Consider the following 53,683-nt stretch of genomic DNA (forward strand, 5'->3'; position numbering starts at 1 on the left):
TTTGCGATCTCGAAATCGGTGAATTTCGAGGCGGCGCACTATATGGGCGGCAAGCCTGAGGGCCACCCATACCGGAACGTGCATGGCCATTCCTTCGTGCTGGAAGCGACGGTCGCCGGAACGGTGAAGCTGGGCGAGCAATGGGTCGAGGATTTCTCGCACCTGACGGCCTGCCTGCAGGCTACGGCCGCCAAGCTCGACCATAAGCTGTTGAACGATATTGATGGGCTTGAAGTGCCCACGCTGGAGCGGATCTGCCTCTGGGCCGCAGCCGACCTCAAAGCCGGTCTGCCGGGCCTGACGAAAGTCGCCATTTCCCGGCCAAGTCTCAACGAACGGTGCGAACTGGTTCTCTAGCTGCCGGACGGCGTGCCAGCGGTCAGCTCTTTCACGAATTTGCGGGCAAACCGGTCAGACGCGCGCTTGGCATCCTGCCAGGTCGAGATTCCGGCGTAACGGATATCATTTTCATACCAGTCATAGGTCAGCTCGCCCGTGGCGTTACCGCTGGCATCAAAGGCCGTGGCCGACAGCTTCATGCCGCCAATGCTTTTCGAGCCGCCATAATCGAGGCCGGGCGTGTCGCCCAGCTGCTTGAAGGTCGGCTTGTTGGGTTTGGCATCCAGGATGGTCACGTCGATGCGGGCAATGTCGAGCCCGGCTTTTTCGAGTTCGCGTGTCAGGTCTTCCTGCACTTCCTCGATCAGGTAATCGGCTTCGCGCATGCCATAATCATCATTCAGCTCTTCGGTGAATTCCGGGCTGAAGGTGACATTGATCTGGCCTGCCAATGCGACCGGCGCGGCCAGAAGGGCAAGGGCGGCGAGGGGAACAAGTCGTTTCATTGGAATATCTCCACAACTGCTATGATCCCAGTATAACACGCCGCCCGTGCCCGCAGAAGTCACAGGCCTGTGAAGGTCACTCAAACCGTGTCGACGAACACGATCTCTGCGTCGGCGATGCCTTTCAGCGTCAGGCTCTCAGCGCGAGTGATCGCGGCGCCGTCGCGGCCGTTCAACACCGTGCCGTTCAGCTCGACCGAGCCGGCGGCGAGCACGAGATAGCCGTGGCGGCCCTGCTTGACCTCATAGGTCAGGGTCTCGCCTTCCTTCAGAGTCGCGCCCAGGACATTGGCGTCCTGATTGATGACGAGGCTGTCTTCCTCGCCGCTGCCAGAGGCCAGAACCGTCCATTTGCCGGACCGTTCGTCTTTCGGGAACTTCCGGGCGCCCCAGCCGGGCTTGCCGCCAGCAGCACGGGGCAGGATCCAAATCTGGAACAGCGTGGTCTCTTCATCCTCGGCATTCCATTCCGAATGCTGCACGCCATCCCCGGCGCTCATCACCTGGACGTCGCCCGCCTCGGTGCGGCCGGTATTGCCCAGAGAATCCTTGTGCGTGATCGCGCCGGTGCGGACATAGGTGATGATTTCCATCGACTGATGTCCGTGCGGGGGGAAGCCGGTATGCGGCTGGATCGTGTCGTCATTCCAGACGCGCAGGGCGCCTTCACCCATGCGTTTCGGGTCGTGATATCCGGAAAAGGAAAAATGGTAATTGGCGTTCAGCCAGTCATTGTGGAACCGGCCAAGCTCTTTGAAGGGTCTGTGTTCAATCATGGCGATATCCTTTCGCGCTCGTGTGTTGCAGCGAATATGACGCTTTCCCGCCGGGCCTGTAGGCGACGGCGAGCCATCACACCTATGCATGCTGCGCATAAGTGGAAACGGGCGGAAATCCCGCTAGGTTCCGGCCCTGATGACCCTGCCGATTGTCCACCACGCCGATTACGATGCGAAATCCGTCGCCGATGACCATCGCTTCCCGATGCGCAAATATGCGCTAGTGGCTGATCTGTTGCGCGAGGCGGGGCACGCCTTCATCCAGCCTGAAGCGGCGACCGAGGACTGGCTGCAGCTCGCGCATGACGAAGCCTATGTCACCGCCATCATGACGCAGACGCTGGAGGCGAAAGCGGCGCGTAAGGTCGGCTTCGAGATCACGCCCGCCATTGCCCGGCGGTCTGCGGCCTCGGTCGGCGGCACCTGCCTTGCCGCGCGGCTTGCGCTGGAGCAGGGGGCTGCGGTGAACCTGGCCGGCGGCAGTCATCATGCCGGGCCCGACGGCGGCGCAGGTTTCTGCGTGTTCAACGATATTGGCGTTGCCGGAAAGCTCTTGCTGGACACAAAGGAAGTGCGCCGTATGGCGGTCATCGATTGCGATGTGCATCACGGCGACGGCACGGCGCTGATCTTCCGCTATGATCCGCGCGTCTTCACCGCTTCGCTGCATTGCGAGCAGAACTGGCCGCGCGAGAAGCCGCCGTCTGATCTCGATATGGGGCTCGCCAGGGGCACGGGCGATGCCGCCTATCTCGCTGCGCTGGAAGACCTGGTCGAGGCCGCGCTTGGTACGTCGCCGGATATCGTCTTCTACAATGCCGGGGTCGATCCGCATGCAGAAGACCGTCTGGGCCTTCTGTCTCTCAGCGATGAGGGGCTGCGCGCGCGGGATGCATTCGTAGCGCGGGCCTGTCGCTCAGCCGGCATCCCGCTCTGCGGCGTCCTCGGCGGCGGCTATGCCCGCGACGCCCGCGCTGTCGCCCGTCGCCATACGTTTCTTGTCGAGGCGTTCGGCGCGGCTTTCCAGCGCGTCCCGGACTGATTGGACAACCAGCAGGACGGGTGCCAGCAGGATAATCAGCACGGCCAGTCCGACCATACAGATGAAAAACCATCTCAGCCAACCGGGCATATCTCCGAGCCGGAGGTTTCATCGGATTTCAGGAAGGCGAAGGACAAGGGAAACCCGACAAACAGCAGCGCCCCAATCGCCAACCCGACAGTCAAATTCGGACGGGATGAGTCACCTGTCGGCGTGTATTCCACATTGCTGTACTCGGCCCAGGTCTTGATGGTCGTTTTGGGATTCGCGCCCAGCTTGCCGCGACGTCCACGGCGGTGGAGCAGGCGTTTGAGTTGCTTTGTCCGGTCAGGCGAAGGAGTTCGGCCGGTGGTCACGCCTCCGTCTCCTGTCTCATTTCAGAGGGCGAAGGATCGCTGTTGGCGGCTTTGGTCTGACGTTTCGCGATGATGCGGTCGGCCCGCGCGATGAGCCGTTTCCGGACGGCCGGGCTGTCCCCATCCAACTGTTTCCAGAACCACATGAGCGGCGTGAGCAATACCAAACCAAAGACACTGGCGAGCAGCAGTAGCGCCAGTGCAATGGCCGCGTAGAACATTGCGCGGAGGACTGTCAGCGTGACCCCGCCTATCGTGTTTTGAGCGGAGTCACCGATTTCAGGACGAATCAGTAAGAACGCGACCGGAACGGCATAGGCGAACACGATGGCCAGAATGATTACCACCCAGCGCGTCGCCTTCGAGTGATCGGGCCCCGGCGTGTGGGAGTAGCTGGCGTGCCAAGCATGCAGGGTGGTGTCGGTGTGGGGATTTGCACCGGCCTTGCCGCGACGTCCACGGCGGCGGAGCAGGCGCCTGAGACTTTCGGTGTGATCACGGTTCGGCGTGTTGCCGGATGTCATGTCGTGTCATCCCTCCCTCTCTTCAATCTGGGGGCGATTTGCGTCCTCCGCAAGGTGTTGCACACGCCGCTCTTGCCCCGACTCACTTGCGTCGCCACAAGAGGCAGATGCCTGACCAGCCAACTCTTGACGATGCCCGCGCGCTGCTGAAGCGCGTCTATGGCTATGACGCCTTCCGGGGGCTGCAGGAGGATGTCATCGCCGACACGCTGGCCGGCAGGGATGGCCTTGCCGTTCTGCCGACCGGCGGCGGCAAGTCGCTCTGCTACCAGATCCCGGCGCTGCTGCGCGATGGTATCGGCATTGTGGTCTCGCCGCTGATCGCGCTGATGGCCGACCAGGTCGATGCGCTGAAACAGGTGGGCGTGCGCGCCGAGCGGCTGGATTCCTCGATGGATTTCAATGCCCGCGCCGAAGCGCTGGAGGCGGCTTCGCGCGGCGAGATGGATCTGCTCTATGTCTCGCCCGAAGGCATGGGCACGGGGCTGGCCCAGCGGCTTGCCCAGATGAAGGTTTCGCTGATCGCCGTGGACGAGGCCCACTGTGTCAGCCAATGGGGCCATGATTTCCGGCCGGACTATCGCGCGCTTGGGCGGCTGAAGGACATGTTTCCCGGCGTGCCGCGCCTTGCTGTGACTGCCACTGCCGACACCCGCACGCGCGACGATATTCTCGCCCAGCTCGACCTGACCAAACCGGCTGTCCATGTGGCGAGCTTCGACCGGCCCAATCTCGCCCTCGCCGCAGAGCCCAAAGAAGGCAACCGCGCCCAGCGGGTCGTCTCCCTGGTCAAGGCGCGTCCGGGCCTGTCCGGCATCGTCTATGCCGCCACCCGCAACGCCACCGAAGACCTCGCCGAAGCCATTGAGCGCGCAGGCATCACCGCGCTGGCCTATCATGCGGGGCTCGATGCCGATGTGCGGGCCGAGCGCCAGCGGCGTTTCCTGCTGGAAGACGGTCTCGTCATGTGCGCGACGGTCGCCTTCGGCATGGGCGTCGACAAGCCGGACGTGCGCTTTGTCATCCATGCCGATCCGCCAAAGACGATGGAAGCCTATTGGCAGGAAGTCGGCCGCGCAGGCCGCGACGGAGAGCCCGCTGAAGGTGTCGCGCTCTACGGCCCCGCCGACATGCGCCGCTTGCTCAGCTGGACCTATGAGGGCGACGCGCCCGAAGCGGTCAAGCGCGTACAGATCACCAAAACCCGCCAGCTGTTTGCCTTCTTTGATGGCGATGAATGCCGCCGCGCTGCCGTGCGCCGCTATTTCGGGGAAGAGGGGGTCGAGGCCTGCGGTGCGTGTGATTCCTGCCGGGGCGAGACCGGCGAGCCCTATGATGCGACCCGCTGGGCGCAGATGGCGGTGTCCGCCGTGCTGCGCTGCGGCCAGAAGATCGGGCGCGGCCGCTTGATCAATCATTTGCTCGGACAGGCCAAGGACAGTTTCGACGAGGAGCTTTCCACCCAGTCGACCTATGGCATCGGCAAGGACATGCCGAAACAGGGCTGGGGGCGCGTGTTCGATGCCTTGCTCTATGATGGCATGCTGGCCGAAGGCGGTGAGATGAACCGGCCTGCGGTCGTCGTGCCGGATGCCGAGGCCGCCCGCGCCCTGTTCCGGGGCGACCGCACGCTGATGCTGCGCGCTGACCCCGCCGCTACCCGCAAGCGCGCCAAGGGCAAGAGCCGCGTCGCCGCGCAGGCCCTGGCCGACATGTCGGAGCGCGACCAGATCCTGTTCGACATGCTGCGCAGCTGGCGCACCGAAACCGCCAAGACGCGCGGCGTGCCGCCCTATGTCATCTTCCATGACCGCACCCTCGCCGAGATCGCCCGCGAGCGCCCCGTCGACGCCGACGAGCTGCGCCTGATCAGCGGCGTCGGCGAAAAAAAGGCCCAGCGCTACGCCGAAGACGTCTCCCGCATCGTCGGCGAGGCGGCCTGATCACGCCTGTCGCTGTCACAGGCTTTTCCCGCAGACAGGCAGGTCCAGCCTTGACCCGGCGCGCGTGGCACCTCACCTATAGGCTCAACCAGATTTCCCGCCTTTCGGAGTCCTCATGAACCTTTTGCACCGCCTCGATGACGAGACAGAAGAAAAGCCCCAGTCCGAGCCGAATGCCTTCCTTGAGGAAGCGCTGTTCAAGGCCCGCACCATCCTGCTGACCGGCGGCATCGATTTCCATGCCGCGCGCCGCGTCAGCCAGCGCCTGCTGGCCCTGTCGGCCGAGAGCAAGGAGCCGATCCTGCTGGTTCTGTCTTCGCCCGGCGGCCACGTCGAAAGCGGCGACATGATCCACGACATGATCAAATTCGTCGAAGCGCCCGTGAAAATCCTCGGCACAGGCTGGGTTGCCTCGGCCGGCGCGCTGATCTATGCGGCGGCGAAGAAGGAAAACCGCTTCTGCCTGCCGAACACCCGCTTCCTGCTTCATGAACCGCGGGGCGGCGTTGGCGGCCAGGCCACGGATGTTGAAATCCAGGCCCGCGAGATCATCAAGATGCGCGAACGCCTCAACAACATCTTTGCTGAGGCCACGGGCAAGTCCCTCGCGAAGATCAAGGAAGACACCGATCGTGACTTCTGGATGAGCGCGGCCGAAGCTGTCGAGTACGGTCTCGTCGGCCAGATCGTGCACCATCGCAGCGACGTCAAATAAGCGCACTTCGCGCGGAAGTGTTACCAAATTGAACGCCCGGTCCTCTCAGGGGATCGGGCGTTCATTTTTGGTTAGGAATGTGTTTGCCGCGCGTAAAGGTTTATGAAGCAAGGTGGCTTCTTAACCTGTGTAAGGACACCGCCGCCTCCATGCCGGTACGCGTAGAAGACATTGCGGTCGCCGTGCGGCCTGTTCCAACAGCTGTGACCGTCTCGGCGGTGTTTACACGATTGCTGGCCGATCCTGACCAGTTCGCCGTGCCCATTGTCAGCGATGGCGCCGCGCTCGGCATGGTCACGCGCCGCGCCGTCATCGAAGCGCTGGCCACGCCCAGCGGCCGCCAGTCCAACGGCGCCGCCCGCATCACAGACCTGATGCGCGACCAGCCCGTCATGTGCGAGGCCGGCACCCCGGTGGGCCTGGTCGCCAAGCTCGCGGCGGACGGCTCGACCGCAGCCCTGACCGATGGGGTGATCGTCCTGTCGGAGGGCAAATATCTCGGCCTGATCAGCCCGTCGGCGCTGCTCTCTGCGGTGGCGCTGGAAAATGCGGCCCGCGCCCGCGCGATGCAGGTCGCCCAGAAACGCTTGCAGAAGACAAAAAACGACGCCGGGGCCTTCGATCAGGAAAAGGCGCGCTTCCTGGCCTTTGTCGGTCATGAAATCCGCACGCCCCTGACCGGGATTCTCGGCGTGGCCGACCTGCTTCAGGACAGCGTGAATGGCGGCGAGCCCAAACGCCTCGCGCGCACAATTTCCGAAAGCGGGCACCATCTCGACCGGCTGCTGACCGATCTGCTGGACCTGTCGCGCCTTGAGGCCGGCAAGCTGGCCGTCAACAATGCCCCCTTCGACCTGCATGAATTCGCCAATGATGCCCGTGACCTCTGGCAGTCCCGCATTGCCGGCAAGCGTCTGGATTTGCGCATCAAGGTGGCGGGCGGCGCGGTCGCGCGGCTGGAGGCCGATGCCATGCGCATCCGCCAGATCCTGTTCAACCTGATGAGCAATGCGCTGAAATTCACCGAGCGCGGCTATATCGGCGTGGAGCTGTCGACCCTTGAGGCCGCCGGCAATCTGAAACTTCGCATGACGGTGGAAGACACGGGCTGTGGCATTACCGATCTCGACAAGGCGCGGCTGTTCCAGGCCTTCGAACAGGCCCGGCCCTCAACCGCCGGCACGCATGGCGGCTTCGGCCTTGGCCTCTCCATCGCCAAGGGGCTCGCCCGCCGGCTGGGGGGAGAGATCACCCTCGCTGACAATCCCGAAGGCGGCTCCATCTTTACCGTCACCATGCCCGTCGAACGGGCGGGTCCGCGCCTTGCCATTACTGGCGCGCCACCCAAGCCGCGCATGCGCGCCTTCGAGCTGGGCCGCATCCTGCTTGCCGAAGACCATGCCGTCAGCGCGCTGGTCGTGACGCGCGCCCTGTCAGCCGCCGGTTGGCAGGTCGATACGGTGCAGACCGCCGAGGACGCGATCGACCGCGCCGCGACACATCCCTATCAGGCCATCCTGACCGACATTCACCTGCCGGGCGCAAGTGGCGATGAGGTGCTGGCCGCCATTCGCGCGGCGCGCGGGCCGAACGCGCTGGCGCCGATCATTGCCGTCACCGCCGATGTCAGCCCCGAGCGGCGGCTGGCCTGCGAGCAGGCGGGCTTCACCACGATCATCGAAAAGCCGATCCGGCCACGGGCCCTGGTCGCTAGCCTGGTCGATATCCTCCTGGCCGACCGCGAAGCGGCGGCCGAGGCAGGCCATCGCCAGACGGCCTGATGCGGGCATGACCGCACCCAGACCAGCGCCGGGCCTGATGACCGCCATCTGGCGCGGCCTGCGCTTTCGCTGTCCGAAATGCGGGCAGGGGCGGATCTTTCGGGCCTATCTGAAGCAGGCCGATACGTGTGACCAGTGCGGCGAGCCATTGGGCGCGATCCGCGCCGATGATGGCCCGGCCTGGCTGACCGTCCTGTCCCTCGGCCCCTTCCTGGTGGCGATCACCTTCTTCGTCTCATTTGGCCATTTTCCCCTCTGGGCGGCCCTGCCCGTCGCGGCGATCGCGGTCACTGGAGCGGTCCTCCTGCTGCTCCCGCGCATCAAGGGCGCCTTCATCGCGGCGCTCTGGGTCTCGGGTCTGGGCAGTGGGGCAGGGGAGGCCGATTGAGGGCCCGAAAATCTCCTGCATCCCATGCAGGTCAGATGGTTGCAGAGGGGCGAAACCGCGTGTAATAGGCGCGCTTCGCACCATGCGAAACGGTTCGGTAGCTCAGCTGGTTAGAGCGCGCGACTCATAATCGCGAGGTCGGGAGTTCAAGTCTCCCCCGAACCACCATTTTCAGGTTGAAAATTTGGGGTTTGGCTGGTCTCAAGGGGCTGGACGGCCTATTATGGCTTCGTATGAGGCGAACAGTTTTCCTGGCATCTGTTCTGGCTGGTCTGGTCACACCCCTCTCGGCTGTCGCGGATGAGGTGGCGGCGGAGGCGGCGTTTGTGCGGGGCGAGTATGATGTCGCCCTGACGGAGCTGTCGGGCACCCAGACCGCCGATGCCTTTGCCTTGAGCGCGCGCGCCCTGCTGGCAGAAGCCATGTCCGGCCCGGCAGACCCGCCCGAAGCCATCCTGCACGATGCGCTGTCTGAGGCGAATGCCGCGCTGGCGCTGGACCCGGCCCATGCCGAGGGGCGCCTGCAGCGGGCGATTGCCCTGTCCCTGATCCTGCGGCCGATGAGCGTGCGCGAGGCCCGCAAGACGGGCTGGGCCGAGGAGGCGCGGGATCTGGCCGAGGGTGTGCTGGAGGATGAGCCCGGCAATGTCTATGCACATGGCTTCCTGTCGGTCTGGAATCTGGAAGTCGTCCACCGGGGCGGGCGGCTCGGCGCCATGATCATGGGGGCAGGGGTTTCCGATGGCCGGGCGCATTATGAGGCGGCCGTGGCTGCCGCGCCGGATGACGCCTCCGTGCATTGGCAGTGGGCGCGGGCGCTGGCGGCGCTGAATGCCCGCAAATATCAAGACGAGGTGCTGTCTGCACTCGATGCGGCGCTGGCCGCGCCTGTGGACACAGAGCTGGAGCGCGTCATGCAGGCACGGGCCGCCATGCTGAAAGCCGAGATGCTGAGAGATGACCGCCGCGCCGAGGAGATCGCGGCGGGGATGCTCTGAGGCGCTATTCCGCCGGGACGGCTTCGGCGAGGGCTTCCTGTTCGGTCAGGAAGCGTTCCGCCTCCAGCGCCGCCATACAGCCCATGCCGGCGGCGGTAACAGCCTGGCGATAGGTTTCGTCGGTGACGTCGCCCGCGGCGAACACGCCGGGGATTTCGGTCGCGGTCGAATCCGGCGCGGTGATCAGGTAGCCATTGTCCTTCATGGCCAGCTTGCCCTTGAACAGTTCGGTCGCGGGCGCGTGGCCGATGGCGATGAAGACGCCGTGGACGGGGATGTCTTTTGTCTCGCCGGTCTCGACATTCCTGATGCGCGCGCCGGTGACGCCGGCCGGGTCGCCTTCGCCGAGCACTTCGTCGAGCACGCTGTGCCAGATCACTTCGACCTTGGGATTCTTGAACAGGCGGTCCTGCAGGATCTTCTCGGCGCGGAAGCCGTCGCGGCGATGCACGACGGTGACCTTGGAGGCGAAATTGGTCAGGAACAGGGCCTCTTCAACGGCCGTGTTGCCGCCGCCGATCACCATGACTTCCTTGCCGCGATAGAAGAAGCCGTCACAGGTGGCGCAGGCGGAGACGCCGAAGCCCTTGTATTTCTCTTCGCTGGGGAGGCCGAGCCATTTGGCCTGGGCGCCGGTGGAGATGACAACGGAATCGGCGGTGTAAATTGTGCCGCTCTCGCCGACTGCCTTGAAGGGGCGGGACGAGAAGTCGACTTCGGCGATATGGTCATTGATCACGTTCGCGCCCATCGCTTCGGCGTGTTCCTGCATCTTCACCATGAGGTCCGGGCCCTGGATCTCGGTGAAGCCGGGATAGTTCTCGACCTCGGTCGTGATGGTCAGCTGGCCGCCGGGCTGCATGCCGGTCACCACGGTCACTTCGCGCATCGCGCGCGCGCCATAGACGGCGGCAGTCCAGCCGGCCGGGCCGGAGCCGATGATCAGGATTTCGGTGTGTTTCGTGTCAGCCATTGCGAAGGCTCCGCCATCTGTTCTTGTCGTGTCGGCCCGGCATATGGGGACGATGCAGCGAGCCTTAAAGCGCTGCGGGGATCAGATCAATGTGAACACTGCCCGGCGGGGTCCAAACCGGCGCCATTGCCCGCGCGGACGACCTCAACGGTGGCATGGGAGACGTTGAAGCGGCTGGCGAGGCGCTCCTTGACCGCGCGGCGCAGCTGGTCCGGATCGGCGCCCGGCGCGGCGGTTACTTCCAGCGTGATCAGGGGCTTTTGCTCGGTCAGGGCCCAGGCATGGAAATGCGCGACGCTGGCGACGCCCTCGATTTCGGCGACGAGGTCTGCCTGGATATCCTCGGGGTCGAGCCCGACCGGCGTGCCTTCGAGCAGGATGTGACCGGATTTGCGGGCGATGCGCACGCCGGCAAACAGGACCAGCAGGGCGACCAGCACCGACAGGATCGGGTCGGCGGCCATCCAGCCCGTGGTCATGATGATGATGGCGGCGCCAATGGCCGCGATGGAGCCGAGCAGGTCGCCCGCGACATGCCAGAGCGCGCCTTGCAGGTTCAGGTCTTCCTTGCTGCCGCCATGCAGGATCGCGAAGGCGAGAATGTTGACCAGCAGGCCGCCGACGGCGACGACTATCAGCACATTGCCCATCACCTCGACCGGGTCGAGCAGGCGGTGGATGGCCTCCCAGACGATCCAGAGCGAAAGCAGGACCAGAAGGATGCCATTGGTGAAGGCGGCGAGGATCTTCATCCGCGCAAAGCCATAGGTGCGCTGGGGGTCGGCCGGGCGCTCGGCCAGCTTGTAGCCGACCCAGGCGAGGGCCAGCGAGCCCGCATCGGTCAGCATGTGCGCGGCGTCCGCCAGCAGGGCCAGCGAACCGGAGATCAGGCCGCCGGCCACTTCGGCCAGCATGAAGGCCGCCGTCAGCAGGCCGGCAATCGCGACGCGGCGGCGGGAATCGGCGCTCGTCATGTCGGCATCATGGTCATGGCTGTGTCCATGATCGTGACCGTGTCCATGATCGTGGTCATGCTCGTGCGTCTGGCCGGGGGAATGTGTGTGATCGCTCATGACGTCCTGATGGCGGGTGTGGGCGGCGAGGTCAATTCCGCTGTGATAGCGTAGCGATTGTTATGATATTGTATTGGGCAGAGAAACGAGAACAGGGGGAAGACCGGCATGACGATACCACGCTTGCGCCAGCTGGTGATTGCGGCGGCGACACTGGAGACGGCGGACCAACTCGGCGAACTGCTCGGCCTTGGTGAGCCGTTCATTGATCCGGGGGTCCGGGAGTTTGGCCTCGAGAACCGCGTCTATGCGATCGGGGACCAGTTCCTGGAAGTGGTCGTGCCGATCGCGGAGGCCGCGCCCGCCCAGCGCTTCATCGACCGGGGCGGGGAGGGCGGCTATATGGCGATCTTCCAGACCGATGATCTCGAAGCGCTGCGCGCGCGGGTCGACGGGATGGGCATTCGCCGCGTCTGGAACATAGACCTGCCGGACATTTCCGCGAGTCATCTTCATCCGGCCGATATTGGCGGGGCGATTGTCTCCGTCGATGAGGCGCGCCCGGCGGGCAGCTGGCGCTGGGGCGGGCCGCACTGGCGCGAGCAGGCCGTGCCGGGACGGCTGGCCAGCGCCGCGATGGAGTCGCCGGACCCGGACGGCCTGGCCCAGCGCTGGGCCCTGGCGCTGGGGCTGACTGTGGACGAGCGCGTGCTCTATCTCGATGATGGCGCGATCGTGTTCCGGGAAGGCAAGACAGAGCGGCTGGCCGCGTTCGGGCTCTATTTGCCGGATGCGGAGGAGATTCTCGAACGCGCCGAGGCGATGGGCCTCGATGTGGACGAGCGGGAGATCAGCTTTGCGGGCGTCGGGCTGAGTTTGCTGGAGTAGGGGCGTTTCCCTGATCCTGTCATCCCGGAATTTGCGTCAGCAAATATCCGGGACCCAGCCCGCGCCCGTGCTTCGACTTCGCTCAGCATGAGCGCTCCTTTTTTTGCGCCACGTATCGCACTCATCCTGAGCGAAGTCGAAGGATGATGAGCCCCCCGCAAAACCTGCGGCTGGGTCCCGGATAAGCGCGGGGCGCTTTCCGGGATGACAAGAAATAAGAGGCGCAGCACCAGACCCCGACGCAGGGCGCGCCCGGCCGGTGAGTTGGCTTCACGAGATGATCCGCCTCAGGACGTATCCGGAGTTTCCCGTACGGCCGCCTCATGCAGCTCCGTCAGCGTCACCTGTTCGGCCTGCGTGACCGGCAAGCGGCCAAAGGCGGGCGGCAGGGCGCGGGCGATGACCGGGCGGGGGCCGGTGAGAAGGCGGCGCATCGCCTCGACATAGCGGGGCAGGTTTTCCAGCGCATCCTCCAGCGCCAGCAGGCGGCGAACCTGCCGCGTGGCGGGCAGGATATCGTGCGGGCCAGCCGGATAGTCGGAGAGATCGACCGGCGTCTCGACATCGAGGCGGCGGATGCGCGGCCCGGTGCGGAAGCGTTTCGGCGGCGGCGTGCGGGGCGTCTGGCCGGGCGCGGCTTCGCAGAGGCGGAAATGCGGCTGCGGGAAGAGGGGGCGGTTGGGTGGTTTCTGGCTGGGGGCGACGCGGGCGGCCGGCTCGCCGCGCGGACGGACGGGCAGCGCGCCAAGGTCTGCGGCCATCAGCACGATCAGGCGGCGCAGCAGCGGCTCGGCCTGGGCGAGGAAGCGTGTCAGCTGGCGGAGTTGCCAGCGCGCGAGGAAAGGCAGGCAGGGCAGGCGGCCCAGCCCCAGCGCGCGGCGCATGTCCCCGGCCAGCCAATCCAGCCGTTCAAGGCTGAACCGGGCCGCATGAAACAGTAGGTCCGCAGGCGAATGGCTCATGCAGAACAGGATGGGGGCGCCGGCTCTCAGACGGATTGGGGGTGACTCTATCCCCATTCCGTTTCTCCGGCGCACGCCGGAGTCTCTTGCGGCTTGAAGCGCGGAGCCGCCGCACGAGACCCCGGATCAAGCCCGGGGAGGCGGAGTGAGGGGATATTGACACTTGAAGCCGGATTGCCAAACTCATCCGGGGGATTGGCATGGCTTTCTACACCTACATCATGACCAACAAGCCGCGTGGCACCCTCTATTGCGGGCAGACGGATGATCTGAACCGCCGGGCGTGGGAGCATCGCTGCCATGTGGTCCCCGGTTTCACAGACAAGTACAATTGCGAGATTCTCGCCTGGTATGAGGTGCTCGATACCCGTGAGGAGGCCGTCGCACGGGAACATCAGATCAAGAACTGGAAACGTGTCTGGAAGATCGAGTTGGTGGAGGAGATCAATCCTCAGTGGCGGGATCTCGCCGAAACGTTGCTCTGAACTTCCCCCATTCCGTATCTCCGGCGAACGCCGGAGTCTCTTGCAGCTGAGGGCGCGGAGCCGCCGCATGAGACCCCGGGTCGAGCCCGGGGAGGCGGGCGGAGGGGACTCAGTCGCCCTTCTTTTCGGGGATATTGTCGTGGCTCGTCGAGGCGAGGTCTTCGAGTTCTTTCTCGCTCATCGAATCGTACATCTCTTTCGAGGCGCCTTGCAGGTCGCTGACCTTGGTGTCGCCGCGCTTGGCGGACAGGGCCGCGCCGGCGGCCTTTTGCTGGGCTTCGGATTGGGCAGGCATTGGGGGCTCCTTCTCGCTTGGGGTTTGCGGAAGGAACGGATTATCGGGTCAACAGGTTCCCAAAATTCCGCCTCTCCGGCGAACGCCGGAGTCTCTTGTCACGTAAATTAGGTAGGTGGTCGCTCGGTTAAAATAACATACAGTTTGAGGAGTTGCTCTCCAGCGACATTCAGAAGTTGTCCTAGCCCCTTTTTAAGTTCGTCCTTGGCAAACTCCTTGGCTACATTCGAGGTGAACTCGCCTGTTGCCCTCAGCAATCCATTCTCCATCATTGGAGCATCAAGAAGCTTCAGACTTGTTTCCAGCATGGCTTTCAAACGCGCCATCCGCAGTTGAGAGATGCTGTCGAGGTCCGCTAGAGAGTTGTTCTGTTGAAGGAGCAAGATGATATGTTCTAAGTTACGGTTCAGCTCTTCAATCAGGGTGACCACGGGTTCTGATTGGTCCACTACGACCCATTTTTCGACAGGAACTCTTTGTACGAATTCGTTGTTTTCAATAGGAGGAGATAGGTCGCTCACTGTGTTGTCCGAAACAGCATGTGAGTTCTCAATATCTGTTAAGAGCAAGCGGAAGCCGTCAAGGAGCCGAAGTGCATCTCTCGGCTTCAGATAGCCCGTACGGTGAATAATCTTGTTTAGAATCGTTGGCGAGGCATCAATTCGTTCCGACAATTCTGTCCCGTATGCCGTCCTTTGGTACTGATTGAGCAACTCTGTCAGCTGGACTAGAGGCTCTATTTCGCCAACTGGAATTGCTTCTTCTGAATGATCACGAGGGTACTCAGGTGAGTCATGATTTACATCAGAGGCTGACAATCCATCGACATACTGATCGACAATTTCACTGGCTTGGCCATACAGACTCCAAGCACCTTCGATCTCCCACTCATCGGGAAGATCACTGGTCGACATCAGACATCCACCTCGGCTTCCAGGGCGAATTCCTCGATGAACTCGCGCCTTGGCTCGACGACGTCGCCCATCAGTTTGGTGAACATTTCGTCGGCTTCTTCCATATGGTCGACCTTGACCTGGAGGAGGGTGCGGGCGTTGGAGTCGAGCGTGGTTTCCCAGAGCTGGTCGGCGTTCATTTCGCCGAGGCCCTTGTAGCGCTGGATCTTGATGCCGTCGCGGCCGGCGCTGAGCACGGCCTTGAACAGGTCGCATGGTCCGTGGACGGTGATTTCCCCGCCCTTGTCGCGGCGCAGGATGAGGGGCTCTTCATACAGCTCCTTCAGCGTAGCCGCGCGCTCGGCGAGGCGGATCGCATCCTGGCTGGCGAGCAGGGCCGCCGGCAGGACAGCGGTTTCGTCAACCCCGCGCACGGTGCGCTGCAGGACGAGGCTGCCTTCGGCAAACCGGCCAACCCAGGTCTCTTCGCCTTCTTCGGCGAAGCGGTTGAGGCGTTCGGCGGTTTTCTCGGCTTCGGCGTCGCCGGCGCCAGCCGCCATCGCACCGGCCATTGCAGCTTGTTCGAGCAAATCCGCCGGCGCGCGCAGGGCGAGCCGGGCGAGGTTTGCCTTGAAGTTCGAGGCGGCGCGGACGCGCTCGCGCAGGTCTTCGCCCGCAATCTGGGTGCCGTCGGGCAGGATCAGGGCTTCGCCGCTGGTGCCTTCGTCGATCAGGTAGGCGTCAAGCTCGGCATCATCCTTGAGGTAGCGTTCCGAGCGGCCGCGCGTCACCTTGTAGAGCGGCGGCTGGGCGATGTAGAGATAGCCCTTCTCGATCAGCTCCGGCATCTGACGATAGAAGAAGGTCAGCAGCAGGGTCCGGATGTGCGCGCCGTCGACGTCAGCATCGGTCATGATGATGATCTTGTGATAGCGCAATTTGTTGATGTCGAACTCGTCGCGGCCGATGCCGGCGCCGAGCGCCATGATCAGTGTGCCGACCTGATCGGAGGACAGCATCTTGTCAAAGCGGGCGCGTTCGACGTTCAGGATCTTGCCGCGCAGGGGCAGGATGGCCTGGTTATCACGGGACCGGCCCTGCTTGGCCGAGCCACCAGCGGAATCACCCTCGACGATGAAGAGTTCGGATTTCGCCGGGTCTTTTTCCTGGCAGTCAGCCAGCTTGCCGGGCAGGGAGGTGATGTCGAGCGCCGACTTGCGGCGGGTCAGCTCGCGCGCCTTGCGGGCCGCTTCGCGCGCGGCAGCCGCCTCGACGATCTTGAGCATGATCTCATGAGCTTCCTTCGGATGCTCCTCGAACCATTCAGACAGTTTCTCACCCATCAGGCTCTCGACGACCGGGCGGACCTCGGAGGAGACCAGCTTGTCTTTCGTCTGTGAGCTGAATTTTGGGTCCGGCACTTTCACGCTGAGCACGCAGGTCAGGCCTTCGCGCGCATCATCGCCGGAAATCTCGACCTTGGATTTCTTCGCGATGCCGGTCTCGTTGGCGTATTTGTTGATCAGCCGGGTCAGCGCGCCGCGGAAGCCGGCAAGGTGGGTGCCGCCATCGCGCTGGGGGATGTTGTTGGTGAAGCAGAGCACGTTCTCGTGGTAGCTGTCATTCCACTCCATCGCGACCTCGACCGTGATGCCGTCCTTCTCGCCAATGGCGTAGACGGGTTCGGGGATCAGCTTGGTCTTGGTCTTGTCGAGATGCTCGACGAACGCTTTCACGCCGCCCTCATACATCAAATCGATCTCGTAGGGCTCGGCGTCGCGCTCGTCGCGGAAGATGATGTGGACGCCGCTGTTCAGGAAGGCCAACTCGCGCAGGCGGTGCTCCAGCGTCTTGCGGTCGTAATCGGTCATCGTGAACGTGCTGGCAGAGACCATGAAGCGCACCGCCGTGCCGGTATAGGGCTTGCCCTTGTCGGTCATCGGGGAGGGGCCGCGCGTGACCAGCGGCGCCTCGACGCGGCCGCCCTCGACAAAGCGGACCCAGTGTTCATTGCCTTCGCGGTGAATGGTCAGTTCCAGCCAGTCCGACAGGGCGTTCACAACCGACACGCCGACGCCGTGCAGGCCGCCGGAGACCTTGTAGGAGTTCTGGTCGAATTTGCCGCCCGCATGGAGCTGGGTCATGATCACTTCGGCCGCAGAGGCGCCCTCTGTGGGGTGCATACCCACCGGGATGCCGCGGCCATTGTCGGTGATTTCGGCCGAGCCGTCCGGGAAGAGGGTGACCGTGACCCGGTCTGCATGGCCGGCAAGCGCTTCATCGATGGCATTGTCCACGACCTCGTAGATCATGTGGTGCAGGCCCGAGCCGTCATCGGTGTCACCGATATACATGCCGGGGCGTTTGCGGACCGCTTCAAGGCCCTTCAGGACCTTGATTGAACCGGCGCCATATTCGGGGGATTCAGCTTGCGTGCTTTCGGCCATTCAGGCCTCCTCATCGATTCGTAGATTCGCCTTTGTTTATAGGGGGTTTGGAGGGTAAAGGCCACAGAGAGAGGGGGGTTTTTGCAGCCCGGAAAAGCAAGCAAAATCAATGCTTTGTGGCGGGGTTTCGCGGGTGGGGCATCCGCCTGCGGAAGATCGGGCCCGAAAACCCGCAAAAAGACCCGGAATCAGGGGCGATTCCGGGCCATTTCCGCTGGATTTTCAGTTGACCGGGCTGATCTGGATCAGTCCTTGAAGACCGGCGGGCGCTTTTGCATGAAAGCGGCGGCGGCTTCGGCGAAATCGGGAGATTTCAGCTGCTCGGCAAACATCTTGCCCTCGGCCTCCATACGGTCCTTCACGGCCTCGCGGTTCATCCGGATCAGCGCCTTGGAGCGGCGGATGGCGGTCGGGGCGGCAATCGCGATGCGCTCGGCCGTGGCGAGCGCGGCCGACATCAGGCCCGTGTCCGGCTCGACGCGCGAGACGAGGCCGCAATCGAGCGCCTCCTGGGCCGACAGGATGCGTCCGGCGAGCAGGATATCATTCGCCATGGAATTGCCCACAGACAGTGGCAGCAGCAGCGAGGAGCCCGCTTCCGGCACGAGGCCGAGGGCGGTGAAGGGCGTGCGGAAATTGGCGCTTTCGGCCGCATAGGCGATGTCACAATGCAGCAACATGGTCAGGCCGACGCCGACAGCGGGGCCGTTCACGGCGGCGATCAGCGGCTTCTCAGCGTCGCGAATGCCGTTCAGGAAGCGCGTGACGGGCGGCTCGCCGGAGGACCGCTCCATGTCGGAGGCGAAATCGCCGAGGTCGTTGCCGGCCGTGAACATGTCGCCTGCGCCGGTGAGGATGATGGCGCGGATGCCTGCATCATCATTGGCGGCGTTGATGGCGTCGGCCAGCGCGCCATACATGGCCTGGGTGAGGGCGTTCTTGCGCTCAGGCCGGTTGATGGTCAGCGTCAGGACGCGGTTTTCAAGGGTCTGGGTGATGTGGTCGGTCATGGAGCGCTCCGCTTTAAATGTCCCGCAGGGGTGTGCGGGGTCCGGCGCGGAGCGTCAATCTCTGACTGTGCGAGAGGGTGCACATCCATCATTCCGTCTCTCCGGCACATGCCGGAGCCGCTTGCGGCTGGGGCGCAGAGCCCCGCGCTTCGTGCTTCGACTTCGCTCAGTATGAGCGCGTCGGAAGTGCCACACGCTCCTCATCCTGAGCGAAGTCGAAGGATGTGGATTTGGAGAAAGGGGCTGGGTCCCGGATAAACGCTGCGCGTTTTCCGGGATGACAGCGATAAGGGTGTGTTTCTTGTCCTCCCGGAAAGCCTGAAAGGCTTATCCGGGACCCAGGGCTTGAGATCAGTCGCGGGGCTTCTTGGGGCCCTTCTTGAAAGGCTTCTTGCCGCCCTGCGGCTTGGGACGCTTGTAGGTCTTGTCGCCGCCGGTGGGCTTGCCCTTGCCGTGAGCCTGCGGCTTGTCCTTGCGGGGCTTGCCGGCGGGGCGGTCGTCCTGGATGTAGTCGGTCAGCGGGTCGAAGGCCTTTTCCGGCGCAGCGGCGGCGGGTTTGGGCTTCTTGGTCAGGTGCGGCTTGCGCGGCGGCTTGCCGGGCGTGCGCTCGCGGGACGGGGCATAGTCCTGGCGCGGCGGCTGGGCCGGCGGCGGGCCATCCAGGGCGAAGGCGCGCAGGCCCTTTTCCAGCATGCCGTCATTGCCGATCACTTCGAACAGGCGCTTGGCGGCGTCCGATTTCAACTCGACATGCGTATCAGCCGGGTTGATGCGGATGGCGCCGATATCGTCGCGGCCAAGGCCGCCGGCCTTGCACAGCATCGGCAGCAGCCAGCGCGGCTCGGCGTTTTTCTTGCGGCCGACATTGATGCCGATCCATGTCGCATCATCAAAGCCCTTCCGGTCCTGGCGCTCGCGCTTTTCGCGGGGCGGGCGGTCGTCGCGGTCCCGACGATCCCCGCGTTCGTTGCGGTCACGGGACGGGGCGCGGTCGTCGACATCGCGCAGGTCTTCCGGCGCCGTGCGTCCGGCGCGGTGGCGGCGCACGAAAGCGGCGGCGACCTGTTCGGCGCCATAAGTATCGATCAGGGTACGGGCGAGTTCAGCCTCATTGGCCGAAGCATCTTCGGTGAAGATCGGGTCGGCCATCAGGCGCGCATCATCGAGCGCGTTGATTTCGTCCGCAGACGGCGGTTTACCCCAGCTGGCTTCGATCTTGGCATCGCGCAGCAGGCGTTCGACGCGGCGGCGGGCGCGCGGGGCGACCAGCAGGGCGCTGACGCCCTTGCGACCGGCGCGGCCTGTGCGGCCTGAGCGGTGGAGCAGGGTGGCCGGATCACGTGGCAGGTCGGCGTGGATCACGAGACCGAGGTTCTGGAGGTCAAGGCCGCGGGCCGCCACGTCGGTCGCGATACAGACGCGGGCACGTCCATCACGCAGGGCCTGAAGCGCGTTGCCACGTTCCTTCTGGCTCAGTTCCCCCGACAGGGCGACGACCGGGAAGCCGCGATTGCCCATGCGGCTGATCAGCTTGTTGACGGCGGCGCGGGTCGTGCAGAACACGATGGCGGTTTCGCTGTCGGAATGGCGGACTATGTTGACGATGGCATTCTCTTCATCGCCGGGGGCGACCAGCAGAGCGCGGTATTCAATGTCGACATGCTGTTGCTGTTCGGCGGCCGTGGTGATGCGCATGGCATCCTTCTGGTAACGCGCGGCGAGGGCGGCGATGCCCTTAGGCACGGTGGCCGAGAACATCAGGGTACGGCGGCTATCCGGTGTGCCTTCGAGAATGTGTTCGAGTTCCTCGCGGAAGCCCATGTCGAGCATCTCGTCGGCCTCGTCGAGCACGACGACGCGGACATTCGAGGCGTCCAGCGACCCGCGGCGGATATGGTCTGACAGGCGGCCCGGCGTGCCGACAACGATGTGTGCGCCGCGCGCCAGGGTGCGGCGCTCCTCGCGCATGTCCATGCCGCCGACACAGGTGGCCATGCGGGCGCCGGACTTGGCGTAGAGCCATTCCAGTTCGCGGGCGACCTGTTGGGCAAGTTCGCGGGTCGGGGCGACGATGACGGCCAGCGGCGTGTCGGATTTCTCGAAGCGGTCTGCTCCGGCGAGCAGGTCACCGGCCATGGCGAGCCCGAAGGCGACGGTCTTGCCGGAGCCGGTCTGGGCGGAGACGAGGAGGTCCTTGCCGTCCAGTTCTGCTTCAATGACAGAGGATTGGACGGGGGTGAGCGTCTCGTACCCACGCTGTGCGAGGGCCTCGGCGAGCGCCGATGGGATGAAAGGGGTATCGGTCATTTGGTAGGGCTTTCTGGGGCGCTGGCGCAGCTTTCGTGCGCGCCGCGGGAAGATTTCGCCCCCTATGACACGTTTTTGCGCCCGGCGCCATAAAGGGTGCGCATGTCGAGGCGCCCAAGTCGTTAACTCTGTATGTCGTCCCGGAAAGCCTGACAGACTTATCCGGCCGTCCTGACCGCCGTGGCGGGGGCAATCCTTGTCGGGAAGGTTCTAGGCTTTCACGTCCAGTCGTTCCAGACCGCGGAAGAAGGGGAGGGCGCGCCAGACGAGGTCTTGGGCCGGCAGGGAGAGGGCCGGATAGCGGGCGAAGAGTTTCTCGAAGACGCGGCGCGCTTCCATGCGGGCCAGCGGCGCGCCGATGCAGATGTGCGGGCCGCCGCCAAAGGCGACATGGCTGGCGCGTTTCTGTGTGATGTCAAAGCGTTCCGACTGTTCAAACATGGTCTCGTCGCGATTGGCCGAGGCGAGCGAACAGAACACCACCTGACGCGCCTTCATCGGACAGCCGGCGACAGTCCGGTCGGCCTCGACAATGCGCGAAGTGGCCGAGACCGGCGCCTCATAGCGCAGCACTTCCTCAACGGCCTGTGGGCCGAGGGCGGGATTGGCCTTGAGGGCGGCCAGCTGGTCCGGATGGGTCAGGAACAGCCAGACACCATTTCCGATCAGATCGGTCGTGGTGAGGTTGCCGCCGACCAGCAGCGCGCCGAGATTGATGCGGATTTCATCATCTGTCAGCGGAGCGTCCCCGCTCGCCTGAAGCTGGACCATGTCCGTGATCAGATCGTCCTGCGGCGCGGTGCGGCGGGCGTCCATCAATTCGGTGAAGTAAGCGTCGAGCGCGTGGCTGCCTTTTTCCATGCGCGCTGTCTCTTCCGGCGTGCGGACGGGATTCAGGCTGAGGATCACGTCTTCGGACCATTGGCGGAAATCCGGCAGGCGGTCTTCATCCACGCCGAGGATGCGCGCGATGACGAGGACCGGGATCGGCACGGCAATCTCTGCCATCAGATCGAAGACGCCTGACGCCGGGGCGGCGTCGATCGTGTCGTCAATGATCGCCTCGATCTGGGGCTTCATCTTCTGGATGCGGGCATAGAACGCCTTGGCGAGCGGTGGGCGCACGCGGGCATGGTCCGGATTGTCGAGAAACAGGATGGAGGTGCGGCGGGGCTGGTCATCCTCCTTGATCAGCTGGCGCGAGATGGAGCCCTCTTCGGCGTTCAGCGGGTGGCGCACGAAGCTGCGGTCATTGACCGTTTTGCGGATGTCGGCATAGCGCGTCAGGAACCAGGTTTTGACCATCTCGTCGCGCATGACCGGGCAATTATGGCGCAGGGCCTCCAGCGGCGGATGGGGATTGTCGCGCGCGCCGGGTGAAAAAGCGGTTACTTCCAGCACGGATTGCGGCACCTGCGGCGTGCCCGGATCGTCGGCCATGTTTTCCTCCCTGTCCGGTCTTTGCGCCGGATCATTTCAATGGAGACTAGCATGGAATCCGGGGGAAATCGCGGGTGATCCTGCGGGAGGCTAGAATTGCATGGGACGCGGGATGCAGCTGGCGGTGGCCTGGGCGAGGAGGGTGCCGTCTTCGCGGGTCAGCTCGCCTCGGGTGAAGAGGGCTGCGCGGCCCCGGCGGACACATTCGCCGCGCCCGAGGAGGCGCTCGCCAATCGGCACCGGGCGGAGATAGCTGGTCGTCATCTGAAGGGTCGGGGACATGGCCGGGCCATCCTGCGCGATCGAGCCGGCCAAGCTCATCACTTCATCCAGCATGGCCGAGACGAAACCGCCCTGTGCGTCGCCGCCGGGATTGGTGGCCTGTTCGGGCAGGGTGAAAGCCGCCTCGACCCAGCCGGCGTCGGGATCGAAAGCGATGAGTTCAAAGCCGAGAAAGGCGGTGGCCCTGGGCGGCGTCTTGTTGGTCAGGAGATCCTGCCAGAAAGCGCGCTTGTCGAAAATCATCAGCCGAGGCGCTTGAACAGCATCGGGATGGCAGTGGCGGTAGCCTTGGCGACGAGCTTGCCGTCGGCGTCAAGGCATTCGGCCTCCATGAAGGCGGCTGACTTGCCAAGTTTCAGGATGCGCGCCTCGACACTCGCCTTGCCCGGCATCAGGCGGCGCAGATAGCTGGTCTTCATTTCCAGCGTCGGGGCCGTCATCGTGATGTTGGAGGCGATGATGACACATGTGCTCATCGCTTCGTCGAGCATGGCGGAGATGAAACCGCCCTGAATGGCGCCGGTCGGATTGGCGAAGCTCGGCGAGACGTCGAAATCCATGCGGATGCGTTGGGCGTCCTGATTGACGTCGGCCAGACGCATGCCGAGCGTGTCCGAACAGGGCGGGCGCTTTTTCGAGTTCTGGAAGCGTGCCAGCATCTCGGCGTCCGAGACGCGGGGTTTTTCGTCGTCAGCCATCCGGTCTGGCAGCGCCTACTTACGGCGGAAGGCGTCAAGATTGACGACCGTGCCGATATCCGCCTCTGGCGCGTCAGGGGCAAGCGCTTCGGAATTGTCAGCTTCGCCAGCCGGCGAGATGACCGAAGCGTCCTTGTCCGGCGACTCAAAGGTCAGGCCGAAATTCACGGACGGGTCCACGAAGCGCGAGATCGCGGCATAAGGGATATACAGATGCTGGGGCACGCCGGAGAATTTCAGGATGATTTCGAAATGGCCGTCTTCAACTTCCAGATCCCAGTACTGGTGCTGGATAACGATGGTCATTTCTTCCGGGAAACGCTCGGTCAGGTAATCGGCAATTTTCACCCCCGGCGCCTTGGTGCGGAAGGTGAGGTAGAAATGATGGTCACCCGGCAGGCCGTTGGTATTGCAGCCCTTGCGCAGGGCTTCGCGGACGACACCGCGCATGGCTGCCTGGGTGAGCGCTTCGTAGCCGATATAGTCAGTCATGGGCGCGCGGTTTCCCCGGTTTGTTGTGGTTGTTCCTACAGCGCCTACAGTAAGGGCGCAGACCGGGGCTCGCAACGGCGTTCGCACAAGGGGCGAGGAAAAAAATCACGCTCGCTTGATAGCGATTGTGACTAACGCCTTGTGGCCACGGCGATCTTTCCGGACGCAAGCCCCTGAGATTTCCTGTTAGTAATTTGCCGGCGGGTCACTGGCCGGGAAGGACTCGTCGAGTTCTTCATCGACTTCGTCCCACTCTTCCGGTGGGTGTTCCATGCTTTCCGCGCCGGCCGGACGAATCTCCTTGTGATTGGTCGGTTCGTCCTGGTTCTCGGTTTCCGGGTCGGGTTTGCGATCTTTGGGGTCAGTTTGCTCGGTCATGTGAATCTCCTTGTCCCTGCTCAACGCATTTCGCGGCGTTCGGTTGCGTTAAAAGGCAATCTCTCTAGGCTGCCAGAACACAGACCAGAGAACTGGCGGACAGGGAGGACAGACCGGATGATCACGATGCCGGAAACAGGACGCGACTGGAGCGATGTGCGCGCGGAAATGGTCGCGCGGGGCGGCGGGGACGCGCAGTGGCGCGACGGGCGCACCGCAGTCTATGTCTTCAATGCCGGGCCGGAGATTTCGGCCATCCAGCATGACGCCTATGGACTCTATATGGCGGAGAATGGCCTCGGCCCGCTCGCCTTTCCCAGCCTTGCGCAGATGGAGAAAGAGGTCATCGGCATGGGACTGTCCCTGTTGCATGGCCCGGAAGGCTCCACCGGGGCGATGACGTCCGGCGGCACCGATTCCATCACGATGGCGATGAAGACGGCGCGCGATTATGCCCGCAGCCTTGGCAAGCCGCGCGAGGGCCAGAATGTGGTGCTGCCGCAATCGGCGCATCTCGCATTCGACAAGGCGGCGCATTTGATGGATGTGGAAATCCGCCGCGTGCCCCTGAAGACAGATGGCAGTTGGGAGGCCGATCCGGCGGCGATGGGGGAGGCGGTGGATGATGCCACGATCATGATGGTCGGCTCGGCGCCGAATTTCCCGCATGGCATTATTGACCCCATTGCGGCGCTGGGCGAGGTCGCGGCGAAGAAGAATGTCTGGCTGCATGTCGATGCCTGTGTCGGCGGATATTTCGCGCCGTTCGCGCGGATGAATGGCGTGCCGGTGCCGGATTTCGATTTCGATGTGCCGGCGGTCCAGTCGATGAGCGCGGACCTTCATAAATATGGTTATTGCGCCAAGGGCGCCTCGACCGTGCTGTTCCGTTCAGAAGACCTCTACGCCCATATGCCATTCGACATGGCGGGCTGGAGCGGCGCGCCGATGAAGACGCCGACCCTGGCAGGCACACGGCCGGGCGGAGCGATCTCCGCGGCCTGGGGTGTGATGAACACGCTGGGTGTCGAAGGCTATCGCAAGCTGCAGGGGCAGGTGTGCGAGACGCGCGAGCGGATGGAAGAAGGCGTGAAGCGGCTCGGCTTCGAGATTGTCGGCAATCCGATGCTGGGCCTGATGGCCTTTCACCATCCGGATGCCCATGCCTTCGCGGTCTATGGCGAAATCTTCCGGCGCGGCTGGTTCACCTCCGTGACCAAGGAACCGCCGAGCCTGCACCTGATGCTGAGCCCCAAACATGCCGAGGTGGCCGACGCCTATCTGGCCGACCTCGAGGCCAGCGTGAAAGCGGTGCAGGCCGGCAAGGCCGGCGAAAAGGTCGAAGCGCGCTATAGCTGACTGGATATTGAGCCGGGGAGGGCGAACCATGAGGACCAAGGGCAAGACAGCGGTGGTGACCGGCGGGGCAAGCGGGATTGGCGCAGCGCTGGCCGAAGCGATTGTTGCCGATGGTGGCCGGGTCGTGGTTGCGGACATCAATTCCGACGCCGCCAAGGCGCATGCCGCAAAGCTCGGCGACGCGGCGCGGGCGATCCCCTGCAATGTCGCGGATGTGGCGGGCGTCGAGGCGATGGCGACCGAGGCATGGGACTGGCTCGGCGGAGTGGACCTTGCGTTCGCCAATGCCGGGATCAGCGTGGCGCGCCCCCTGCTCAAGGCAAGCGAGGCGGAGTTCGATGTGACACTGGACGTGAACCTAAAAGGTGTCTGGGCCACGGCGAAGGCGTTTGCGACGCGGATGATGGATGCGGGACGGGAGGGGCATCTCTGCCTGACGGCATCGGAACATGCGCTGGGCCTGCAACATCCGGGTAATGGATTCTACACGGCGTCCAAGCATGGCGTGCTGGCGCTGGGCGATGTGTTCCGCGCCGAATTGCCGGACGGGATTGGCGTCAGCGTGCTGTGCCCTGGGCTGACCGCGACGCATATGCCGGATACGAGCCCGGCGGCCACCGGCATGTCAGCCGATGAACGCCGCAGCGACATGGCCCGTGCCGTGATGGCCGAGGGCAAGCCGCCATCCGAGGTCGCGCGGCACACGCTGGACGAAATTGCGCACGGGACGTTCCTGATCGTGCCGGAAGCCTCGGCCTGGCTGGCGGCGGAAAAGCGGGCGGATGAAGTGAAAGACGAATTTGCCCGGCAGGCGCCAATGGGGCCGGACGCGATGAAATATCATGTCGGCACAGTGGTCGAGCGGCTGATGAAAAAGACGGGCCCCGGCCTATTGTGATCGACCGGGGGCGGCTTTTTCCTTGACCCTGGGGGTGGCCTGTATTTGAGTCCCGGTAGCGCTAACAGAAAGCTGTGGCCTTCAGGGAGATTGTCATGACCGGACTCATTCATTCACGCAGGCGTTTCATGGTTCTGAGCAGTGCGACGCTGGCGGCCGCGCCCTGGCTGGCCAGCTGTGCGAGCGCCGAAGGCGGCGCGGCGATCCCGGCCAAGGCCATCGGCATGCCCTGGCCGAATTGGGGCGAATTGCCTGACAGCCCGCCGCCGACGCCGCAGGAAGGCAGTGTCGGCTTCGCCGTGATGGGGCTGGGCGGCTATGCCATCGGCAAGGTGCTGCCGGCGCTGGCAAATGGCCAGCGCTGTCATGTTGCGGCGGTCGTGTCCGGCAATCCGGAGAAGGCGAAGAAAGTGGCGGCGGCCTATGGCCTGCCGGAAGACGCGATCTATTCGTATGAGGATTTTGACCGGATCGCAGACGACGACCGGGTCGAGGCGGTCTATAATGTGCTGCCTACCGGCCTGCACATGGCGTGGACGGAGAAGAGTTTCGCCGCCGGCAAGCATGTCCTGTGCGAGAAGCCGATGGCGCTGTCATCCGAGGAGTGCGCGCGGATGATTGCGGCCTCCGAAGCCGCCGGCAAGAAGCTGATGATCGGCTATCGCTGTCATTTCGAACCGTTCAATCTGCGCGCCATGGAATTGATGCGGGACGGCGCCGTCGGCCAGATCAGGACGATCGAGACCGCACAGCAATACAGGATGGGGCCAACCGACGTATCGGAGAACTGGCGGGTCGTGCGCGCGCTGGCCGGGGGCGGACCGCTGGAGGATTACGGCCTCTATGGGCTGCAGTCTGCACTCTACCTGTCTGGCGAGATGCCGGTCGCGGTCAAGGCGGTGACCGAGCAGCCGGCAAATGATCCGCGCTTTGCGGAAATCTTCTCATCGGTGACAACAGATCTGCGCTTCCCGTCTGGCGCGACAGCCCATCTGTATACGTCTTACAATGATGCGCCGTCCCGCAACCTGGCCCGTGTGGAAGGGGAGGATGGCACGCTGCTGATGGACCCGGCGACGGGATATGACGGGCAGATGATGACCCTGACCCGCGACGGCGTGTCGGAAGACCTCGTGCCGGGCGATCCCAATGTGCAGTTTGCCCACACGTGCGATCACATGGCGGCGGCGATCCGGGATGGCTCTGAGATCCTGACGCCGGGCGAGATGGGCCTGAGGGATATCACGCTGATTGAGGCGATCTATCGCTCGGCCGCCGAGGGGCGCGAGATCACGCTGTAGCATTTACAGGAAATTCGCGTTTCCCTCGCGGGATCGTGGCTGGACGTGGGGCGCGCACGCCCTACACTCACCCTGTCGCCCATATCGGGCATGAGGGGCCAAACCATGATCACGCTGCACCATCTTGAGAAGTCGCAATCCATCCGCATCCTCTGGCTGCTGGAGGAACTGGGCGTGCCCTATGAGGTCAAGCTGTATGACCGTGACCCGAAAACGCGGCTCGCGCCAGCCGAATACAAGGCTGTCTCGCCGCTGGGCACGGCGCCCTGCATCAGTGATGGCGAGATCACGCTGGCCGAGACGAATGCGATCGTCGATTATATCCTCGACAAGCATGATGATGGCCGGCTACGGCCTGCGCCGGGCACACCGCACCGGGCCGATTACCTGTTCTGGTTCCATGCCTCCCAAGGCAGTTTTCAGCCATTGCTGACCAATAAATTCGTCATGCTGGCAATGACGGCGCGCGCGCCGTTTTTCCTGAAGCCGGCGGCAAAGATGCTGGTCGGCGGACTGGACAAGGCATTCTTCGGCCCGCGCCTGAATGCCTTCATGGCCGAGGCCGAAAAGGCGCTCGGCAAGAGCACCTGGTTTGCAGGCGAGACCCTGACGGCGGCGGACATGGTGATGGGCTATTCCATGGAACTGGCCGCGCACCGGGCCGGGATGGATGCCGGAAATTATCCGAATGCGCACAGATTCCTGCAGCAGATGCGCGCCTATCCCTCCTATCAGCGTGCGCTGGAAAAGGATGGCAAGGGCACGATCCTGCTCTGATTTGAGCTTGCAGAGCCCAAGGTCTCGGGCGTAGCGTGCCCGCGACGGAGGCAAGGATGCGCGAGCTTTCCACGACATGCTGCATCGCCGGGGGCGGACCGGCGGGAATGATGCTGGGCTATTTGCTGGCGCGGCAGGGCGTGGACGTGACCGTGCTGGAAAAGCATGAGGATTTCTTCCGCGATTTCCGAGGCGACACGGTACATCCCTCCACGCTGCAGGCGTTCCACGAGATGGGCCTGCTCGACGGATACCTCCAGCGCCCCTTCCAGAAGACCGAGACGCTGACTGTGCAGATCGAAGGCGAGTCCGTGATGCTCGCGGATTTTCGCCACTTGCCGGTGGCGGCGCCCTATATCGCGATGATGCCGCAATGGGAATTCCTCGACCATCTGGCCGATGCGGGCCGGGAGATGGAGACTTTCCATTTGATGATGTCCGCCAAGGCCGAGCGGTATACGGAAGAAAATGGCTGTGTGACCGGGCTGGACGTGACGACCCCCGACGGGCCGATACACATAAAGGCTGATCTGGTGGTCGGGGCGGATGGGCGCGGCTCGGATCTGCGCGCGCAGAGCGGCCTGCCGCTGAAGGAGATTGGCGCGCCGATTGACGTGTTCTGGTTCCGCCTGTCGCGATCCGCCGGGGAGGCCTCAGAATCCCTCGGGCGCGTCTCCGCAGACGGGATGCTGGTGATGATCAATCGCGGCGACTATTGGCAATGCGCGCTGCCCTTTCCGAAGGGGGCGGATGACGACATTCGCGCGCAGGGCCTGCCTGCGTTGCGCCAGCGGATTGCGCGCATGGCGCCGGAGCTTGCGGGCAGTGTCGATGAACTGGCCTCATGGGAGGATTTGAAACTGCTGACAGTTCAGGTGAACCGGCTGGATCTCTGGTGGCGGACCGGCCTGGTGTTCATCGGTGATGCGGCCCATGCCATGTCGCCAGTCGGCGGGGTAGGCGTGAACCTTGCCGTGCAGGATGCGATTGCGGCGGCGCGTATTCTCGGCACACCCTTGAGAGAGGGCACGCTGACAGACGCAGACCTGGTCGCGGTCCAGGCGCGCCGGGAATGGCCAACGAAAGTGACGCAATCGGCGCAGGTGTTTGCGCACAATATGGTGCTGGTGCCCGCCCTGACCGCCAAACAGAAAATCCGTATGCCGTTTATCCTGCGCCTGTTCAAATGGATCCCGTTCCTGCGGCGGCTGCCCGCCCGCGCGGTCGGCATGGGCGTGCGGCCAGAGTATTGGGACCGGAGTCTCGACCGGGACTAGCGGCGGCGCATGGCCTCGGCAATTTCGGGCAGGTCTTCAGCGGTCTGGTAGTATTGCGGCTCGGCGCGGGCCTCGGTCTTTTGCTCATAGGCGTAGCCGAGCGAGAGGATCGCTGCATCCTGGTCCTTGCCGCTCATGAAAGAGAGGCCGACCGGCAGGCCGCGGGCCGTGCCCATTGGGACGGTCAGATGCGGATAGCCGGCAATCGCCGCCATGTAGCCCGCGCCCGGCCAGTCCGGCCAGACATCGCCATTGACCGGATCGACACGCGGGGCGAGCGGGCCGGACGGGGCAACAAGGGCCACCACATCATGCTCCTTCAGCAGACGGTCGATGCCCTTCTCGCGTGTGGCGGACTGGATGAAGGCGACAGCTTCCTTGTAGCCGTCGGAGTCGAGGCCTTCCATCTCGTCGGATTGCTCGAAAATGTCCTGGTTGAAGAGGGCCAGTTCGGTGCCGGCATTCTCGGTATTGAAGGCGATCAGATCGGTCAGTGTGCGGGTTGAGACGGTGTCCGGCGTGCTGGCGAGATAGTCGTTCAGCGTGGCCTTGAACTCGTATTTCAGCACGGCGAAGGCCTTGCCCCAGAAGCCGTCCGGCATGTCGGCCTCCTCGATGTCGACGAGAATGGCGCCAGCCGCTTCCATCGCGGCGAGCGCGTCGTTGAAGCGGGCGCGGATGAGCGCATTATTGCCTTCGGCGCTGCGCAGGACGCCGATGCGGGCGCCGTCCAGAGAATTGGCATCGAGCGCGGCGGCGTAATCGGTCTTTGCCTCGCCGGTCGCTATCGCCGTCAGCATCATGGCGGCGCCCTTCACCGTCTTTGTCATCGGCCCGGCCGTGTCCTGCGACGAGGAAATCGGGATGATGTATTGTTGCGAGACGAGGCCGACCGTGGGCTTGAAGCCGACCACGCCATTGACCGTGGAGGGACAGGAGATCGAGCCATTGGTTTCGGTGCCGACCGCGCCTGCGGCCAGCGAGGCAGCTGCCGCTGCGCCAGAGCCGGAACTGGAGCCGCAGGGATTGCGGTCCAGCATGTGCGGATTGCGCACCTGTCCGCCAAGCGCGGACCAGCCGCTCATCGAGCTGTTGGAGCGGAAATTTGCCCATTGGCTGAGATTGGTCTTGCCAAGGATGATCGCACCTTCGGCGCGCAGCCCCGCGACGAGCGGGGAGTCGCGGCCCGTGACATTGTCCTTCAGGGCGAGCGAGCCGGCAGTGGTCGCCATGTCATCGGCGGTTTCGATATTGTCTTTCAGCAGGATGGGCAGGCCGTGCAATGCGCCGAGCGGCTCGCCGGCCTCGCGCTTTGCATCGAGTGCGCGGGCGTCCTCCAGTGCGGCCGGGTTGAGGGTCAGCACGGCCTGAAGGGTGGGGCCTGTGCGGTCGACCAGCTCAATCCGGTCGAGATAGGCCTGGGTCAGCGCTTCGGCGGTGATTTCGCCGGTTTGCAGTGCTTCAGCCAGGTCAGGCAGGGGTTTCGCGGTCCAGCCGCTGGCGGCGTAGCTGATCGGGGCTTTGGCATCCGGCATCGGCGCGTCTCCTGTCTGCGGGGAACAGGCGGCCAGCGCGAACGCCGACATGGCGGCGACGAGAATGTGTTTCATGATGGCCGGCTCCCTCAGCATGTCCGCCGCGACGCTAGCGGCAAATCTACAGGCTGGCCAGCGCAAGACGCGCACGAAATTTCGGGGGAAGGGATAAGTGGAGGCTTCTGTTGCCAGGCGCCTCCGGGCCCCGCCTAGGGGTCTGAAACCCTAGGAGTTAAGTCGGTAAATACCGGACCGCTTACGCAGCCAGGAGTTCACCTTCAGCAAAGTTGTCATTTGCAACTATGTGATATGGGCTTCTGAGGGGGCCCAATCCGGCAAAGGCATCGTCTTTACACGTCCGTCGATCCTATTTCGGCCCCGTCAGAAACAGGCCGGTGAGAGCCTGAACCTGCTTTTGGTGGAGCCGCCGGGTACCGCCCCCGGGTCCGAACCGCTTATTGCACGCGCGTTTATCGCCATAGTCCGAAGACATGACCAATATAGGGATGATTTGGGGGTTTTGGAAGGGGGGAGGTGTTCCGGCCGACCTAGCAGATCGTGTCGGCGTCGCCCTGTTCGCCGAAGCCGTCGGCGATGAGGCTGGCGAGGGCGGTGACCGCTTCGGCCGCGTCGGGGCCTTCGGCGTTCAGTTCGACTTCACAGCCCTTGTGGGCGACCAGCATCAGCAGATCCATGATCGAGCGGGCATCGGCGGTTTCGCCCTCATGCGAGACGATGACCCGGGACTCGAACTCGCCGGCTAGGCGGGAGAGGCGGGCGGCCGCGCGCGCATGCAGGCCCTTGCGGTTGACGATCATGGCGCGCTGGCTGGCGGTGAGGGTTTCGGTGTCGGGCATCAATTCGACTTCGCCAGGAGTTCAGAGGCGATATTGATATATTTCCGCCCGGCCTCAGCCGCGACCCGTGCGGCCTCTTTCAGGGACATCTCCCCGCGCACTTCGGCCAGCTTGATCAGCATCGGCAGATTGACCCCGGACAGGACTTCGACATTGCCGGCATTCATGACCGACATAGCGAGGTTCGAGGGCGTGCCGCCGAACATGTCCGTCAGGATGATGACCCCCTTGCCGGCATCGCAGGATTTGGCGGTTTCGCGGATCTGGTCGCGGCGCGCTTCGATGTCGTCCTCGACTTCGATGGAAATCGAACGAAACCGATCCTGTTCGCCCACCACATGTTCTGTGGCGGCGACCAGTTCGCGGGCAAGCTTTCCGTGGCTGACAACCACAATTCCGATCATGTGCCGGTCCCAGTGCTCAAACGTAACGAATTTGTCATGCTGCCACTGCGAACAGGAGCGTCAACCCTGATTCAGCTGCTGGGCGAATGGGAAGCGGTTCTAGTTGCCTGAAAGCCCCAGCACATCGCTCATGTCGTAGAGGCCCGGATCCTGTCTCATGGCCCATGCTGCGGCGCCCAATGCCCCGTGCGCGAACACGGCCCGGTCGATCGCCGTGTGGCTGAGCGAGAGGACCTCCATATCGGAGCCGAAGCTGACCTCATGTTCGCCGATTACCCCGCCAGAGCGGCGAACCGCGAAGCCGATACTGCCGGCGCGGCGCTTCGCATCGGGGCCGTCATAGGGCCCGGCGCGTAGCTCTGACAGCGGCTTGCCCCGGCCCGCGGCGGCGGCTTCGCCGACCATCAGCGCGGTGCCCGAGGGCGCGTCCACCTTGCGGCGATGATGCGTTTCGAGGATCTCGATATCCCAGTCCGGACCGAGCCGTTCGGCCGCCATCCGTGTGAGCGCCTGCAGCAAATTGATGCCGACCGAGAAATTCCCGGCCTTCACAATGGCGAGCGATTGGGCGGCATGGGCGATTTCGGCTTCTTCATCCTCCGAGAATCCCGTCGTGCCGATGATGGCGGCGCGGACGCTGGTATGTTTCAGCGAATCGAGCGCGGCGAGCGTGGCGGCGGGCCGGGTGAAATCGATCCACACATCCGCCTTGCTGGCAGCGGCGACGGGATCGGTGGCGGGTTTCAGGTCCAGCAGACGGCGGCCGGCCAGTTCGCCAATATCGTCGCCCAGATGCTCGGAGGAGGGGGCTTCGCTGCCGCCGGTCACGGTGAGGCCAGCGTCCAGCGCCGCGCCGACCAGCTGGCGGCCCATGCGGCCGGCGACTCCGGCAACGGCCACGCGGAGCGAATCGGAATGTGTAGGATCTGTCATGCGCGCCGTTATAGCGGGGATTTCCGGCAGGGCGAGAGGCGGCTGCGCGCGTGGAACAAATTTATGGTCATGCGCGTTCCAAGCACATGACCCCAACAAACGTCCTGTCGCGGCTCGGCCGCGTGTCCTGTGTGATCAATCCACTCTCGGGCAGCACGCCTGCGGATGCTCCGGATTTGATCCGTGAGAAATTGTCCGGCCTGCCGGACAAGGCCAGCATTCACATAGCGGGCGAGGGCGACCTGCCGCTGTTGATGGAGACGGCCCTGGCAGAGGAGCCCGACACGCTGATCGTCTGGGGTGGGGATGGTACGATTGCCTGCGCGCTGTCCCATGCCGGCTTGCTGGGCCCGGCCATCCTGCCGCTGCCAGGCGGGACCATGAACATGCTGCCGACACGGGCCCTGGGCGGGGACCATAGCTGGGACATGCTGATGGACCGCGCGCTGAAGGGCGGCCAGATCCGCCCGATGCCGTGCGGCGAGATCGTGGATGGACCGCGCTTCTTCGTGGCGGCGATGCTGGGCGACATGACGCGCTTTACCAATTCACGGGAAGCGCTGCGCGAGGGCAAGATCCTCGAAGCGGCTGAAATCATGCATGACTCGTCGGCTCTGGCGCTGCACTCCAATATTTCCTGGAGCGTGCCGGGTGGCCGCAAGCAGACCTCCACGGCGCTGACGGTGAACATCAACCCCGACACGTCCGGCAAGCTCGAAATTGCCAGCGTGGATCCGCAGGGCCTGCTGGATCTCGCGAAGATCGGACTGGAGATGATGGTGGACGGCTGGCGGAATGCCGAAGATGTCCGCCTGATCCTGGCCGATGAAGTCGAGGCGCATCATCTGGAAAAAGGCCGCATCAATGTCACGCTGGATGGCGAACTGAAGGAGATGGACACGCCCTTGCGCTTCCGCCGGATCGATTCTGCCGTGAACATCTTCGTTCCAGACATGTCCTGATGACAGTCATTGCACAGATTTCGGACATACATTTCGGCGCCGAAGACGAGAATGCCATTGCCGCCGCTGAATCCTGCATCAAGGCCACGCAGCCGGATATGCTGGTTGTCTGCGGAGACCTGACCCAACGCGGCCGGACACGGGAATTCGATGCCGCCGCCGAATGGCTGGACGGGTTCGATATCCCCAAACTCATCGTGCCCGGCAATCATGACACGCCCATGTTCAATGTGGCGGCCCGGGCGGCGGAACCCTTCAAGCGGTTCAAGCGCCGGTTCGGCCAGTATTTCGGGGTGGCGGAAACGGGCAATGCGATTGCGGTCGGCCTGAACACGGCGCGCGGCTGGCAGGCCCGGCGCAACTGGGCCGAAGGCTCGGTAAATCTGGACGATCTGGATGATGTCCTCATTCGCGCCGCCGCCTCCGAGGCCGATGTGAAGCTGATTGCCTGTCACCATCCCTTTCATTCGCTGCCGGGCGCGCCGCTGCGCACGCGAACCCGCCGGGGGCGCCGCGCCGCCGACAAGGTGGCCGCAAGCCATGTGCAGATGGTGCTGACTGGCCATGTCCACACGCCATCGGTCGGGCTGCGCCAAAGGGCCAATGGCTGCTATCTCGCGGTTTCGTCGGGCACGCTGTCGGTGCGCCTGCGGGCCGAGCCGCCCTCATTCAACCTCATCCGGCTGGAAGAGGGGGAATTGAGGATAGATCGCTGCGACGTCCACGCAGACGGGCCGACGCTTTCCCGCATGGGCGCGTTTGACGCCAATCTCGAACCCTGTTCCTGATCCGCAGTTGCGGGCATGCTCTACCCTTGAAGATGCTGCTGCGTGCCCGCCTCGAAAGCGGGCTGCAATTGCGCGCGGATACGGTCCACCAGCAGATGAACTTTTGGCTGCAAATGCCGGGCCTGGGGGTAGACTGCCCAGATCGGTTCCGGTTCGGGCCGGTACTCCCGTAACACTTCCACCAGGCGGCCATCTTCGAGATACGGCGCGACATAGAAGAGCGGCAATTGGCCAATGCCCTTTCCCGCGAGCAGTCCGTCCAGCACGGACGCGCCTGAATTGGATCGCCAATTCCCCCGTGGACGGAGGGTCTCATGGCGCCCGCCCTGACGAAACCGCCATGTGCTGGAAGAGCCGATCAGGCAATTGTGCGCTTTCAGATCATCGAGGCGTTCTGGCGTGCAGTGCGAGTCCAGATAGGCCGGGGATGCGCAGACCAGGAATTGCCGGCTGGCGACCCGGGAACTGATCAGGCGGGAGTCTTCCAGCATGCCGGTGCGGATCGCGAGATCAATGCCCTCGGCGATCAGGTCGACCAGCCGGTTGGACAGGTCGAGCGTGATTTCCACTTTCGGATAATCCTGACTGAACTCGCGCACGATGGGCGAGATGTAGCGTTCGCCCAAAGAGGTGGGGCAGGTAATCTTGATTTCGCCCTGGGGCTCGTTGTTTCCGCCCACCACGGCATAGAGCTCGTCGCGCGACTCGATGAGCTGCTGGCAATGGCTGAGCACCGTGCGGCCCGTATCTGTCAGCGAGACCTTGCGGGTCGTCCGGTAGAACAGGGGCGCGCCGATGGCGTTTTCCAGTCTGGTAACGGCGCGGCTCACATGCGAGGTTGAGACATTCAACATTTGAGCTGCCGGTTTGAAGCCCATGCATGTCGCCACCGCTACGAACTCTTCGATCCCGTCCCAATCCGTCTGCATTATCCCGGTCCTGCAACAATGTATTGCAAATTACCTACTTTATCGCTCTGAGCGCAAGAGTAGTATGGCACTCAAACAATATGGAGCCCCCTCATGAAGACTCGCGCCGCTGTCGCCTTTGAAGCCAAGAAACCGCTGGAAATCGTTGAACTGGACCTGGAAGGCCCGAAGGCCGGGGAAGTGCTGGTCGAGATCATGGCGACCGGCATCTGCCATACCGATGCCTATACGCTGGACGGGCTGGACAGTGAGGGCCTGTTCCCGAGCGTGCTGGGCCATGAGGGCGCGGGCATTGTGCGCGAAGTCGGCGCCGGCGTGACCAGTGTTCAGCCGGGCGATCATGTGATCCCGCTCTACACGCCGGAATGCCGCCAGTGCAAAAGCTGTCTCTCTGGCAAGACCAATCTCTGCACCGCGATCCGCGCGACACAGGGCAAGGGCCTGATGCCGGACGGCACGAGCCGGTTCAGCTACAAGGGCAAGACCATCTACCATTATATGGGCTGTTCGACCTTCTCGAACTTCACCGTCCTGCCGGAAATCGCGGTCGCGAAAATCCGCACCGACGCGCCCTTCGACAAGGCCTGCTATGTCGGCTGCGGTGTGACGACGGGCGTGGGCGCGGTGACCAATACGGCCAAGGTTCAGGTCGGTGACAATGTCGTCGTGTTCGGCCTTGGCGGCATCGGCCTCAACGTGCTACAGGGCGCGAAGATGGTGGGCGCCGACAAGATCATCGGCGTCGACATCAACAACTCCAAGAAGGAATGGGGCGAGAAATTCGGGATGACGCATTTCGTCAATCCGAAGGAGACCCAGGATGTGGTCGCGCATCTCGTCGAGCTGACCGATGGCGGCGCGGACTATTCCTTTGACTGTACCGGCAACACGGATGTGATGCGCCAGGCACTGGAATGCTGCCATCGCGGCTGGGGCACCTCGATCATCATCGGCGTCGCCGAGGCTGGCAAGGAAATCAGCACACGTCCGTTCCAGCTGGTGACCGGACGCAACTGGCGCGGTACGGCTTTCGGCGGCGCCAAGGGGCGCACGGATGTGCCGAAGATTGTCGACTGGTACATGAACGGCAAGATCCAGATCGACCCGATGATCACCCACGTCATGAAGCTCGACAAGATCAATGACGCGTTCGACCTGATGCATGCCGGCGAGAGTATCCGGAGCGTGGTGGTTTACGACTAAAGCGGACACGTTCAGAGTGACTGGGGAGGAACGTCCAATGACCACCGTACAACGCAATCTCGATATCTACCGCACGCGCCTGATCACTCTGCAGAATATTCTTGGCCGGGCCGAGGCGGAGCTGTTTCCGGATGATCCGGAGAAGACAGCCCTGCTGACGGCGCGGCTGGCACCGGACATGCTGCCGCTGCCGAACCAGGTGTGGTTCACCTGTCGTCAGGCGGAATTGCTTCTGGGCAAGTTGAACAGCGTGCCCGTGAAGGAGTTCGGCGTCGAGCAGGCAAGTTTCGCGGATCTGCGGGCGCTTGTGGCAGAAACTATCGCGCGGCTCGAAGCTCAGGGTGAACCGGATGAGGCCTTCGCCGAAGCCGAGACTCATCTCGAAATTCCCGGCTTTCCCAAACTTCCGATCTCCGGTCAGAATTATATTGACGAGTGGCTGACACCGAATTTCTATTTCCACCTCGTCACAGCCTACGACATCCTCAGAGCGAACGGACTGGCACTCGGTAAGGTCGACTATATGAGCCATCTCGTCCCGATGCTGGCGGGTGCTGCGAGAAGCTGATCACAATAGGTCAGGCTGACGCAACGGGAAGCTGGAATCCTGCTGGTGCTGTCACTGCTGTTGGGGCACAACTCCCCTATCAAACAGGAGGAAACATATGTTCAGTCACGTCATGGTTGGCACGAACGATCTTGAGAAATCGAAAAAATTCTACGACGCGCTCTTCAAGTCGCTGGGCGGCCGGGAGGCGATTACCGATCCGAAGGGGCGGCTGATCTATCTCCATAATGGCGGGACGTTCCTTGTCACGCCGCCGATTGATGGCGAGCCGGCCTGCCATGCCAATGGCGGCACAATCGGCTTTGCGGTCGACAGCACTGAACAGGCCGATGCCTGGCACAAGGCCGGAATCGAAGCAGGCGGCAAGGCCATCGAAGACCCGCCGGGCTGGCGCGAAGGGGGCGGCATGAAGCTCTATCTTGCCTATCTGCGCGATCCGGACGGGAACAAGATCTGCACCATGTTGCGCGGCTAAATCCGCCAATCTGATAGACCTTCAGGGGCGGCGCGCTTTGCGTCGCCTTTTTTGTTGGTTTTACAGACGGGAAATTCGATGTGCGGGGTCGATTTCTGTCTCAAAGCGGGTAATGCTCGTGCTCATGACCGAGTTTACCCACTACACGCTGATCGCCGATGGGCATGTGTTCGAGCCGAACGCGGAATACGCCACCGATATCGGCCCCTGCATCATGGGCATGAAGGTCTGGGCCGCCGATGCGGACCAGGCCGCCGACATGATCGTCGTGATCGGCAAGCGGCTCGGCTTCAAGGCCGATGGCGAATTGCAGGTCTTCGTGACCGAGGGCGAAGTGCCAGCGGAAGACCAGCCCTTCGGCTATGATGTTCAGTTCACGACCTATGCCGACATCGAAGATGATGACGATGGGATGGAAGACGACAGTCCGAAATGGATTCATTGAGACAGGGGAAGATCATGACCAGGACATACGCTGTTGCGGCGGGGGCCGTCGCCATGTGCCTGAGTGGCTGCATCGCGATGGATGTTCAGGACGTCCAGATGACCGCGTCGCCTGAAGTCACCCATTATGCCGGGGTCACGAAGGCGGGCACCGATCTGCCCTTTTCCAAGGCAGTCAGGGTTGGCGACAGGATCTATCTCTCTGGTGAACTGGGCATTGATCCGGAAACGAATGAATTGGCACCGGGCGGCGCCGGCCCGGAAACCAGCATGATCTTCAGGAACATCACTCGCACGCTGGCGGAATTCGATGCGGATTTGTCGGACGTGGTGAAGTGTTCTGTCTTTCTCGGAGACATGGCCAGCTATGGCGAGATGAACGCCGCCTATGATGCCGCGCTGCCGGATCCGAAACCGGCACGTTCGACCCTGGGCGCCAATGGGTTGGCCCTCGGCGCAGCGGTCGAGATCGAGTGCTTCGCGGTTGCGCCCTGAGCGTAGTCAGGCCAGGGCGAGGCGGTAATCGGCGCGCACCAGACGGGCGGGCAGGCTGAAATCCTTCAGCGCGCTGCCGCGCACACGTTCCAGCAGATCATCGGCGCGGGCGAGCGCATCGCCCTCCAGGGCTTCATAGGCGTCCAGCGCGGCCTGTAGCCGCCAGAGCGGGAAGGTGCGCGCCGCCGCCGGGCCTTGCGTGTCCTCGATGTCGATTTCGATCTGGCCCACAGCGCGCGGCACATGCGTGCCGGGGGAGGCGGTCTCGGCCCAGTTCGCGAAGAGCTGCGCGGTCTGGTGCAGGGCCGGGAATTGCTCGCGCATCTGGCGGGCGAGAATAGGCACCAGCGTGACCGGGATTTCGTCGCCTGCGAGCAACTCGCCCTGCGGCGGCGAGCCGGCCTTCACGCGCTCGACCCATTCGGCGACTTTCGGCGCATAGCGCCGCATCAAATCGCCCGAGGCGGGGTCGCGATAGAGATGGGCATAGAGCGGGCCGTACAGGGCGAAATCGGCCAGCGTGGCGCGACCGCCCAGCGCATAGGGATGTACTTCCAAATGGGTCGAGAATTCCCGCAAGAACGCTTCATAGCTGCGCTCGATCGCCGGCGCAGTGGTCGGGGAAACGCCAAGCGGCGGCAACGCGCCCTTGAAGCGTTCTCCATTGCGCTTGCCGATGTCATATTGTTCCGGCGCCGGGCGGTCCGGCGCAGAGATCGCGCCAAACTCCTGATAGGCCCAGTCTTCATTATAGTTCCAGCGATAGTGCATTGCCGGCAGGACGAGCCACTCATCTGCATAGAGCTGCAGCAGCTGCGCGACGAAGGCCTGAACCGGCGTGTCCGGAATTGCAGGAGGGGAGAGCCCTTCCGCCACCTCGACATGGGCGATGATGTCGGCGGTATCCTGCACGATCTCGCCGCTTGGCGTCTTCATCACCGGAATGACCGGCCAGCCAACCGAGGGCAGGATGATGTCACGGTAGACCTGCTGCGTCGCCAGCTCCTCGACATAGTCCACGCCGCGCCAGTCGAGATAGGCGCGCGCCTTGCCGGTGAAATAGCTGACTTCAGCGCCGTAGAGTGTGTAGCCTGGCATGATACGGTTTTCGTTCCTGTGTAGTCGATGTTGTGCAGTCTGCTGAAGGAAGGTCACGCCTAGTCGCTGAAGCACCTTTGACGCGTGCCATATTTCGTCTCTTCAACATTGTAGCAGCGCAATTCGGACTGCTTCTGATAGGGCGGCTTCCAGTTCAGCAGCTCGTCATAGGCGGCGTCGATTTCGGCACGGCGCGCGGCTTCCCGGCGATTGGCGGCGTCCCACTCGGCCTGTTGCCGGGCTTTCTCACGCATCACCTGATTGTAGTGACGTTCCCAGGTCTTGCGGGCCAGTGGCAGCACATCCGGCGGGATCGCCGCGCACAAGGCTTTGTCAGGGGCGCCCCAACGGTCGAAGACTCTGGCGAGACCGACGAAATCCTCTTCAGCCTGACTGAACTTGCTCCAGTCATGGGCAATGTTGCGCGAATACCAGATCGCCGCCTGGCAATTGCCGCCCTGAACATAGGTTTCGGCGAAGGTCTGGTCGCGCCACATCCAGCGTTCAACAAAGGCCTTCCAGTCAGTCTCGTTCCAGATGTTCGGCTTGTTGTTCCGGAATTCCTCCTCGGCCCCATAGGCCTCGAACAGTTTCGGGTCCTGCTTCGCGACCCAGTCGCCCAGCTCCTGCGGCATGGCCGGGCATGCCTGTCCGGCGGCTTGTGTCTTCTCGAATTGCAGGGCCCAGCTGATGCCGCTGTCCGGCACCGGATCGACGATGAAACTCATCTTGTCCCGATTGATACCGCCAAAGACGTAGGAATAGGCGATCTGGCAACCATCGAGCGTGCCGAAACGCTGATAATCGTTGCGGGCCAGAAGGCGCTTGCGCTTGGACTTTCGCAGATATTCGTCCTCGCGGGCCTGCTTCTCGGCGGCAGCCTGCGCCGCTGCAGCAGCCTCTGCTTCCCGTGCCGCGATCTGCACGGGATCTTCAAGGGCGGCATAATTGTTGTCGTCATAATACTGCATGAAGGTGGGTATCAGCTCGATGGGTGCAACGCCGCATCGCGTCGCCCCTTCATCAGGCTTGTTGCGCACCTGATTGATCAGGTAGTAGGCGAGCATGCCCCATTCCCTGTATCTGGCGATCTGGGCGTCGGTCATCGGCGGCGCCTCGCTGCGGTAATTTTCTCCGCGGTAAAACATCGTCTGTCCGGCGCGAAAACAGATATCGATCGGCAGGTCCGTTTCGGTCAGCTCGACCTCATCGAGATAGATGCCCTCGCCGGCGGAACCGAAACAATCGCCGACGACCGCCATCGCGTTGCGCACGGCGCTCGCCGGCGGCGGGTTCTTGAAATAGGCCGTGGAGACGCCATTTTCCGGCACGTCGAACTGGCTGAGCTCATTCGCGATATTATAATTCAGCGGCAGTCCACATTCGCGCTCACCATTGAAGCACGCCGCAAAACTCTTGCGGGACACGTATTCCATTTCGTTAAGGAACTGGTCGCCGGTGACATGCCACTTCAGGATTATCGTCGCCATCGAATTATCCGGGATGAACCAGTATTTCGTCCCATCACTTCGATAAGTTGTATTGTAAAAATTCTCGGAAATCATGCATTGCTTGTTCTGCTCATAGGGCGTCCAGTCCCGCTGAACGGTCTGTGCCTGTGCACTCGCGGCAAACGCCGTCACAACCCCCAAAAGAGTCAGCAAAATCCGGATCATACTTGTCCCCTTAAGCGTGCATGTCTTGTGCGGCCGTATCCCCGGTGTTTTCGGAATCAAGACCGGTGCGACCTGTGATGATGGTTTCCTTGTACCAGAGGCGAAGTCGAAGGGAATCCCAAGTTTCGCGGTTTCAGCGAGTTGAGCCTGTTTTTTTCCGATTGTCTTCGTTTTACTTGGCGGGGTCTTTGCGCCACTATCGCCAACATGCGTGGAGTGGCGTATTCGAGGCCCAAAAGGGTGCTGAACCTCGAGGGGCGGCGGCCACCAAAGCAAAACCGAAAAGGATCATGGCGTGCAACCAATTGAAGTTTCTTCGTGGCAATCCTTTGGCGGCACGCTGTCTGTCCATGATCATGAAAGCGCCTTGCAGAACTGCACGATGCGGTTTGCGGTCTACACCCCCTCGCAGGCGAACCCCGAGAAGGTGCCCGTGCTGTGGTATTTGTCGGGCCTGACCTGTACCTGGGCCAATGTGATGGAGAAGTCCGGGTTGCAGCGTGCGGCCTCCAAGCATGGCATCATGATCATCGCGCCGGACACCAGCCCGCGCGGCGAGCATGTGCCGGATGATGAGGCCTATGATCTGGGGCAGGGCGCAGGATTTTACCTGACGGCGACGCAGGAGCCGTGGGCGAAGCACTACAAGATGGACGAGTACATCACCGAGGAACTGCCGAAGGTGATCGCGGAGAATTTCCCTTATGCGGATATGAGCCGGCAGGGGATCTTCGGCCACTCTATGGGCGGTCATGGCGCGATCACGCTGCACCTGAAACATCCGGATGTTTACAAATCCTGCTCAGCGTTCAGTCCGATCACCAGCCCGGCGCAGGTGCCATGGGGCCAGAAGGCATTCGGCGCCTATCTCGGCGCGCCTTCGGTTGCATGGGAGCAGTATGACGCGACTGAGCTTGTCAAGGAACGTCAGACAAAGGCGACAATCCTGGTTGATACGGGTACGGCAGATACTTTCCTTGAGCGGGAACTAAAGCCCGAGATCTTTACCGAAGCCTGCGCAAAGCATGGCCAGCGGCTGGATTACAATCTACGCGATGGGTATGGCCACGACTATTACTTCATCGCGACCTATATGGACGAGCATATCGCCCACCATGCGCGCGCGCTGGGGGCCTAGGTGCCGTACAGCATCTCTGGTTAAACGTGTTCAGCTTCCAGGAAGGAAATCAGGCCGTCCAGATCCTCGCGAACCAAAAGGCTGGATATTTCGCTGTCGCCACCAAATTCCAGCCACGTGCCGGCTTCGTCGTGGGGACGAAGCATGCGCACATGCTCAATGTTCACCACGCGCACTTTGTCATTGTTTTTCTGGTGCAGGACTAAGAATTCAGCCATGGGATTTCACGCTCCGATTTATTCAGCCTGCGTGTAACACCAGATCAAGTATCTGCAAGTGACACCGCTTGCCCACGCGCTGGACTAGACCGCCCTGGCGTGGCGCCGGGGCGTGGGCTTGTAGCGACCGTCGAGGCATTGCGCGACGGTGCGCAGGAAGAGGCGCGCCTCTGGCGGCACACGGATGAGGCTGCCGTCGATCTGGCAGAGTCCGGCGGACTGGAGGAAGCGCGCTGTTTCCAGCGCGTCGGCGAGGCTGCCCCGTGCGGCGTTCATCTCGTCGCAGATCGCATCCACATCCACTTCCATCTGGCACATCAGCGTCTCGATGGCGCGGGCGCGCAGGCGATCATCCTCGGTCAGCACAACGCCGCGCTCGACCGGCAGACGCCCGTCTTCGATGGTGGCGCGCCAAGCGGTGCGCTCCTTGAAGTTCTGGACGTAACCGTCTGAAAACTGGGAGATGGATGTGCTGCCGATGCCGATAAGGGTCTCGCATGGATCGTCCGTATAGCCCTGGAAATTCCGATGCAGTGTCCTGGTGCGGGCGGCGAGGGTGAGGCTGTCATCCGCGCGGGCGAAATGGTCGAGCCCGATGGCATGGTAGCCGGCAAGCTCCAATGTGCGGGCGCCAGCCAAGGCCTGGTCAAAGCGGGCTTCAAGGCCGGGCAGAGCGTCCTCGTTGATCGCGGCCTGGTGCTTGGCGAACCACGGCACATGCGCATAGCCGAAGAGGGAGATGCGGGCGGCGCCCATCTCGGCGGCAAAATGGGCTGCCTCCTCGACATCGCTCACGGCCTGGTCGGGCAGTCCGTACATGAGGTCCATATTGATGGCGCGGATGCCTGCCGTCTGAAGCCGCTCGATGCCTTCGCTGAGCAGGATCTTGGGCTGAATGCGGCCCACGGCTTCCTGCACTTTTGGCGACAGGGTCTGTACGCCGAAGCTGACACGGGTGACGCCCGAGGCCGCCATCGCATGGATGAAATCAGGGGTCAGGCCGCGCGGGTCGATCTCGACGGCGATCTCCGCGCCGGAGCGAAGACCAAAAGCCCGGCAGGCATGCGCGACAAGATCCTTGAAATCGTCCGCTGACAGGGCATTGGGAGAGCCGCCGCCGAAATGGAGGTGTGCCATGCCGGTGTGCGGGCCAAGCGAGGCGGCCCAGAGGTCAATCTCGCGGTGGAGGGTCTCAAGATAGGCGGCAATGCGCGTGTAGCCGTTCGGCACGCTGGTCGCGCAGCCGCAATAGAAGCAGAGCTTCTCGCAGAAGGGCACATGGATATAGACCGAGATCGGCTTGTCCGGCGCGGTCTGGCTGGCCCAGAGGCGCGCCTCGCGCTCGGCGACCTGCGGCGCGAAGTCGGTCGCTGTGGGATAGCTGGTATAGCGCGGGACGGGACGCGACGCGAAAGGAATCCATGCCTGTTTCATGGCGCGAATCCCTACCAATTCCGGGGGCGTAGCGGACTACGGAGATTCCCGTAACCCACATGCGGCTCGACGTCGCTGGCGGCACCGCCTAGTGTCGGCCTCATTCAGAGGAGGTGTCCATGATCCGATCGAGTGTTTTCGCTGCTGCGGCCCTGTTGCTGGCCGGACCTGCCCTGGCGGGGCCCGACGATTTCAAATCCGGTCCGGCGATCCCGGCTTTCGGGAATGTGGCCAATGTACCGGACGCCGAGCGCCTGTCCAAGGACGCCGTGTTCAAGATTGCGTTCGACACTTCGGTGCCGGCCGAACCCGGCAAGGTGAACCGGACGCTGGAGAGCGCGGCGCGTTTCCTGAACATGCATGAGGCGGTCGGCATCCCGGCGAGCAATATCAAGCTGGCGGTGGTCGTGCATGGCGGGGCCTCGGCAGACCTCGTGGCCGGAGAGGGCAATGCGAATGCGCCGCTGATCGCTGCGCTGCTCAAGCATCGTGTCCGGATCATCCTGTGTGGCCAGACGGCGGCCTATCGCGACATCAAGAAGGCGGATCTGGTGCCGGGCGTGGAAATGGCGCTGTCGGCTATGACGGCACATGCACAGCTGCAACAGACGGGATACACGCTGAACCCGTTTTAGGGGTCAGTCCATCGCCTCGGCCTTGAGCCAGATGCCTTCGCGTTCGCCGACGCGGCGCTCGACCAGCAGGCGGGCAACCTGGTGGTCGTCCTCGAAGACGTTCCCGGTCAGGCTGTCGAGCAGAGCCTTGGCCAGATTGTCGAGATCCATCCAGGGCGCATCGCCGGTATATTCCATCATGATGTGAACGGAATAATCGCCATAGCCCGGCCGCAGGGGCGGGAACTCCTTGCGGAAGAATTCCTTGAGAAGCGTCTTGTAGTATTTCGCCTGCGTCGTCAGGCCGTGGCAGCGCACTTCCAGCGCGCCCTCATCCGTGATGCGCGCGCGCACTTTTCCAGCGGTGATCCAGTCGGCCGGACTCATCCCCGCATCCGATGACGGGATTGCATGCGGGCTTCGATGGCTTCCTTGGAGGCTTTCAGGCCGAGACCGGTCTGTTCGCGGAGCAGCTTGATGGCGAGCAGCTTCTTGCGGTCGTCAATGGCGCCGTCGATCTCGGCCCAGCGGGACTTGCTGACCTTTGAAAGCGCCTCGTCGATCTGCGCCTCGGTCAGGATCGGCGGCGACAGGGAATTGATCCCGATGCCGCGCACAAGGAAGCCGAGGAAAAAGGCAATCGCGACCAGAAACAGCGTGGGTGGTTGCATGAGGGCATGAAGCAGGGCGTCCAAGGGATTTTTCCGTTCCTGTTTTCTGCGCGGTGCGACCGGCATTTTGCTTGCCTCGAAGGTCCTGTGTGGCACAAATCATTTCCAGTGTGCAAACAGAAGGAGACGGGGAATGCGCGGGTCTTTCCTTTACGCGGTCATCACTGGCCTGGTTTTCCTTGGAATGACCGGCCCCGCCTCGGCGCGGGACGGCCAGTCAGACTATTATGGGGCGCTGGGCGCCAAAAGTGAGGGGCGGAGCCAGGATGCGTTTGGCCTGTATGACCGGGCCTGTTCAGGCGGCTACCTCGCAGGCTGCATGGGCGCGGCGGGCATGCTGGCCGATGGGGACGGGATCGCGAAGGATCAGACGCGGGCGCGCCAGTATTTCCAGACCGCCTGCAATGGCCAGCACAAGGTTGCCTGCAACTGGCTGGGCGACATGTTGCTGGCCGGAGAAGGCGGCGCGGTCGATGAGGCAGGCGCACGCGCCCTGTATGCGCGCGGCTGTTCTCTGGGCCATGCGGCCTCCTGTGTCGAAGGCGGCGAATTGATCGAGTTCGGCAAGGGTGGACCGAAAAGCGTTCCCGACGCCCTGAATGCCTATCGCAAGGGCTGTGAGAGCGGCGATCCGCGCGGGTGCAACCTTGTCGGCGTTCTACTGGAAAGCGACGCAGGCGGGGCGGATATGGCGGCAGCGCGAGGCTATTTCGAACAGGCTTGTCAGGGCGCCTATTACAATGGTTGCGCCAATTTCGGAAAATATCTCCAGAACGGGACTGGCGGGCCGAAGGATGCCGTCCGAGCGCGCGAAGTCTATCGTATGGGGTGTGGGCGCATCATCACCAATCTGTCGTCATGCTACCGGCTGGGCGCGATCCTGCTGACGCAGGAAGGCGGCCCGCGTGAGCTCTTCAAGGGCGCAGACGCCCTCGAAAAGGTATGCACCTCGCAGCAACCGGGCCACCGGACCTTCAAGGCAAATGCCTGCTACACGCTGGGCGCAATGTTCGAGAATGAATTCAGCGACGCCGACCCGGCGCTGGCCGTCGACTTCTATGCGATGGCGTGCGCGTATGGTCACACGGGCGAACGCTGCGGCGGATAGGATCATCCTCGCCCCGGCACCTTGTCATGCGCGCACACTGGGCTAAACCCGGCGCGAACGCTCTCCATGCATGAGGATACCAGACGATGACGACGCGGACCGAAACCGACACGATGGGCCCAATCGAGGTCTCTGATGACGCTTATTGGGGCGCGCAGGCCCAGCGCAGCCTCGGAAACTTCAAGATCGGCTGGGAAAAACAGCCCGAGCCGATCATTCGCGCGCTCGGCATCGTCAAGAAGGCCGCCGCCGAAGCGAACATGGATCTCGGCAAGATGGACCCGGACCTCGGCAAGGTGATCGTGCAGGCCGCCGAGGAAGTGATCGAAGGCAAGCTCAACGATCATTTCCCGCTGGTCGTCTGGCAGACGGGCTCGGGCACGCAGTCCAACATGAACTCGAATGAGGTCATCTCGAACCGCTCCATCGAAATCCTGGGCGGGGAAAAGGGCTCGAAGAAGCCGGTCCATCCGAACGACCATGTGAACATGTCCCAATCCTCGAATGACACGTTCCCGACGGCGATGCACATTGCCTGCGCCGAGGAAGTCGTTCACCGTCTGATCCCGTCGCTGGAAGTGCTTCACAACGCCCTCGATTCAAAAGCCAAGGCGTGGGCCGACATCATCAAGATCGGCCGCACGCATACGCAGGATGCAACGCCGGTCACGCTCGGCCAGGAATTCTCCGGCTATGCGCAACAGCTGAAGAACGGCATCGAACGCATCGAGTTGACCCTGCCGAAACTGATGGAACTGGCGCAAGGCGGCACGGCCGTCGGCACGGGCCTCGCCTCGCCGGTCGGGTTTGCGGAGAAAGTGGCCGAGAAGATTGCCGACATCACCGGCCTGAAATTCACGACCGCGCCGAACAAGTTCGAGGCGCTGGCCGCGCATGACGCGATGGTGTTCACGCATGGCGCGATCACGACCGTCGCCATGTCGTGCTTCAAGATCGCCAATGACATCCGGTTCCTCGGCTCCGGCCCACGCTCCGGCCTCGGCGAACTGGCCCTGCCGGAAAACGAGCCGGGCAGCTCGATCATGCCGGGCAAGGTGAACCCGACCCAGTGCGAGGCGCTGACCCAGGTCTGCGCGCACATTCACGGCAACAATGCCGCCATCGGCTTCGCAGACAGTCAGGGCCATTTCGAGCTGAACGTGTTCAACCCGATGATGGCCTACAATTTCCTCCAGTCGGTACGCCTGCTGGCCGATGCGGCGGTGAGCTTCACGGAGAATTGCGTTGTCGGAATCGAGCCGCGGCTCGAGAATATCCAGCGCGGCCTCGAGAATTCCCTCATGCTGGTGACGCCGCTGAAAGAGAAATATGGCTACGACCGCGCGGCCAAGATCGCCAAGACGGCCCATAAAAACGGGACGACGCTTCGCGAGGAAGCGATCAAGGATGGCATCCCGGGCGAGGATTTCGACAATATCGTCGATCCGTCGAAGATGATCTCGCCGGGCTGATATGCTATGAGCGCGCATGCTGGACTTTGATCCTGAGACATTTGGCGCGCTCAATGCGGATGACTATGACGCCCTCCACGATCCGGGGACGACCGAAGAGTCTGTCGCCCTGATCGCGGAGCTTGCCGGCAAGGGCCGTATTCTTGAGCTGGCTATCGGCACAGGCCGGATGGCCCTGCCACTGGCGGAGCGCGGCTTTGCCATGTCTGGCATCGAAGGTTCTGCCGCCATGGTGGAGAAGCTGCGGGAGAAGCCGGGCGGGGCCGACATTCCGGTGATTATCGGCGATATGGCCGACTGTTACATAGACGGCGAATTCGAGTTTGCTTTCCTGGTTTTCAACACGCTGTTCAACCTGACCACTCAGGCTGAACAGGTGCGGTGTTTCCGGAATGTTGCGGACAGGCTGGCACCGGGCGGGGCGTTTCTGGTCGAAACCTTCGTGCCGGATTTCTCAGCCTATCATGACAATCAAAGTCTTCGCGCCACGAAGATCGGGTTCAAGTCTCTTTGGTTCGAAGCGAAGGCGCATGATCCGACACGGCAGGTGATCGAGTATCAGCGTGTGCGGATTACGGAAAAAGGCACGAAACTCGTGCCGCTCGTCATGCGCTATGCCTGGCCGCAAGAAATAGACCTGATGGCAGAGCTCGCCGGTCTGGCGCTGGAGCATCGCTGGGGCGGGTGGAAGCGAGAGCTTTTCACGGCAGAGAGCACGATGCATGTTTCCCTGTACAGGAAACCGGCAAACTGAAATCCCGCCACCAGTTTCTTCATGCCTGTGGTTGCACCTTGGGGGGAAGATCGCCATACGGCGGCAAACATCTTCCTGCCCTCAGATCGAAGAGTGTCATCCCGTGGTAAAATCGACTTTTGCTGCCTTCGCAGATCGCCTTGGCGCGCAGGGCCTGTCACAGGCCAGTTTCACCCAGTTCACGCCGAACCGGATCAAGATCGAATTATTGTCCGGCCTGACGGTCGCGCTGGCGCTCGTGCCAGAGGCCGTGGCGTTTGCCTTCGTGGCCGGGGTGCATCCGCTGGTCGGGCTCTATGCCGCCTTCATCGTGGGGCTCGTGACGGCGCTGATCGGCGGCCGTCCGGGCATGATTTCCGGCGCCACCGGCGCGCTGGCCGTGGTGATGGTGTCGCTGGTGGCGCAGCATGGCGTTGAATACCTGTTCGCCACGGTTGTGCTGATGGGCATTCTCCAGCTGGCAGCGGGCATTTTCCGGTTCGGGAAATTCATCCGTCTCGTGCCGCATCCGGTGATGCTGGGCTTCGTCAACGGCCTCGCCATCGTGATCTTCATGGCGCAACTCGGCCAGTTCAAGGTGCCCGGCACGGCGGAAGCCTCTGGCCATGGCATGGGCGGCGGCGAATGGATGAGCGGCATGCCCTTGGCCGTCATGCTGGCGCTTGTCGGCCTGACCATGGCGATCATCTGGTTGTTGCCACGTGTCACCAAGATCATTCCGGCGCCGTTGGCCGGGATCGGCATTGTCGCCGCCGTCGTCATCGGCTTCGGCCTGGACGTGCCGCGCGTGGGCGACCTCGCCTCCATCCAGGGCGGCCTGCCGAGTTTCCATGTGCCGAGCGTGCCGCTGACCATGGAGACGTTCAAGATCATCCTCCCATATGCTGTCATCCTGTCGGCGATCGGCCTGATCGAGAGCCTGTTGACCCTGAACCTTGTCGGCGAAATGACCGGCAAAAGGGGTGGAGCGAGCCAGGAATGCGTGGCGCAGGGCACCGCAAACCTGATCACGGGCTTCTTCGGCGGCATGGGCGGCTGCGCCATGATCGGCCAGTCGATGATCAATGTGAAATCCGGTGGCCGGACCCGCTTGGCCGGTATCGCCGCCGCGCTGTTCCTGCTGGCCTTTATCCTTGTCGGCTCCGGCCTGATCGAGCAGATCCCGCTGGCGGCGCTGGTCGGCGTCATGTTCATGGTCGTGATCGGCACGTTCGCATGGAACAGCCTCCGCATCATGACGCGCATCCCGCTGCTGGACGCCGCCGTGATCGTGCTGGTGACCATCGTTACCGTCTTCTACGATCTTGCCACGGCCGTGGTCGTTGGCGTGATCGTCTCGGCGCTGGCCTATGCGTGGAACAATGCCCGCCGCATCCACGTCATCGAGCGCGACAGCGTGCGCACGCCCGGCGCCCATGTCTACGAGATCGAAGGCCCGCTTTTCTTCGGCTCGACCGATGGTTTTGCCGAACTGTTCCATCCGGAAACCGACCCCGATGTCGTGATCGTGGACTTCATGCGCTCGCGCGTCGTGGACCAGTCCGCGCTGCAGGCAATTGAAGATCTCGCCCGCCGCTATGAAGCCCAGGGCAAGACGCTGCAGTTGCGCCATCTCTCGCGCGATTGCCACAAGCTGCTGACCAAGGCCGGTCAGCTGATGGTCGATTCCGATGATGATCCGGAATACACGCTGGCCGTGGATTACTCGGTGAAGACCGGCGCATTCGGCGGTGCTCATTAGGCCTGTGGCCTGACGCCCCTTCCGGAATAATTCCTTGCCCCTGACCGGCTGTTCCCGCACTAGGGACGCCGATCAGACAACAAGGAGGAACCCGGAAATGGACATGGATTTCAGTAATTTGTTCTCGGTGGCCGGCAAGACGGTCGTCGTGACCGGCGGCTCGCGCGGCATTGGCGAAATGATCTCGGCAGGCTTTCTGGCCAATGGCGCGAAGGTAATCATCTCCTCGCGCAAGGCGGATGCCTGCGAGGAAACGGTTGAGCGCCTGAAAGCGAAATATGGCGGCGAGATCTATGCCATCCCGTCCGATGTCGGCCAGATGGTCGGCATCGAACATCTCGCCAACACGCTCGCCGAGCGCGAAGAGAAGATCGACGTGCTGGTCAACAATGCCGGCGTGGCATGGGGCGCCAAGCTGGAAGACTTCCCGGAGCATGGCTGGGACAAGGTAATGGACGTCAATGTGAAGGGCGTCTTCTTCCTGACCCAGAAGCTGATGCCGCTGTTGCGCAAATCCGCCAGCGCCGACAACCCGGCCCGTGTCATCAACATCGCCTCGATTGACGGGATGCACACCTCGCCAATGAGCGGGTTTGCCTATGGCACGTCCAAGGCCGCCGTGATCCATCTGACACGCTTCATGGGCGCACACCTCGCCGGAGAGCACATTCTCTGCAACGGCATCGCGCCGGGCCCTTTCCCGACCTATATGCTGTCCACCGGCGTCGGCTTCAAAGGCGAAACCGAAGGCGTCGACTGGCAGAAGATCGGCGACCAGAACCCGTCCGGCCGCGTCGGCATGCCGAGCGACATTGCCGGCCTGTCGATCTTCCTGTCGTCCAAGGCCTCGAACTATATCATCGGCCACACGGTGCCGTGTGATGGCGGCATCGTCTCGTCCAGCTAGAGCGCGATTCTTCCGGTTCCCACCGCCCGCACAGGTGTGCGGTGGGGGCTGGCGATTGGCGCAGCGGAGACTAGACTGCACCGCACAGAATCACTTCCCGCCAAGAAAGGCCGTCCTCATGGCAAATGCTCCCGTCGGATCTAAATCCAACCCGTCCCAGTTCGACATCCTGGACAAGCTGGCCGAAGACGAGCCGTATTTCGTGATCCGCGCGCATGACCCGCTGTCCTCGGCACTGGTCGAGCTGCACGCCTATATCGGCGCAGGCCAGTCCGGCGCGGCCCACAACAAGCTGGCCGAGATCATGGCGATGACGGCGGCCAAGGCCCCGCGCCCGGCCTCCAGTCCGAAATACCGCGAAACCTTCGCCATCTCGCTGGCCATGGAACAGTGGCGCGAGACGCATTCCGACGATTAGGGGTTCGGAGACTTGCAGATCAGGCCGCTCACGCTCGAGAACCGTTTCGTCCGGCTCGTGCCGTTTGAGGCCCTGCGCCATGGGCCGATGCTGGCCGAGCTGTCCGAGCGCACAGCGGCCCGGCTTGGCACGTGGCCCGTTTACGTGCCGGGCACGGACTGGTTGTCACCCTGGCTGAAGATGGTGGAGAGCCGGACGGGGGCGGGCACATTGGTGCCGTTCGCCGTTTACCTTGCCGATGGCCGGTTTGCGGGGATGACCGCCTTTCTCAACCCGGATTCTGCGCACCGGAATGTCGAGATCGGCATGACGTTTTACGCGCCGGACCTGCAGGGCAGTGCGGTTAATCCGGCCTGCAAGCATCTCCTGCTGGAGCATGCGTTCGGGCAGGGGGCCATCCGGGCCTATTTCCATATTGATGAGCGCAATGCCAGGTCTCGCGCGGCCGTGACGAAGCTCGGCGCGGTGCAGGAAGGCCTGCTGCGCGACAATCGCATCCTGCCGGATGGCTTTGTCCGGACCACTGTGGTGTTCTCCATCCTGGCGCGTGAATGGCCCGAGGTGAAATCCGGGCTGGAGGCGCGGCTGGCACGTTTCGAGGCGAGGGGCTGATGGCAGACCCGATCAATCTGAACAAGTTTCGCAAGGCGAAAGCCAAGGCCGACAAGACCCAGCAGGCGCAGGAAAACCGCGCGAGGTTCGGACGCACCAAGACCGAGAAGTCGCTCGAACAGGCCCGCGCGGACAAGGCCAGCCGCGAGGCCGAGGCGCATCGCCGCGAAGACGATCCCGAGGATCGTGGTTAACGAGGCGTTACCAATCGGCCCCTGATTTGCAATGCCCCTCCTGACTTTGTTTCAAAGCGGGAGGAAGCCAAGATGGGTCGTATTCTGGGAAAATTCGTGGTGGCCAGCGTGGCATTCGCCGCCGGCATCACATGGGGGATCGTGGCTGATGCCGCAGAGGCCGGCGTTCCGTTCAGCAGCTTGTTGGGCTTCTAGCCCACGCCTAGCTGCCGGGCGCGGGGTCTTCCGGATAGAGGATGGAATTGATCAGGGCGTCGTCCATGCGGCGGCCGGAGACGCGTTCCAGCGCGCTGAAGATCGGTCTCGCCTTTTTGTCTTCAAGCAGGGGAATTGCCTGAGCCAGCTCGGCCGCGCGGGCATAACGTAGCTGGGCCGTCGCCATGTCGCCCCGTGCCTCGGCGCAGGCGCCCAGATTGTGGAGTACGGCCGGCGCATGAGTCCATTCCCGCCCCAATTCGTCCCATTGCGCGCAGGCGCCCATGAAATTCC

General features: G+C 63.1%; 62 protein-coding genes, 1 tRNA gene and 1 other RNA gene (2 of these 64 running past the window's edge). 34 read left to right on the plus strand and 30 right to left on the minus strand.

Translation table 11 applies throughout. The annotated features are described in order from the left end of the window. Nucleotides 1-357, plus strand: the 3' portion of a protein-coding gene (locus V7660_RS03225; RefSeq protein WP_335601685.1) for a 6-carboxytetrahydropterin synthase. It extends 63 nt beyond the left edge of the window; 357 of the gene's 420 nt are visible here — the last part of the coding sequence; the start codon falls outside the window, past its left edge; its stop codon occupies nt 355-357. On the opposite strand, the gene V7660_RS03230 is transcribed toward V7660_RS03225, so the two are convergent. After that, on the minus strand, nt 354-845 hold the full coding sequence (locus tag V7660_RS03230) for a hypothetical protein (protein ID WP_335601686.1): 492 nt from the start codon (nt 843-845) through the stop codon (nt 354-356). The two genes, V7660_RS03225 and V7660_RS03230, sit on opposite strands and share 4 nt — an antisense overlap. 80 nt (nt 846-925) lie before the next feature. Further along, the gene (locus tag V7660_RS03235; protein ID WP_335601687.1) at nt 926-1,621 is read right to left on the minus strand and encodes a pirin family protein; all 696 of its coding nucleotides are present in this window, start codon (nt 1,619-1,621) and stop codon (nt 926-928) included. A gap of 139 nt (nt 1,622-1,760) precedes the next feature. On the opposite strand from V7660_RS03235, the gene V7660_RS03240 reads away from it, so the two are divergent. Then, nucleotides 1,761-2,666: a histone deacetylase family protein gene (locus V7660_RS03240; protein WP_335601688.1), complete on the plus strand. Its 906-nt coding sequence runs from the start codon at nt 1,761-1,763 to the stop codon at nt 2,664-2,666. Nucleotides 2,667-2,740: 74 nt separating this feature from the next. Here the strand turns inward: V7660_RS03240 and V7660_RS03245 are convergent, their stop codons facing one another. After that, nucleotides 2,741-3,022: a hypothetical protein gene (locus V7660_RS03245; RefSeq protein WP_335601689.1), complete on the minus strand. Its 282-nt coding sequence runs from the start codon at nt 3,020-3,022 to the stop codon at nt 2,741-2,743. Then, nucleotides 3,019-3,546, minus strand: coding sequence for a hypothetical protein (locus V7660_RS03250; protein ID WP_335601690.1), 528 nt, complete (start codon nt 3,544-3,546; stop codon nt 3,019-3,021). Before V7660_RS03250 ends, V7660_RS03245 begins: the two co-directional genes overlap by 4 nt. A gap of 107 nt (nt 3,547-3,653) precedes the next feature. Between V7660_RS03250 and recQ the strand changes: the two genes are divergently transcribed. The 6 genes from recQ (at nt 3,654) to V7660_RS03280 (ending at nt 9,371) form a co-directional block, all read left to right on the plus strand. After that, nucleotides 3,654-5,489 (plus strand): DNA helicase RecQ, encoded by a 1,836-nt coding sequence (recQ, locus tag V7660_RS03255; protein ID WP_335601691.1) that lies wholly within the window; start codon nt 3,654-3,656, stop codon nt 5,487-5,489. A 115-nt stretch (nt 5,490-5,604) separates the two neighbouring features. After that, nucleotides 5,605-6,204 (plus strand): ATP-dependent Clp protease proteolytic subunit, encoded by a 600-nt coding sequence (locus V7660_RS03260; RefSeq protein ID WP_335601692.1) that lies wholly within the window; start codon nt 5,605-5,607, stop codon nt 6,202-6,204. Between the two features lie 149 nt (nt 6,205-6,353). Then, the gene (locus V7660_RS03265; protein WP_335601693.1) at nt 6,354-7,985 is read left to right on the plus strand and encodes an ATP-binding protein; all 1,632 of its coding nucleotides are present in this window, start codon (nt 6,354-6,356) and stop codon (nt 7,983-7,985) included. Between the two features lie 7 nt (nt 7,986-7,992). Further along, nucleotides 7,993-8,373 carry a DUF983 domain-containing protein gene (locus V7660_RS03270; protein WP_335601694.1) on the plus strand — a complete coding sequence of 127 codons (381 nt, stop codon included), beginning with the start codon at nt 7,993-7,995 and terminating at the stop codon, nt 8,371-8,373. A gap of 91 nt (nt 8,374-8,464) precedes the next feature. Next, nucleotides 8,465-8,541, plus strand: a tRNA-Met gene (locus V7660_RS03275). A 65-nt stretch (nt 8,542-8,606) separates the two neighbouring features. Continuing rightward, nucleotides 8,607-9,371: a hypothetical protein gene (locus V7660_RS03280; protein WP_335601695.1), complete on the plus strand. Its 765-nt coding sequence runs from the start codon at nt 8,607-8,609 to the stop codon at nt 9,369-9,371. A gap of 4 nt (nt 9,372-9,375) precedes the next feature. On the opposite strand, the gene trxB is transcribed toward V7660_RS03280, so the two are convergent. Both trxB and V7660_RS03290 read right to left on the minus strand, forming a co-directional pair. Beyond that, entirely contained in the window at nt 9,376-10,344 is a 969-nt protein-coding gene (gene trxB / locus V7660_RS03285) for a thioredoxin-disulfide reductase (RefSeq protein WP_335601696.1), read from the minus strand. A gap of 86 nt (nt 10,345-10,430) precedes the next feature. Beyond that, entirely contained in the window at nt 10,431-11,318 is an 888-nt protein-coding gene (locus V7660_RS03290) for a cation diffusion facilitator family transporter (RefSeq protein ID WP_335601697.1), read from the minus strand. A gap of 15 nt (nt 11,319-11,333) precedes the next feature. Between V7660_RS03290 and V7660_RS03295 the strand changes: the two genes are divergently transcribed. Both V7660_RS03295 and V7660_RS03300 read left to right on the plus strand, forming a co-directional pair. Further along, nucleotides 11,334-11,471 (plus strand): hypothetical protein, encoded by a 138-nt coding sequence (locus V7660_RS03295; protein ID WP_335601698.1) that lies wholly within the window; start codon nt 11,334-11,336, stop codon nt 11,469-11,471. Nucleotides 11,472-11,525: 54 nt separating this feature from the next. Beyond that, entirely contained in the window at nt 11,526-12,245 is a 720-nt protein-coding gene (locus V7660_RS03300) for a VOC family protein (protein ID WP_335601699.1), read from the plus strand. A 287-nt stretch (nt 12,246-12,532) separates the two neighbouring features. Here the strand turns inward: V7660_RS03300 and V7660_RS03305 are convergent, their stop codons facing one another. Next, nucleotides 12,533-13,264, minus strand: a complete 732-nt coding sequence (locus V7660_RS03305) for a hypothetical protein (protein ID WP_335601700.1) — start codon at nt 13,262-13,264, stop codon at nt 12,533-12,535. A gap of 143 nt (nt 13,265-13,407) precedes the next feature. Between V7660_RS03305 and V7660_RS03310 the strand changes: the two genes are divergently transcribed. Continuing rightward, a complete protein-coding gene (locus V7660_RS03310; protein ID WP_335601701.1) occupies nt 13,408-13,692 on the plus strand; it encodes a GIY-YIG nuclease family protein in 285 nt (94 codons plus the stop codon). 109 nt (nt 13,693-13,801) lie between these two features. Here the strand turns inward: V7660_RS03310 and V7660_RS03315 are convergent, their stop codons facing one another. The 10 genes from V7660_RS03315 to V7660_RS03360 form a co-directional block, all read right to left on the minus strand. Then, a complete protein-coding gene (locus V7660_RS03315; protein WP_335601702.1) occupies nt 13,802-13,987 on the minus strand; it encodes a DUF3008 family protein in 186 nt (61 codons plus the stop codon). A 107-nt stretch (nt 13,988-14,094) separates the two neighbouring features. After that, nucleotides 14,095-14,901: a hypothetical protein gene (locus V7660_RS03320; protein ID WP_335601703.1), complete on the minus strand. Its 807-nt coding sequence runs from the start codon at nt 14,899-14,901 to the stop codon at nt 14,095-14,097. Beyond that, nucleotides 14,901-17,327 carry a DNA topoisomerase (ATP-hydrolyzing) subunit B gene (gene gyrB / locus V7660_RS03325; RefSeq protein WP_335601704.1) on the minus strand — a complete coding sequence of 809 codons (2,427 nt, stop codon included), beginning with the start codon at nt 17,325-17,327 and terminating at the stop codon, nt 14,901-14,903. Before gyrB ends, V7660_RS03320 begins: the two co-directional genes overlap by 1 nt. 245 nt (nt 17,328-17,572) lie before the next feature. Then, complete coding sequence (locus V7660_RS03330) at nt 17,573-18,337, minus strand: enoyl-CoA hydratase (RefSeq protein ID WP_335601705.1); 765 nt, start codon at nt 18,335-18,337, stop codon at nt 17,573-17,575. 351 nt (nt 18,338-18,688) lie between these two features. Further along, entirely contained in the window at nt 18,689-20,644 is a 1,956-nt protein-coding gene (locus V7660_RS03335; protein ID WP_335601706.1) for a DEAD/DEAH box helicase, read from the minus strand. A gap of 210 nt (nt 20,645-20,854) precedes the next feature. Beyond that, on the minus strand, nt 20,855-22,084 hold the full coding sequence (locus tag V7660_RS03340) for a cytochrome P450 (protein ID WP_335601707.1): 1,230 nt from the start codon (nt 22,082-22,084) through the stop codon (nt 20,855-20,857). A gap of 90 nt (nt 22,085-22,174) precedes the next feature. Continuing rightward, entirely contained in the window at nt 22,175-22,609 is a 435-nt protein-coding gene (locus V7660_RS03345; protein WP_335601708.1) for a PaaI family thioesterase, read from the minus strand. Beyond that, nucleotides 22,609-23,064 carry a PaaI family thioesterase gene (locus tag V7660_RS03350; protein ID WP_335601709.1) on the minus strand — a complete coding sequence of 152 codons (456 nt, stop codon included), beginning with the start codon at nt 23,062-23,064 and terminating at the stop codon, nt 22,609-22,611. Before V7660_RS03350 ends, V7660_RS03345 begins: the two co-directional genes overlap by 1 nt. Before the next feature lie 15 nt (nt 23,065-23,079). After that, nucleotides 23,080-23,556, minus strand: a complete 477-nt coding sequence (locus V7660_RS03355; protein ID WP_335601710.1) for an SspB family protein — start codon at nt 23,554-23,556, stop codon at nt 23,080-23,082. 186 nt (nt 23,557-23,742) lie between these two features. Continuing rightward, on the minus strand, nt 23,743-23,934 hold the full coding sequence (locus V7660_RS03360; protein WP_335601711.1) for a hypothetical protein: 192 nt from the start codon (nt 23,932-23,934) through the stop codon (nt 23,743-23,745). Nucleotides 23,935-24,051: 117 nt separating this feature from the next. On the opposite strand from V7660_RS03360, the gene V7660_RS03365 reads away from it, so the two are divergent. The 5 genes from V7660_RS03365 (at nt 24,052) to V7660_RS03385 (ending at nt 29,546) form a co-directional block, all read left to right on the plus strand. Continuing rightward, on the plus strand, nt 24,052-25,293 hold the full coding sequence (locus V7660_RS03365; protein ID WP_335601712.1) for a pyridoxal phosphate-dependent decarboxylase family protein: 1,242 nt from the start codon (nt 24,052-24,054) through the stop codon (nt 25,291-25,293). 28 nt (nt 25,294-25,321) lie between these two features. Continuing rightward, entirely contained in the window at nt 25,322-26,191 is an 870-nt protein-coding gene (locus V7660_RS03370; protein ID WP_335601713.1) for an SDR family oxidoreductase, read from the plus strand. A 95-nt stretch (nt 26,192-26,286) separates the two neighbouring features. After that, nucleotides 26,287-27,492 (plus strand): Gfo/Idh/MocA family protein, encoded by a 1,206-nt coding sequence (locus tag V7660_RS03375; protein WP_335601714.1) that lies wholly within the window; start codon nt 26,287-26,289, stop codon nt 27,490-27,492. A 105-nt stretch (nt 27,493-27,597) separates the two neighbouring features. After that, on the plus strand, nt 27,598-28,269 hold the full coding sequence (locus V7660_RS03380) for a glutathione S-transferase family protein (RefSeq protein ID WP_335601715.1): 672 nt from the start codon (nt 27,598-27,600) through the stop codon (nt 28,267-28,269). Nucleotides 28,270-28,325: 56 nt separating this feature from the next. Further along, the gene (locus tag V7660_RS03385) at nt 28,326-29,546 is read left to right on the plus strand and encodes an FAD-dependent oxidoreductase (protein WP_335601716.1); all 1,221 of its coding nucleotides are present in this window, start codon (nt 28,326-28,328) and stop codon (nt 29,544-29,546) included. On the opposite strand, the gene V7660_RS03390 is transcribed toward V7660_RS03385, so the two are convergent. From V7660_RS03390 to dapB, 5 genes are all read right to left on the minus strand, one after another. Next, nucleotides 29,543-31,156: an amidase gene (locus V7660_RS03390; RefSeq protein ID WP_335601717.1), complete on the minus strand. Its 1,614-nt coding sequence runs from the start codon at nt 31,154-31,156 to the stop codon at nt 29,543-29,545. The two genes, V7660_RS03385 and V7660_RS03390, sit on opposite strands and share 4 nt — an antisense overlap. Nucleotides 31,157-31,252: 96 nt before the next feature. Then, nucleotides 31,253-31,611: a transfer-messenger RNA gene (ssrA, locus tag V7660_RS03395) on the minus strand. Nucleotides 31,612-31,629: 18 nt separating this feature from the next. Next, nucleotides 31,630-31,938 carry an HPr family phosphocarrier protein gene (locus tag V7660_RS03400; RefSeq protein WP_335601718.1) on the minus strand — a complete coding sequence of 103 codons (309 nt, stop codon included), beginning with the start codon at nt 31,936-31,938 and terminating at the stop codon, nt 31,630-31,632. Beyond that, nucleotides 31,938-32,342, minus strand: coding sequence for a PTS sugar transporter subunit IIA (locus V7660_RS03405; RefSeq protein WP_335601719.1), 405 nt, complete (start codon nt 32,340-32,342; stop codon nt 31,938-31,940). Before V7660_RS03405 ends, V7660_RS03400 begins: the two co-directional genes overlap by 1 nt. A 99-nt stretch (nt 32,343-32,441) precedes the next feature. Further along, entirely contained in the window at nt 32,442-33,275 is an 834-nt protein-coding gene (gene dapB, locus V7660_RS03410) for a 4-hydroxy-tetrahydrodipicolinate reductase (RefSeq protein WP_335601720.1), read from the minus strand. Between the two features lie 86 nt (nt 33,276-33,361). On the opposite strand from dapB, the gene V7660_RS03415 reads away from it, so the two are divergent. Together V7660_RS03415 and V7660_RS03420 are read left to right on the plus strand one after the other, a co-directional pair. Beyond that, nucleotides 33,362-34,237, plus strand: a complete 876-nt coding sequence (locus tag V7660_RS03415) for a diacylglycerol/lipid kinase family protein (RefSeq protein ID WP_335601721.1) — start codon at nt 33,362-33,364, stop codon at nt 34,235-34,237. Beyond that, the gene (locus V7660_RS03420; protein ID WP_335601722.1) at nt 34,237-35,025 is read left to right on the plus strand and encodes a metallophosphoesterase family protein; all 789 of its coding nucleotides are present in this window, start codon (nt 34,237-34,239) and stop codon (nt 35,023-35,025) included. Before V7660_RS03415 ends, V7660_RS03420 begins: the two co-directional genes overlap by 1 nt. A gap of 20 nt (nt 35,026-35,045) precedes the next feature. Here V7660_RS03420 and V7660_RS03425 read toward each other — a convergent pair whose 3' ends face one another. Next, nucleotides 35,046-35,954, minus strand: a complete 909-nt coding sequence (locus V7660_RS03425) for a LysR family transcriptional regulator (protein ID WP_335601723.1) — start codon at nt 35,952-35,954, stop codon at nt 35,046-35,048. 93 nt (nt 35,955-36,047) lie between these two features. On the opposite strand from V7660_RS03425, the gene V7660_RS03430 reads away from it, so the two are divergent. The 5 genes from V7660_RS03430 (at nt 36,048) to V7660_RS03450 (ending at nt 39,139) form a co-directional block, all read left to right on the plus strand. Then, entirely contained in the window at nt 36,048-37,157 is a 1,110-nt protein-coding gene (locus tag V7660_RS03430; RefSeq protein ID WP_335601724.1) for an S-(hydroxymethyl)glutathione dehydrogenase/class III alcohol dehydrogenase, read from the plus strand. Nucleotides 37,158-37,194: 37 nt separating this feature from the next. Further along, complete coding sequence (locus tag V7660_RS03435) at nt 37,195-37,725, plus strand: DUF1993 domain-containing protein (RefSeq protein WP_335601725.1); 531 nt, start codon at nt 37,195-37,197, stop codon at nt 37,723-37,725. A 97-nt stretch (nt 37,726-37,822) separates the two neighbouring features. Next, complete coding sequence (locus V7660_RS03440) at nt 37,823-38,200, plus strand: VOC family protein (RefSeq protein WP_335601726.1); 378 nt, start codon at nt 37,823-37,825, stop codon at nt 38,198-38,200. Between the two features lie 124 nt (nt 38,201-38,324). Continuing rightward, the gene (locus tag V7660_RS03445; RefSeq protein WP_272983377.1) at nt 38,325-38,645 is read left to right on the plus strand and encodes a hypothetical protein; all 321 of its coding nucleotides are present in this window, start codon (nt 38,325-38,327) and stop codon (nt 38,643-38,645) included. 14 nt (nt 38,646-38,659) lie between these two features. Continuing rightward, nucleotides 38,660-39,139 carry a RidA family protein gene (locus tag V7660_RS03450; RefSeq protein WP_335601727.1) on the plus strand — a complete coding sequence of 160 codons (480 nt, stop codon included), beginning with the start codon at nt 38,660-38,662 and terminating at the stop codon, nt 39,137-39,139. Nucleotides 39,140-39,145: 6 nt separating this feature from the next. On the opposite strand, the gene V7660_RS03455 is transcribed toward V7660_RS03450, so the two are convergent. Then, nucleotides 39,146-40,237, minus strand: a complete 1,092-nt coding sequence (locus V7660_RS03455; protein WP_335601728.1) for a glutathione S-transferase family protein — start codon at nt 40,235-40,237, stop codon at nt 39,146-39,148. A 59-nt stretch (nt 40,238-40,296) separates the two neighbouring features. Beyond that, nucleotides 40,297-41,913: a hypothetical protein gene (locus V7660_RS03460; protein WP_290495853.1), complete on the minus strand. Its 1,617-nt coding sequence runs from the start codon at nt 41,911-41,913 to the stop codon at nt 40,297-40,299. 295 nt (nt 41,914-42,208) lie between these two features. On the opposite strand from V7660_RS03460, the gene fghA reads away from it, so the two are divergent. Further along, nucleotides 42,209-43,051: an S-formylglutathione hydrolase gene (gene fghA / locus V7660_RS03465; RefSeq protein ID WP_335601729.1), complete on the plus strand. Its 843-nt coding sequence runs from the start codon at nt 42,209-42,211 to the stop codon at nt 43,049-43,051. A gap of 20 nt (nt 43,052-43,071) precedes the next feature. On the opposite strand, the gene V7660_RS03470 is transcribed toward fghA, so the two are convergent. Then, a complete protein-coding gene (locus V7660_RS03470) occupies nt 43,072-43,269 on the minus strand; it encodes a hypothetical protein (protein WP_335601730.1) in 198 nt (65 codons plus the stop codon). Between the two features lie 84 nt (nt 43,270-43,353). Beyond that, nucleotides 43,354-44,703, minus strand: coding sequence for an oxygen-independent coproporphyrinogen III oxidase (hemN, locus tag V7660_RS03475; RefSeq protein WP_335601731.1), 1,350 nt, complete (start codon nt 44,701-44,703; stop codon nt 43,354-43,356). A 119-nt stretch (nt 44,704-44,822) separates the two neighbouring features. On the opposite strand from hemN, the gene V7660_RS03480 reads away from it, so the two are divergent. Then, nucleotides 44,823-45,338: a DsrE family protein gene (locus tag V7660_RS03480; RefSeq protein WP_335601732.1), complete on the plus strand. Its 516-nt coding sequence runs from the start codon at nt 44,823-44,825 to the stop codon at nt 45,336-45,338. A 3-nt stretch (nt 45,339-45,341) separates the two neighbouring features. On the opposite strand, the gene V7660_RS03485 is transcribed toward V7660_RS03480, so the two are convergent. Next, the gene (locus V7660_RS03485; protein WP_335601733.1) at nt 45,342-45,704 is read right to left on the minus strand and encodes a RusA family crossover junction endodeoxyribonuclease; all 363 of its coding nucleotides are present in this window, start codon (nt 45,702-45,704) and stop codon (nt 45,342-45,344) included. Next, the gene (locus tag V7660_RS03490) at nt 45,701-46,012 is read right to left on the minus strand and encodes a hypothetical protein (protein ID WP_335601734.1); all 312 of its coding nucleotides are present in this window, start codon (nt 46,010-46,012) and stop codon (nt 45,701-45,703) included. The genes V7660_RS03485 and V7660_RS03490 overlap by 4 nt, the downstream gene beginning before the upstream one ends. Before the next feature lie 109 nt (nt 46,013-46,121). On the opposite strand from V7660_RS03490, the gene V7660_RS03495 reads away from it, so the two are divergent. From V7660_RS03495 to V7660_RS03535, 9 genes are all read left to right on the plus strand, one after another. Continuing rightward, nucleotides 46,122-47,096: a tetratricopeptide repeat protein gene (locus V7660_RS03495; protein WP_335601735.1), complete on the plus strand. Its 975-nt coding sequence runs from the start codon at nt 46,122-46,124 to the stop codon at nt 47,094-47,096. 86 nt (nt 47,097-47,182) lie between these two features. Then, nucleotides 47,183-48,568 carry a class II fumarate hydratase gene (fumC, locus tag V7660_RS03500; RefSeq protein WP_335601736.1) on the plus strand — a complete coding sequence of 462 codons (1,386 nt, stop codon included), beginning with the start codon at nt 47,183-47,185 and terminating at the stop codon, nt 48,566-48,568. Nucleotides 48,569-48,584: 16 nt separating this feature from the next. Then, nucleotides 48,585-49,322: a class I SAM-dependent methyltransferase gene (locus V7660_RS03505; RefSeq protein ID WP_335601737.1), complete on the plus strand. Its 738-nt coding sequence runs from the start codon at nt 48,585-48,587 to the stop codon at nt 49,320-49,322. A 154-nt stretch (nt 49,323-49,476) separates the two neighbouring features. Next, nucleotides 49,477-51,063 carry a SulP family inorganic anion transporter gene (locus tag V7660_RS03510; protein WP_442910021.1) on the plus strand — a complete coding sequence of 529 codons (1,587 nt, stop codon included), beginning with the start codon at nt 49,477-49,479 and terminating at the stop codon, nt 51,061-51,063. A gap of 103 nt (nt 51,064-51,166) precedes the next feature. After that, on the plus strand, nt 51,167-51,970 hold the full coding sequence (locus tag V7660_RS03515; RefSeq protein ID WP_335601739.1) for an SDR family oxidoreductase: 804 nt from the start codon (nt 51,167-51,169) through the stop codon (nt 51,968-51,970). 118 nt (nt 51,971-52,088) lie between these two features. Then, nucleotides 52,089-52,388 carry a hypothetical protein gene (locus V7660_RS03520; protein WP_034810816.1) on the plus strand — a complete coding sequence of 100 codons (300 nt, stop codon included), beginning with the start codon at nt 52,089-52,091 and terminating at the stop codon, nt 52,386-52,388. A gap of 12 nt (nt 52,389-52,400) precedes the next feature. Beyond that, nucleotides 52,401-53,000: a GNAT family N-acetyltransferase gene (locus V7660_RS03525; RefSeq protein WP_335601740.1), complete on the plus strand. Its 600-nt coding sequence runs from the start codon at nt 52,401-52,403 to the stop codon at nt 52,998-53,000. After that, a complete protein-coding gene (locus V7660_RS03530; RefSeq protein ID WP_335601741.1) occupies nt 53,000-53,194 on the plus strand; it encodes a DUF4169 family protein in 195 nt (64 codons plus the stop codon). The genes V7660_RS03525 and V7660_RS03530 overlap by 1 nt, the downstream gene beginning before the upstream one ends. 72 nt (nt 53,195-53,266) lie before the next feature. Further along, complete coding sequence (locus V7660_RS03535) at nt 53,267-53,389, plus strand: hypothetical protein (protein WP_335601742.1); 123 nt, start codon at nt 53,267-53,269, stop codon at nt 53,387-53,389. A gap of 7 nt (nt 53,390-53,396) precedes the next feature. On the opposite strand, the gene V7660_RS03540 is transcribed toward V7660_RS03535, so the two are convergent. After that, nucleotides 53,397-53,683, minus strand: the 3' portion of a protein-coding gene (locus V7660_RS03540; protein WP_335601743.1) for a hypothetical protein. 730 nt of this gene lie beyond the right edge of the window; the window shows 287 of its 1,017 coding nt (coding positions 731-1,017); its start codon lies beyond the right edge, outside the window; its stop codon occupies nt 53,397-53,399.

The organism is Hyphomonas sp., from assembly GCF_036964145.1.
Lineage (GTDB): Bacteria > Pseudomonadota > Alphaproteobacteria > Caulobacterales > Hyphomonadaceae > Hyphomonas.

What these genes read in the sequence shown, in the direction of transcription:
- V7660_RS03530 (WP_335601741.1), top strand. Translation starts at nt 53,000, where the DNA reads ATGGCAGACCCGATCAATCTGAACAAGTTTCGCAAGGCGAAAGCCAAG.
- V7660_RS03440 (WP_335601726.1), top strand. Translation starts at nt 37,823, where the DNA reads ATGTTCAGTCACGTCATGGTTGGCACGAACGATCTTGAGAAATCGAAA.
- fumC (WP_335601736.1), top strand. Translation starts at nt 47,183, where the DNA reads ATGACGACGCGGACCGAAACCGACACGATGGGCCCAATCGAGGTCTCT.
- V7660_RS03430 (WP_335601724.1), top strand. Translation starts at nt 36,048, where the DNA reads ATGAAGACTCGCGCCGCTGTCGCCTTTGAAGCCAAGAAACCGCTGGAA.
- V7660_RS03365 (WP_335601712.1), top strand. Translation starts at nt 24,052, where the DNA reads ATGATCACGATGCCGGAAACAGGACGCGACTGGAGCGATGTGCGCGCG.
- V7660_RS03380 (WP_335601715.1), top strand. Translation starts at nt 27,598, where the DNA reads ATGATCACGCTGCACCATCTTGAGAAGTCGCAATCCATCCGCATCCTC.
- V7660_RS03415 (WP_335601721.1), top strand. Translation starts at nt 33,362, where the DNA reads ATGACCCCAACAAACGTCCTGTCGCGGCTCGGCCGCGTGTCCTGTGTG.
- dapB (WP_335601720.1), bottom strand. Translation starts at nt 33,275, where the DNA reads ATGACAGATCCTACACATTCCGATTCGCTCCGCGTGGCCGTTGCCGGA.
- V7660_RS03260 (WP_335601692.1), top strand. Translation starts at nt 5,605, where the DNA reads ATGAACCTTTTGCACCGCCTCGATGACGAGACAGAAGAAAAGCCCCAG.
- V7660_RS03520 (WP_034810816.1), top strand. Translation starts at nt 52,089, where the DNA reads ATGGCAAATGCTCCCGTCGGATCTAAATCCAACCCGTCCCAGTTCGAC.
- V7660_RS03535 (WP_335601742.1), top strand. Translation starts at nt 53,267, where the DNA reads ATGGGTCGTATTCTGGGAAAATTCGTGGTGGCCAGCGTGGCATTCGCC.
- V7660_RS03515 (WP_335601739.1), top strand. Translation starts at nt 51,167, where the DNA reads ATGGATTTCAGTAATTTGTTCTCGGTGGCCGGCAAGACGGTCGTCGTG.
- V7660_RS03400 (WP_335601718.1), bottom strand. Translation starts at nt 31,938, where the DNA reads ATGCCCGACACCGAAACCCTCACCGCCAGCCAGCGCGCCATGATCGTC.
- V7660_RS03340 (WP_335601707.1), bottom strand. Translation starts at nt 22,084, where the DNA reads ATGGCCGACGATCCGGGCACGCCGCAGGTGCCGCAATCCGTGCTGGAA.
- V7660_RS03385 (WP_335601716.1), top strand. Translation starts at nt 28,326, where the DNA reads ATGCGCGAGCTTTCCACGACATGCTGCATCGCCGGGGGCGGACCGGCG.
- V7660_RS03495 (WP_335601735.1), top strand. Translation starts at nt 46,122, where the DNA reads ATGCGCGGGTCTTTCCTTTACGCGGTCATCACTGGCCTGGTTTTCCTT.
- V7660_RS03485 (WP_335601733.1), bottom strand. Translation starts at nt 45,704, where the DNA reads ATGAGTCCGGCCGACTGGATCACCGCTGGAAAAGTGCGCGCGCGCATC.
- trxB (WP_335601696.1), bottom strand. Translation starts at nt 10,344, where the DNA reads ATGGCTGACACGAAACACACCGAAATCCTGATCATCGGCTCCGGCCCG.
- V7660_RS03375 (WP_335601714.1), top strand. Translation starts at nt 26,287, where the DNA reads ATGACCGGACTCATTCATTCACGCAGGCGTTTCATGGTTCTGAGCAGT.
- V7660_RS03345 (WP_335601708.1), bottom strand. Translation starts at nt 22,609, where the DNA reads ATGATTTTCGACAAGCGCGCTTTCTGGCAGGATCTCCTGACCAACAAG.
- V7660_RS03455 (WP_335601728.1), bottom strand. Translation starts at nt 40,237, where the DNA reads ATGCCAGGCTACACACTCTACGGCGCTGAAGTCAGCTATTTCACCGGC.
- V7660_RS03305 (WP_335601700.1), bottom strand. Translation starts at nt 13,264, where the DNA reads ATGGGGATAGAGTCACCCCCAATCCGTCTGAGAGCCGGCGCCCCCATC.
- V7660_RS03290 (WP_335601697.1), bottom strand. Translation starts at nt 11,318, where the DNA reads ATGACGAGCGCCGATTCCCGCCGCCGCGTCGCGATTGCCGGCCTGCTG.
- V7660_RS03295 (WP_335601698.1), top strand. Translation starts at nt 11,334, where the DNA reads ATGGCTGTGTCCATGATCGTGACCGTGTCCATGATCGTGGTCATGCTC.
- V7660_RS03270 (WP_335601694.1), top strand. Translation starts at nt 7,993, where the DNA reads ATGACCGCACCCAGACCAGCGCCGGGCCTGATGACCGCCATCTGGCGC.
- V7660_RS03265 (WP_335601693.1), top strand. Translation starts at nt 6,354, where the DNA reads ATGCCGGTACGCGTAGAAGACATTGCGGTCGCCGTGCGGCCTGTTCCA.
- V7660_RS03505 (WP_335601737.1), top strand. Translation starts at nt 48,585, where the DNA reads ATGCTGGACTTTGATCCTGAGACATTTGGCGCGCTCAATGCGGATGAC.
- V7660_RS03470 (WP_335601730.1), bottom strand. Translation starts at nt 43,269, where the DNA reads ATGGCTGAATTCTTAGTCCTGCACCAGAAAAACAATGACAAAGTGCGC.
- V7660_RS03425 (WP_335601723.1), bottom strand. Translation starts at nt 35,954, where the DNA reads ATGCAGACGGATTGGGACGGGATCGAAGAGTTCGTAGCGGTGGCGACA.
- recQ (WP_335601691.1), top strand. Translation starts at nt 3,654, where the DNA reads ATGCCTGACCAGCCAACTCTTGACGATGCCCGCGCGCTGCTGAAGCGC.
- V7660_RS03310 (WP_335601701.1), top strand. Translation starts at nt 13,408, where the DNA reads ATGGCTTTCTACACCTACATCATGACCAACAAGCCGCGTGGCACCCTC.
- V7660_RS03360 (WP_335601711.1), bottom strand. Translation starts at nt 23,934, where the DNA reads ATGACCGAGCAAACTGACCCCAAAGATCGCAAACCCGACCCGGAAACC.
- gyrB (WP_335601704.1), bottom strand. Translation starts at nt 17,327, where the DNA reads ATGGCCGAAAGCACGCAAGCTGAATCCCCCGAATATGGCGCCGGTTCA.
- V7660_RS03370 (WP_335601713.1), top strand. Translation starts at nt 25,322, where the DNA reads ATGAGGACCAAGGGCAAGACAGCGGTGGTGACCGGCGGGGCAAGCGGG.
- V7660_RS03300 (WP_335601699.1), top strand. Translation starts at nt 11,526, where the DNA reads ATGACGATACCACGCTTGCGCCAGCTGGTGATTGCGGCGGCGACACTG.
- V7660_RS03315 (WP_335601702.1), bottom strand. Translation starts at nt 13,987, where the DNA reads ATGCCTGCCCAATCCGAAGCCCAGCAAAAGGCCGCCGGCGCGGCCCTG.
- V7660_RS03355 (WP_335601710.1), bottom strand. Translation starts at nt 23,556, where the DNA reads ATGACTGACTATATCGGCTACGAAGCGCTCACCCAGGCAGCCATGCGC.
- V7660_RS03280 (WP_335601695.1), top strand. Translation starts at nt 8,607, where the DNA reads ATGAGGCGAACAGTTTTCCTGGCATCTGTTCTGGCTGGTCTGGTCACA.
- V7660_RS03235 (WP_335601687.1), bottom strand. Translation starts at nt 1,621, where the DNA reads ATGATTGAACACAGACCCTTCAAAGAGCTTGGCCGGTTCCACAATGAC.
- V7660_RS03450 (WP_335601727.1), top strand. Translation starts at nt 38,660, where the DNA reads ATGACCAGGACATACGCTGTTGCGGCGGGGGCCGTCGCCATGTGCCTG.
- V7660_RS03390 (WP_335601717.1), bottom strand. Translation starts at nt 31,156, where the DNA reads ATGAAACACATTCTCGTCGCCGCCATGTCGGCGTTCGCGCTGGCCGCC.
- V7660_RS03240 (WP_335601688.1), top strand. Translation starts at nt 1,761, where the DNA reads ATGACCCTGCCGATTGTCCACCACGCCGATTACGATGCGAAATCCGTC.
- V7660_RS03420 (WP_335601722.1), top strand. Translation starts at nt 34,237, where the DNA reads ATGACAGTCATTGCACAGATTTCGGACATACATTTCGGCGCCGAAGAC.
- V7660_RS03320 (WP_335601703.1), bottom strand. Translation starts at nt 14,901, where the DNA reads ATGTCGACCAGTGATCTTCCCGATGAGTGGGAGATCGAAGGTGCTTGG.
- V7660_RS03445 (WP_272983377.1), top strand. Translation starts at nt 38,325, where the DNA reads ATGACCGAGTTTACCCACTACACGCTGATCGCCGATGGGCATGTGTTC.
- V7660_RS03435 (WP_335601725.1), top strand. Translation starts at nt 37,195, where the DNA reads ATGACCACCGTACAACGCAATCTCGATATCTACCGCACGCGCCTGATC.
- V7660_RS03480 (WP_335601732.1), top strand. Translation starts at nt 44,823, where the DNA reads ATGATCCGATCGAGTGTTTTCGCTGCTGCGGCCCTGTTGCTGGCCGGA.
- V7660_RS03250 (WP_335601690.1), bottom strand. Translation starts at nt 3,546, where the DNA reads ATGACATCCGGCAACACGCCGAACCGTGATCACACCGAAAGTCTCAGG.
- V7660_RS03230 (WP_335601686.1), bottom strand. Translation starts at nt 845, where the DNA reads ATGAAACGACTTGTTCCCCTCGCCGCCCTTGCCCTTCTGGCCGCGCCG.
- V7660_RS03330 (WP_335601705.1), bottom strand. Translation starts at nt 18,337, where the DNA reads ATGACCGACCACATCACCCAGACCCTTGAAAACCGCGTCCTGACGCTG.
- V7660_RS03335 (WP_335601706.1), bottom strand. Translation starts at nt 20,644, where the DNA reads ATGACCGATACCCCTTTCATCCCATCGGCGCTCGCCGAGGCCCTCGCA.
- V7660_RS03405 (WP_335601719.1), bottom strand. Translation starts at nt 32,342, where the DNA reads ATGATCGGAATTGTGGTTGTCAGCCACGGAAAGCTTGCCCGCGAACTG.
- V7660_RS03350 (WP_335601709.1), bottom strand. Translation starts at nt 23,064, where the DNA reads ATGGCTGACGACGAAAAACCCCGCGTCTCGGACGCCGAGATGCTGGCA.
- hemN (WP_335601731.1), bottom strand. Translation starts at nt 44,703, where the DNA reads ATGAAACAGGCATGGATTCCTTTCGCGTCGCGTCCCGTCCCGCGCTAT.
- V7660_RS03460 (WP_290495853.1), bottom strand. Translation starts at nt 41,913, where the DNA reads ATGATCCGGATTTTGCTGACTCTTTTGGGGGTTGTGACGGCGTTTGCC.